Origin of the sequence: Halalkalibacter alkaliphilus (assembly GCF_023555415.1) — a bacterium.
Taxonomy (GTDB): Bacteria; Bacillota; Bacilli; order Bacillales; family Bacillaceae_D; genus Halalkalibacter; species Halalkalibacter alkaliphilus.
In genome coordinates this window covers 1-57,671 of sequence record NZ_JAKRYL010000005.1, presented here as the reverse complement: position 1 = coordinate 57,671, position 57,671 = coordinate 1, and the positions used below count along the sequence as shown (strand labels likewise).

General features: G+C 39.8%; 53 protein-coding genes, 1 pseudogene and 3 riboswitches (1 of these 57 running past the window's edge). Of the genes and pseudogenes, 48 read left to right on the top strand and 6 right to left on the bottom strand.

What is annotated here, in order from left to right; genetic code table 11:
* The 12 genes from MF646_RS06255 to MF646_RS06200 form a co-directional block, all read left to right on the top strand.
* On the top strand, positions 1–2,004 hold the 3' portion of the coding sequence (locus tag MF646_RS06255; protein WP_250095637.1) for a sensor domain-containing protein. It extends 489 nt beyond the left edge of the window; the window shows 2,004 of its 2,493 coding nt (coding positions 490–2,493); its start codon lies off the left edge, out of view; it ends in the stop codon at positions 2,002–2,004.
* Between the two features lie 24 nt (positions 2,005–2,028).
* A complete protein-coding gene (locus MF646_RS06250) occupies positions 2,029–3,327 on the top strand; it encodes a methyl-accepting chemotaxis protein (RefSeq protein ID WP_250095636.1) in 1,299 nt (432 codons plus the stop codon).
* A 167-nt stretch (positions 3,328–3,494) separates the two neighbouring features.
* Positions 3,495–3,579, top strand: a riboswitch (cyclic di-GMP riboswitch).
* A 100-nt stretch (positions 3,580–3,679) separates the two neighbouring features.
* Positions 3,680–3,892, top strand: coding sequence for a hypothetical protein (locus tag MF646_RS06245; RefSeq protein WP_250095635.1), 213 nt, complete (start codon positions 3,680–3,682; stop codon positions 3,890–3,892).
* 31 nt (positions 3,893–3,923) lie between these two features.
* The gene (locus MF646_RS06240; RefSeq protein ID WP_250095634.1) at positions 3,924–4,649 is read left to right on the top strand and encodes a COG3415 family protein; all 726 of its coding nucleotides are present in this window, start codon (positions 3,924–3,926) and stop codon (positions 4,647–4,649) included.
* Between the two features lie 70 nt (positions 4,650–4,719).
* Entirely contained in the window at positions 4,720–5,727 is a 1,008-nt protein-coding gene (locus MF646_RS06235; protein ID WP_250095633.1) for an HD-GYP domain-containing protein, read from the top strand.
* Positions 5,728–6,021: 294 nt separating this feature from the next.
* Positions 6,022–6,426 carry a flagellar basal body-associated FliL family protein gene (locus MF646_RS06230; protein WP_250095632.1) on the top strand — a complete coding sequence of 135 codons (405 nt, stop codon included), beginning with the start codon at positions 6,022–6,024 and terminating at the stop codon, positions 6,424–6,426.
* Between the two features lie 261 nt (positions 6,427–6,687).
* Positions 6,688–6,773: riboswitch (cyclic di-GMP riboswitch) on the top strand.
* A 150-nt stretch (positions 6,774–6,923) separates the two neighbouring features.
* Positions 6,924–7,871: an ATP-binding protein gene (locus MF646_RS06225; protein ID WP_250095631.1), complete on the top strand. Its 948-nt coding sequence runs from the start codon at positions 6,924–6,926 to the stop codon at positions 7,869–7,871.
* 38 nt (positions 7,872–7,909) lie between these two features.
* Positions 7,910–9,538, top strand: coding sequence for a HAMP domain-containing protein (locus MF646_RS06220; protein ID WP_250095630.1), 1,629 nt, complete (start codon positions 7,910–7,912; stop codon positions 9,536–9,538).
* Between the two features lie 31 nt (positions 9,539–9,569).
* A complete protein-coding gene (locus tag MF646_RS06215; RefSeq protein WP_250095629.1) occupies positions 9,570–9,890 on the top strand; it encodes an STAS domain-containing protein in 321 nt (106 codons plus the stop codon).
* A complete protein-coding gene (locus tag MF646_RS06210) occupies positions 9,890–10,729 on the top strand; it encodes a PP2C family protein-serine/threonine phosphatase (protein WP_250095628.1) in 840 nt (279 codons plus the stop codon). The genes MF646_RS06215 and MF646_RS06210 overlap by 1 nt, the downstream gene beginning before the upstream one ends.
* Before the next feature lie 11 nt (positions 10,730–10,740).
* Complete coding sequence (locus tag MF646_RS06205) at positions 10,741–12,810, top strand: FapA family protein (protein ID WP_250095627.1); 2,070 nt, start codon at positions 10,741–10,743, stop codon at positions 12,808–12,810.
* Positions 12,811–12,858: 48 nt separating this feature from the next.
* Positions 12,859–13,170, top strand: coding sequence for an STAS domain-containing protein (locus MF646_RS06200; protein WP_250095626.1), 312 nt, complete (start codon positions 12,859–12,861; stop codon positions 13,168–13,170).
* Between the two features lie 209 nt (positions 13,171–13,379).
* Here the strand turns inward: MF646_RS06200 and motB are convergent, their stop codons facing one another.
* The 4 genes from motB to MF646_RS06180 form a co-directional block, all read right to left on the bottom strand.
* Positions 13,380–14,114, bottom strand: a complete 735-nt coding sequence (gene motB / locus MF646_RS06195; protein WP_250095625.1) for a flagellar motor protein MotB — start codon at positions 14,112–14,114, stop codon at positions 13,380–13,382.
* The gene (gene motA / locus MF646_RS06190) at positions 14,107–14,907 is read right to left on the bottom strand and encodes a flagellar motor stator protein MotA (protein WP_250095624.1); all 801 of its coding nucleotides are present in this window, start codon (positions 14,905–14,907) and stop codon (positions 14,107–14,109) included. The genes motB and motA overlap by 8 nt, the downstream gene beginning before the upstream one ends.
* A 195-nt stretch (positions 14,908–15,102) precedes the next feature.
* Positions 15,103–16,836, bottom strand: a complete 1,734-nt coding sequence (locus MF646_RS06185; protein ID WP_250095623.1) for a methyl-accepting chemotaxis protein — start codon at positions 16,834–16,836, stop codon at positions 15,103–15,105.
* 44 nt (positions 16,837–16,880) lie between these two features.
* On the bottom strand, positions 16,881–17,342 hold the full coding sequence (locus MF646_RS06180; protein WP_250095622.1) for a chemotaxis protein CheX: 462 nt from the start codon (positions 17,340–17,342) through the stop codon (positions 16,881–16,883).
* Between the two features lie 94 nt (positions 17,343–17,436).
* A riboswitch (cyclic di-GMP riboswitch) is annotated at positions 17,437–17,520 on the bottom strand.
* A 273-nt stretch (positions 17,521–17,793) separates the two neighbouring features.
* Here MF646_RS06180 and MF646_RS06175 point away from each other — a divergent pair.
* The 19 genes and pseudogenes from MF646_RS06175 to MF646_RS06080 all read left to right on the top strand — a co-directional run bounded on the left by MF646_RS06175 (position 17,794) and on the right by MF646_RS06080 (position 32,763).
* The gene (locus MF646_RS06175) at positions 17,794–18,975 is read left to right on the top strand and encodes a flagellin N-terminal helical domain-containing protein (protein ID WP_250095621.1); all 1,182 of its coding nucleotides are present in this window, start codon (positions 17,794–17,796) and stop codon (positions 18,973–18,975) included.
* A 172-nt stretch (positions 18,976–19,147) separates the two neighbouring features.
* Entirely contained in the window at positions 19,148–20,395 is a 1,248-nt protein-coding gene (locus tag MF646_RS23190) for a flagellin N-terminal helical domain-containing protein (protein ID WP_275980224.1), read from the top strand.
* Between the two features lie 166 nt (positions 20,396–20,561).
* Complete coding sequence (locus MF646_RS23185; protein WP_275980223.1) at positions 20,562–21,728, top strand: flagellin; 1,167 nt, start codon at positions 20,562–20,564, stop codon at positions 21,726–21,728.
* 731 nt (positions 21,729–22,459) lie between these two features.
* Entirely contained in the window at positions 22,460–22,828 is a 369-nt protein-coding gene (locus MF646_RS06150; RefSeq protein ID WP_250095620.1) for a DUF8042 domain-containing protein, read from the top strand.
* 21 nt (positions 22,829–22,849) lie between these two features.
* Positions 22,850–23,050, top strand: a complete 201-nt coding sequence (locus MF646_RS06145) for a YjfB family protein (protein ID WP_250095619.1) — start codon at positions 22,850–22,852, stop codon at positions 23,048–23,050.
* A 128-nt stretch (positions 23,051–23,178) separates the two neighbouring features.
* The gene (locus MF646_RS06140) at positions 23,179–24,750 is read left to right on the top strand and encodes a flagellar hook-associated protein 2 (RefSeq protein WP_250095618.1); all 1,572 of its coding nucleotides are present in this window, start codon (positions 23,179–23,181) and stop codon (positions 24,748–24,750) included.
* A 208-nt stretch (positions 24,751–24,958) separates the two neighbouring features.
* Complete coding sequence (locus MF646_RS06135; RefSeq protein ID WP_250095617.1) at positions 24,959–26,473, top strand: flagellar hook-associated protein 2; 1,515 nt, start codon at positions 24,959–24,961, stop codon at positions 26,471–26,473.
* Positions 26,474–26,612: 139 nt separating this feature from the next.
* Entirely contained in the window at positions 26,613–26,987 is a 375-nt protein-coding gene (locus MF646_RS06130; protein ID WP_250095616.1) for a flagellar protein FlaG, read from the top strand.
* 150 nt (positions 26,988–27,137) lie between these two features.
* Positions 27,138–27,539, top strand: coding sequence for a flagellar export chaperone FliS (gene fliS / locus MF646_RS06125; RefSeq protein ID WP_420842486.1), 402 nt, complete (start codon positions 27,138–27,140; stop codon positions 27,537–27,539).
* Positions 27,539–27,901: a flagellar protein FliT gene (fliT, locus tag MF646_RS06120; protein WP_250095614.1), complete on the top strand. Its 363-nt coding sequence runs from the start codon at positions 27,539–27,541 to the stop codon at positions 27,899–27,901. Before fliS ends, fliT begins: the two co-directional genes overlap by 1 nt.
* A gap of 187 nt (positions 27,902–28,088) precedes the next feature.
* The gene (locus MF646_RS23180) at positions 28,089–28,247 is read left to right on the top strand and encodes a PD-(D/E)XK nuclease family transposase (RefSeq protein WP_275980222.1); all 159 of its coding nucleotides are present in this window, start codon (positions 28,089–28,091) and stop codon (positions 28,245–28,247) included.
* Between the two features lie 10 nt (positions 28,248–28,257).
* Positions 28,258–28,992, top strand: a pseudogene (locus MF646_RS06115) (Rpn family recombination-promoting nuclease/putative transposase); the annotation flags it as partial.
* Positions 28,993–29,342: 350 nt separating this feature from the next.
* Positions 29,343–29,642, top strand: a complete 300-nt coding sequence (locus MF646_RS06110; RefSeq protein WP_250095613.1) for a hypothetical protein — start codon at positions 29,343–29,345, stop codon at positions 29,640–29,642.
* Between the two features lie 164 nt (positions 29,643–29,806).
* Positions 29,807–30,349 carry an RNA polymerase sigma factor SigY gene (gene sigY / locus MF646_RS06105; RefSeq protein WP_250095612.1) on the top strand — a complete coding sequence of 181 codons (543 nt, stop codon included), beginning with the start codon at positions 29,807–29,809 and terminating at the stop codon, positions 30,347–30,349.
* Positions 30,336–30,671, top strand: a complete 336-nt coding sequence (locus MF646_RS06100) for a YxlC family protein (protein WP_250095611.1) — start codon at positions 30,336–30,338, stop codon at positions 30,669–30,671. Before sigY ends, MF646_RS06100 begins: the two co-directional genes overlap by 14 nt.
* On the top strand, positions 30,658–30,876 hold the full coding sequence (locus MF646_RS06095; protein WP_250095610.1) for a transcriptional regulator: 219 nt from the start codon (positions 30,658–30,660) through the stop codon (positions 30,874–30,876). The genes MF646_RS06100 and MF646_RS06095 overlap by 14 nt, the downstream gene beginning before the upstream one ends.
* Positions 30,877–30,878: 2 nt before the next feature.
* Positions 30,879–31,079: a PLD nuclease N-terminal domain-containing protein gene (locus tag MF646_RS06090; RefSeq protein ID WP_250095609.1), complete on the top strand. Its 201-nt coding sequence runs from the start codon at positions 30,879–30,881 to the stop codon at positions 31,077–31,079.
* Between the two features lie 14 nt (positions 31,080–31,093).
* On the top strand, positions 31,094–31,984 hold the full coding sequence (locus tag MF646_RS06085) for an ABC transporter ATP-binding protein (RefSeq protein WP_250095781.1): 891 nt from the start codon (positions 31,094–31,096) through the stop codon (positions 31,982–31,984).
* A complete protein-coding gene (locus MF646_RS06080) occupies positions 31,981–32,763 on the top strand; it encodes an ABC transporter permease (protein ID WP_250095608.1) in 783 nt (260 codons plus the stop codon). The genes MF646_RS06085 and MF646_RS06080 overlap by 4 nt, the downstream gene beginning before the upstream one ends.
* 140 nt (positions 32,764–32,903) lie before the next feature.
* Here MF646_RS06080 and MF646_RS06075 read toward each other — a convergent pair whose 3' ends face one another.
* On the bottom strand, positions 32,904–33,842 hold the full coding sequence (locus tag MF646_RS06075; protein WP_250095607.1) for a DUF6612 family protein: 939 nt from the start codon (positions 33,840–33,842) through the stop codon (positions 32,904–32,906).
* A 547-nt stretch (positions 33,843–34,389) separates the two neighbouring features.
* Between MF646_RS06075 and MF646_RS06070 the strand changes: the two genes are divergently transcribed.
* Positions 34,390–34,587, top strand: a complete 198-nt coding sequence (locus tag MF646_RS06070; RefSeq protein WP_012960443.1) for a cold shock domain-containing protein — start codon at positions 34,390–34,392, stop codon at positions 34,585–34,587.
* 696 nt (positions 34,588–35,283) lie between these two features.
* Positions 35,284–35,835 carry a ribosome hibernation-promoting factor, HPF/YfiA family gene (hpf, locus tag MF646_RS06065; RefSeq protein WP_250095606.1) on the top strand — a complete coding sequence of 184 codons (552 nt, stop codon included), beginning with the start codon at positions 35,284–35,286 and terminating at the stop codon, positions 35,833–35,835.
* Positions 35,836–36,384: 549 nt separating this feature from the next.
* On the opposite strand, the gene MF646_RS06060 is transcribed toward hpf, so the two are convergent.
* Entirely contained in the window at positions 36,385–37,038 is a 654-nt protein-coding gene (locus MF646_RS06060) for a glycoside hydrolase domain-containing protein (RefSeq protein ID WP_250095605.1), read from the bottom strand.
* 212 nt (positions 37,039–37,250) lie between these two features.
* Between MF646_RS06060 and secA the strand changes: the two genes are divergently transcribed.
* The 15 genes from secA to uvrA all read left to right on the top strand — a co-directional run bounded on the left by secA (position 37,251) and on the right by uvrA (position 57,493).
* Positions 37,251–39,761 carry a preprotein translocase subunit SecA gene (gene secA / locus MF646_RS06055; RefSeq protein ID WP_250095604.1) on the top strand — a complete coding sequence of 837 codons (2,511 nt, stop codon included), beginning with the start codon at positions 37,251–37,253 and terminating at the stop codon, positions 39,759–39,761.
* A 63-nt stretch (positions 39,762–39,824) separates the two neighbouring features.
* A protein-coding gene (gene prfB, locus MF646_RS06050) for a peptide chain release factor 2 (protein WP_250095603.1) occupies positions 39,825–40,929 on the top strand; the annotation gives its coding sequence in 2 pieces (ribosomal slippage) (positions 39,825–39,896 and positions 39,898–40,929; 1,104 coding nt in all).
* 262 nt (positions 40,930–41,191) lie between these two features.
* On the top strand, positions 41,192–42,061 hold the full coding sequence (locus MF646_RS06045) for a YitT family protein (protein WP_250095780.1): 870 nt from the start codon (positions 41,192–41,194) through the stop codon (positions 42,059–42,061).
* A gap of 71 nt (positions 42,062–42,132) precedes the next feature.
* Complete coding sequence (locus MF646_RS06040; RefSeq protein WP_250095602.1) at positions 42,133–42,486, top strand: c-type cytochrome; 354 nt, start codon at positions 42,133–42,135, stop codon at positions 42,484–42,486.
* A gap of 245 nt (positions 42,487–42,731) precedes the next feature.
* The gene (gene ftsE, locus MF646_RS06035) at positions 42,732–43,418 is read left to right on the top strand and encodes a cell division ATP-binding protein FtsE (protein ID WP_250095601.1); all 687 of its coding nucleotides are present in this window, start codon (positions 42,732–42,734) and stop codon (positions 43,416–43,418) included.
* Positions 43,408–44,301: a permease-like cell division protein FtsX gene (ftsX, locus tag MF646_RS06030; protein ID WP_250095600.1), complete on the top strand. Its 894-nt coding sequence runs from the start codon at positions 43,408–43,410 to the stop codon at positions 44,299–44,301. Before ftsE ends, ftsX begins: the two co-directional genes overlap by 11 nt.
* Positions 44,302–44,385: 84 nt before the next feature.
* Positions 44,386–45,720, top strand: a complete 1,335-nt coding sequence (locus MF646_RS06025) for a murein hydrolase activator EnvC family protein (RefSeq protein WP_250095599.1) — start codon at positions 44,386–44,388, stop codon at positions 45,718–45,720.
* Positions 45,721–46,134: 414 nt separating this feature from the next.
* Positions 46,135–46,311, top strand: a complete 177-nt coding sequence (locus tag MF646_RS06020) for an aspartyl-phosphate phosphatase Spo0E family protein (protein ID WP_250095598.1) — start codon at positions 46,135–46,137, stop codon at positions 46,309–46,311.
* Positions 46,312–46,404: 93 nt separating this feature from the next.
* The gene (locus MF646_RS06015) at positions 46,405–48,477 is read left to right on the top strand and encodes a PAS domain S-box protein (RefSeq protein ID WP_250095597.1); all 2,073 of its coding nucleotides are present in this window, start codon (positions 46,405–46,407) and stop codon (positions 48,475–48,477) included.
* A 538-nt stretch (positions 48,478–49,015) separates the two neighbouring features.
* Positions 49,016–50,485 (top strand): S41 family peptidase, encoded by a 1,470-nt coding sequence (locus tag MF646_RS06010; RefSeq protein ID WP_250095596.1) that lies wholly within the window; start codon positions 49,016–49,018, stop codon positions 50,483–50,485.
* Between the two features lie 119 nt (positions 50,486–50,604).
* Complete coding sequence (locus MF646_RS06005) at positions 50,605–51,792, top strand: PDZ domain-containing protein (protein ID WP_250095595.1); 1,188 nt, start codon at positions 50,605–50,607, stop codon at positions 51,790–51,792.
* 54 nt (positions 51,793–51,846) lie between these two features.
* Positions 51,847–52,071 carry a DUF2198 family protein gene (locus MF646_RS06000; RefSeq protein WP_250095594.1) on the top strand — a complete coding sequence of 75 codons (225 nt, stop codon included), beginning with the start codon at positions 51,847–51,849 and terminating at the stop codon, positions 52,069–52,071.
* Between the two features lie 183 nt (positions 52,072–52,254).
* Positions 52,255–52,482: a DUF2187 family protein gene (locus MF646_RS05995; protein WP_250095593.1), complete on the top strand. Its 228-nt coding sequence runs from the start codon at positions 52,255–52,257 to the stop codon at positions 52,480–52,482.
* A gap of 150 nt (positions 52,483–52,632) precedes the next feature.
* Positions 52,633–54,615: an excinuclease ABC subunit UvrB gene (gene uvrB, locus MF646_RS05990; RefSeq protein ID WP_250095592.1), complete on the top strand. Its 1,983-nt coding sequence runs from the start codon at positions 52,633–52,635 to the stop codon at positions 54,613–54,615.
* A gap of 7 nt (positions 54,616–54,622) precedes the next feature.
* Positions 54,623–57,493 (top strand): excinuclease ABC subunit UvrA, encoded by a 2,871-nt coding sequence (gene uvrA, locus MF646_RS05985; protein WP_250095591.1) that lies wholly within the window; start codon positions 54,623–54,625, stop codon positions 57,491–57,493.
* Positions 57,494–57,671: the final 178 nt, after the last annotated feature.

Sequence of the window (57,671 nt, the reverse complement as noted above, 5' to 3'; positions counted from 1 at the left end):
ATTGAAGATGAAGCATATTGGTCAAAACAGATGTATCGTATTTTTGGACTGCAGGAAGATTCCTCTTTTATTCCAACATACAAAAGCTTTCTCTCATTTATCGATCCGAATGATCGTGAACGTTTTATGAAAATATTCGAAAAGTCCTTAGAAATTGGCGAGAGTTTTCAAGTAGAGTATCGTATTGTCAGAACGGACGGGAAGAAGCGAGTCTTAAACCAGCAAGCTGATGTGATTTTAGATGAAAGCGGCAATTCAGTCCGCTTTATTGGAACAATCCAAGATATAACGACACAGCGACGGACAGAGGAATTGTTAAAAACGAGTGAAGAACAAAAGAATTTTATATTCAACAATCTTGAAGTGGCTATCTGGTCTGTAGAGGTTGCAACAAATAGAGTGCTGTATTGTACAAAAGGATTTGAAAATATATTTGGTTATCCACGGCATGCAGTTGAAAACGCAGCAGATTTCTGGCTCAAAGTCATTCATCCAGATGATTTTCAAGCTGCGAGGAACAATCAAAATGTCCTTACGGAAGGCAAGGATATTAAACACCAATATCGAATTATCCATGCCTCGGGAACAGTTAAGTGGGTATCGGACCATACGATTCCTGTTTTAGATGAAGAAGGAAACCTCATTCGTTTAGATGGGATTATGTCAGATATAACGGATCAAAAACTTGCTGAAGAGAAAATGAGTTATTTGGCTCACCATGATCATTTAACGAAGCTTCCAAACAGCAGGATGTTTGACCAAGTCCTTCGCAATAACCTTGTTCAAGCAAAAGAGAAGAACATGCAGTTTGCCATTTTGTATTTGAACTTGGACCGCTTTAAGAAAATTAACGATACACTTGGACACCTAGTTGGAGATGAATTGTTAATAGAGGTTTCAAGACGGTTAAATTCATTGATGCCAAAAGAGGGCATCACAGCTCGGATGGCAGGCGATGAATTTGCGGTTATTCTAGCAGATATAAAATCAGTAGCAAAGGTAAGAGAGTTTGCCAATGATATCCTTCAAACTATGCTTAATCCTTTTCAAATAAAGGGTTTCGAGCTTTATATGTCAACTAGTATAGGAGTGAGTATCTACCCTGAACATGGCGGGACGTCAGATACACTTATGAATCATACGAAGGCTGCTGTCAACCGAGCAAAGCAATTAGGAAAAAATAATGTTCAGCTATTTAGTAACGCACTGTCCGGTAAACCAACTGATCATTATGAGCTGGAAGCAGATATGAGAAAAGCGCTGATTAATAACGAGTTTGAAGTGTACTATCAACCACGTGTGTGTACGAATACGGGGAAGATTCTTAGTGCTGAAGCATTAATAAGATGGAACCATCCAGAATTAGGCTTTCTACCTCCTATAGAATTTATTCCATTGGCTGAAGAGAACGGGTTAATATCGGAAATCGGTGACTGGGTTGCCAAGACAGTCTGTATACAGTTAAAAGCTTGGCAGGGTGAACAGTTACAGGTTGTCCCGATATCGATTAATATTTCAGCACAAGGATTCTTAAGAAATGACGTTATTTCCAGGTTTCAGTCTCTTTTGGATGAAACAAACATAGATCCACATCTTCTAGAAATAGAAATAACGGAAAGCTCCTACATGTTTAATATGGAAAAGGTCGTACAGGACCTTGCTGAATTAAGAAAAATGGGCATAAAAGTGGCGTTAGATGATTTTGGAACTGGTTTTTCATCTCTAACACAATTGAAAGAGCTGAAAATTGATACGTTAAAAATCGATCGATCTTTTATCAAACATATCGCAGAAAAGAAGCAAGATGAAGTGATTACATCTGGAATTATTGAACTTGCCCATGGGCTGGACATTCAGGTTGTTGCAGAAGGTGTTGAGACGAAAGAACAATTAACTTTATTAAGAGCAAAGAACTGCGACCAAATTCAAGGATATTTGTTCAGTAAGCCAATCCGAGAAGCCGAGTTTCGAAGTTTGTTAGAAAAAGGGTTTATCCAGCATTAATTTATTAAAAAGGGGCAGCAAAAAATGAAGCTCGAGCAAAGAAATGATAAAAAGAACATACGACTTAATTTACAAGCGAAGCTGACAATTATGATTGTTATTCTCATTTTTGTTATTACTTCTCTAAGTACGACAGCAACAGGAGTAATTCAAGCTTATATTGAAAATATACTGCTGCTTAATATCATAACAGCAGCTGTCACGATTACTCTTGGAGCTGCAGGGGCCTATTTTATCATAAGGCTAATCCTAAAAAAACCCCTTGAACAGTTAACTGAACTGGCAATAGCATTTAAAAATAATGATTATACAAAACGAATTACATTAAAAACCGGGGATGAATTTCAAACATTGAGTAAGGTTTTTAATGGAACAGCTGATCAAATGGAAACATTGATCCGGGAAATCCAAGATTCCAGCGAAATTCTTACTAATCGGACGATTGAGCTGAAAGGATCGTTACTAGAAACGAAGGAGGCTGCTCAGCAAATTGCAGCGAGTACCGAAGAATTCTCCTCCGCTTCTGAACAGTTGACCAGTGAGGTTGGGAGAATTGCCGATGAAGCAACAGATATGTCGGCGGGGTTGCAGCAGTTTTCTGTAAGCATTGAGCAGGTTGATGACTCAGCCACTAATGTGATTGACCATGTTCTTCAAGGTGAAAAAGCCATCGCTGCATCAATAGATAGAGCCGAATCGACGAAAAGCAAGGTTGGTGAGACCGTTCAAAATGTGACGCAACTTAATGACAAGTCGAAAGCTATTAATGATGTCATTGTTATTATTAATGGCATTGCTGAACAAACGAATTTACTCGCTTTAAATGCTTCTATTGAAGCTGCACGAGCAGGAGAGCATGGAAAAGGCTTTGCTGTTGTCGCTGCTGAAGTAAGGAAGCTTGCTACACAATCAACTGAGTCTACAATACAAATTCAACAGCTGATCCAGGATATTCAAAGCAGCATTACTGGTATAGTTGGAGATACTCAAACTAGTGAAAATGAAATTGAAAGCTTAGTTAAAGAAGTGAAGCACACGGGAATGGCGATTAAAAATATTAATGAAGCTGCCGCAGACATTAAGAAACAGACTAATGAAATCCGCCAAACGATCAAAGAATTAACAAGCAGCAGTGAACAAATAAATGAGTCGATTACAAATACGTCTGCGGTGATGGAAGAGTCAAGAGCTAGTACGGAAGAAGTTGCTTCTTCAACTGAACAACAGACGGCAACGATTAACGGGTTATCAAATATGAGCGAGGAGCTCCAAGGGTTGTCAGCAGATTTAGATAAGTTAATAAGGAAATTTCATATCTCTTAAACAAGTTTAGAATGAAGCACTTATTCTCTTTAATTGGATAATGGATAGGCAATTAGTTGTGTTTATTCGTGTTAATATTAATTAGTTTTTGTCTAATGATTGCGTATTTTGTCGTATTGTGTAAAATGAAATAGTAATAAAATCATAGAAATGATCTTAATAAAGTTTAACGATAATAGCAAACTTATTGAAAAATAAGGACGCAAAGCCACGGGCCTAAGGTGTAATAACTATGGCAGCCGGGTTGCCGAAAAAACTGATATGAAGGTGGATATCTGTTTTTTAAAGGTATCCACCTTTTTTTGTTGCCTCGGTATTTTCCAAAAAATCACTAATGGGAGGAGAATACACTTTGTGTAAAGTAGCGTCTGATCTAAAAAATGGCTTGAATTTGTCTGAACAAACGATGGACGATTTAAAAGCAAGATACCATGTTTTAATGAAAGAATTGAAAACTGCAAGAGAGGCTTTCCAGTTTGAAAGAACGTCAAGTGTGAAAATGGAAATGGTATACATTATAGAAGAGTTGAAAAATCGCAAGGTAAAGAAAGAGGAACAATCATAATTATATTTATGCTAGGAGTTAGAACGATTACATGTCAAGAGGAAGAACGAAACAATTTGCACATTTAGAGGACGAATGGATTCGACTTTATGAAGAAGAGGGCTGTACGTTTTCTGCTATTGCAAAGAAGTATAACGTACAGCCTGAAACTGTTTCAAAATATATAAAAAATAAAGTTCAAAAAAGAAGTCGAACACGCTTTACTCAAGACCAAATTGCAGCATGGACACAAGATTACCAAAAGGGTAAGACCTTTGCAGCTATTGCAAGGAAATACAAAGTTAGTGAGACAGCGGTGAAGACAAATGTCTATAAGGAGATTCAGCCTATTATTGATGAGTTAAAGTGGACGTGGGTTTCGCTGTATAAAAAGGGGAAATGTCTGAATACGATTGGCAGCAGCTATCACTTTCACCCGAAAATTGTTCTTAATACGATAAAAAATGAGGTAGGTCTAGTAATTACAAGTAATCAACATATCTATGAACCCTTCATCGATGAGTGGAAGAAACTTTATAGGGAAGGTCTTTCTTTTCAATATATAGCTGAAAAGTACGATGTTAGTGCAGACACGGTCTATCGTAATATAAAGGATTATGTCGACGTTCGTAGTAAAAAAACGAACACGGAACATGTAAAGGTGATGGCGGCAATATGGAAACAACTTTACTTTGAAAATGGCAAGACCCTGCAAGAAATAAGCCAATCATATGAAGTGTCCGCCTCAACTATAAGCAGGCAGTTACATGCAAAGTAAATGAGTTCATTTTTATGAGATTTATAATGCGACAATAGAACTATATAATGGGAACTAAGGGGGGCGAACAATGCGAATGATTGGAATAGAAGAATACGATGAACGTACGATGCAATTAGCTAAGCCTATATGTGACTCGAGAAGAAGAGTATTACTCGGAGCTGGCAATGTCATTCATCCAAAGTATAGAGAAAAGTTAGAGCAAATTGGGATTAAGTATCTCTTCATTGAGGATTTCAAGTCAAAAGGGATTTCTTTGGAAGAGATGATGGATATGCCAACATGGCTCGATATTATTACGGTGACAGAAAATGCTTATAAAGCAGCAGAAACCAATCAACCGTTGCCATTACCCGAAATACAAAAAGCAGTAAAAAAGTTAATCTCTGAAGTGCAAAAGCGTAATGCGATCATGCTGATCCCAACAACGGCTGTTGACCAAAGCTTATTTTTATATGCGCATGCTGTAAATGTAACATTGATTGCCTTACAAATAGGGAAAAAGATTGGTCATACATATACACAGCTTAATAACTTAGGGATTGGCTGTTTGCTTCATGATATTGGCAAAACCCGGACCTCAAACAAAGAAGAGCATCCAGAAATAGGATTCAATATTATACGGGTGCATCGGGAAATTAACTTGGTATCCGCACATATCGCCTATCAACATCATGAAACCATTGATGGAAAAGGGTTTCCTCGAAGTCTTGCCGGAAACGATATATTAGAATTTGCACAAATATGCAGTCTTGCTAATGATTATGATCATTTAATTTCACAAGATGGAATCATGCCTCACGAGGCAATTGAGCAGATTATGACATTTTCAGAAAAGAAGTACAGTCATCATATTGTACTTGCTTTTAGTCAAGGGATTATAAGTTACCCGCCTGGTACAAATGTCCAACTAAACATTGGCAGCAAAGGGAGAGGGATCGTTACAAGAATTGAATCGAACCCGCATCGTCCGATCGTGAGGCTGCTCGAGTTAAACAAGGAAATCAATTTAAATCAGCATCCAACGATTATTGTTGAGACGATTTTGAAAGAAGAGAATCATAGACAGCTAATCTAGATTTCGATCCTCATAAATATAAGAAGCTGAAGGAGCAGATGCAAAATGACTGTGAAAAATTGTCCTGAGTGTAATCAAATCTTTATGCAAAAGCAGTATGATGTCTGCCCGGAATGCTATCAGCAAGATTTGACCAACTTCCAAAAGGTGAGGGCTTGTATTCGTGAAACCCCTGCTATTACGATAAACGGTATTTCTAAAAAATTTAATATATCGTTGGAGACGCTGCTGCGTTGGAGACGGAGCGGACGAATCTAAGAAAGGTTCAAATTTAAAGGGAAAGGAAAGGAATTAATGCAAAAGGTTATTATTACTATTTTATTAACACTTGTTATTGGTCTATCGGGTGTTGTTTATTTTCTAATGAGTGATCGTCCACCCTCCTCGAATGAACTGGCTACATTAGAAGATCGGGTGTTTCATACCGATCGGATCGTCATCTCCATTCAAAATAGATCTCATTTGCAATTATCGTTAGCGATTGAAACAGATTCAAAGAGAAGCAGGTCGGAATTGCAAAGTGCTTACCCCCTTATTGAAAATAAATTAATTCATTCCCTTTCTTCCTTAGAGAGATCCGAGATTCAGAGTGAAGATGGAATCGATTTGATTGAAACAACGATATTGGCCAGTATTAGTCCCCTTTTGACAACAGGAGAAGTGAGAAATGTATATGTAACAGGAAAGGTTCTGCAGTAGCCTTTTTATGACAAAATTAGGTTGTCCTAAGGGTTTAAACCGATCCCGTAAGACACCTCTTTTTTTAGGCTCATTTCAAAGCGTAATGATCTTCGTATTAGGAATATGTTCCTAATGACAAGAACGAACCGTATAAGGAAGAAATGAGAGAACTAGGTGATATACGTTTCGTCATTTTTGTTGGAAAATAAAGTTAAAGGAATAACTTACCAGTAAATATTCTGGAGGAATAGAGCGATATAAATAATAATGAAGATAAACCTTCGATAATAGCAAACTTATTGAAAAATAAGGGCGCAAAGCTACGGGTCTAAGGCTATAGAAGCTATGATCGCCGGGTTTCCGAAAAGGTTGGATTTTAAGAAAAAATGAGTTGATCTAGCTTTAGATCTCTTCTACCTTTTTAAACCCATCAACCTTTTGATGGGTTTGTTCTCATTACATATCCTAATGATTAGTTTTCCTTGTGCAAATTCATTCCAAAGGAGGGGCCTTTATTGAGGCGGTTTCTAGATAAAGTTTTCAAAGATTCAACGATAGAAGCTCCATTGAGTGCTCCGTCTCTCCCTTCAGATTTAACTTATACAGAAATGACCTATATGACGAAAAGAGGATATCTTGCTCGTAAATTAAGTCAATATCTTAGTTCGAATCATGAAGAAGGGGATTCAGCATTTTATCTTTCTTTAGCCAAACGAGTGTTTTTACGAAAAAAAACAGAAAACCTAAATGAACAGCTGCTGTATTTAAGTGAGAAAATGCTTGCTTGGAATGAGCAGAATCAAAATATTCCAGAGTTAATTGAAAAACTAGGAGTAAGAAATGATATTCAAAATGCGATGCTAAAAGCTTACGATATGCACCAGCAAGATTTATTTGCCTCGCCGAATATTGTTATGAAAGAAAGCACTGTTCGTGAAGTAAAGCAAGAAGAAATCACAACGTGGACCGTTTATCGAGATGTTATTTTTGCAGCGACACAAGGTCACTTTTTACTTATTACCGAGGAGGATGTGGAGCAGTATAAAGCAGGAACGGTACTTTGTGAAGGGGAGATTATGGAGCGGTCAGATATACCGGTACGCAGAAATCAAGCGAAAGAGGCTCTTGAGAAGAAAATTAGCAATCCAGCAAAGATCATGAGTTGGTTATTAGTTTTATCTGAAGCAATTACAAACACAATTAAACACGCCGAAGAAGGAACGATGACCGTCATTGAAGATGAAGAGGCAAGCGAAACCCGCTTTATCATTGAAGATAGAGGTCCTGGATTTCCATTAAAGGATTTACCAAAGACGACCCTTTTAGCCGGTTATTCAACGAAAAGGTCAATGGGACAGGGGTTTACGCTCATGATGAAAATGACGAAACAAGTGGTACTGTATACGTCACCTTTAGGATCAACGATTATCTTAATTTTCGATTCAAGTGAGGGGATAGAGTAAGGTACGAGTAATCTTAAAGGCGGAGATGGGGAATTGTCATGAAACGAAATACGATTATGATGCAATTATTAGTGAAAGTAGGATTTTTCTTAGGTTTGATAGCTATTATTACCCTTTTATTAGGCTATTACTTTATCAAAACACAAATCGAAGAATTGCAGCATGAACAGATTAATCATGCAACAAGTGTCGTTCTGCACGCGATGGAAGCAACACAGCAGTCAGCAGAAACGATCGAAAATATGATTGAACAAAAGTTGTATTCTTCTTCGAAGGGAATTATGTCAGAGCTTAGAGGAAAGCAGGTTGAAGACATCAGCCAGGATGAATTAATTGAATTGGCTGCCAAATGGGATGTAGAGGAAATTTCATTATGGGAACGAATTGGTGATGACATCGTCGTTACTAAATCATCTGATGAAACTCAGTTGCAAATGGGTTCTAAGGATTGGGGCTATTGGTTTACAGCCTTTGACCAATTAATGTCTCAGCAAGAGGTAACTGTTGAAGAAGGATTTGCTCTGGAGAATTACTGGGTCGGTCCAATATCAAGAGCCGAACTATTTGAACATCTTTATTACAAATTTGGCTATTATTACGATGGAACAACAGACTTCATGATTAATCCTTTTATTTTAGATGAAGAAATTTACCAGCAAACATTCGAAAGCGGACCGACACAAATGATTGAAAAAATCGCTGAAGAAAATGTTGATATTGAAGAGATTGCCGTCATCAATGTCCCTGCTTTGCTTAGAGGGGAAGAGAATGATGTCGTCGAACCGGCAACGGACCTGCCTGTTCTGTACGGGAGTCACGAATTAGAGACAGTGGACGATGTTCTGATCCTTCAACAAGTGCATAGCGAAGGAAGAACCGAGAATCTTCTTTTTGAAGAAAATGGTGTTCAATACAAGAAAGTATATAAATCACTGCCGAATGATCGAGTAATGTCCATCGTATTAAATTTAACAAGACAAAAGGATATGGAAAATCAGCTTATATTCTTGTTTTTAGGCTCCCTTGTTGTCGCGTCCATTCTGTTCTTTATTACGATTCGATTTATTGCAAAGCGTCAATTACAGCCATTGCAGCATATTGTTCAGCATATTCAAGGGGTAGCGAACGGCGATTTAACTCAAAAACTAGTAATTAACGAAAAAAATGAACTAGATTGGTTGGCAGATCACATTAATGAAATGACTCAGCAGTTTAACCGATTAATTACTGGTGTAAAAGAAGAATCGCATTCATTGGTTGTAGTTTCGAATTTACTTTCTAAGCAAGTCTATTCATCGATCCAAACGATGGGTGAGACATCGACAGCTATGACAGCCGAGTCGAGAGATCTATTAAATGAAATAGAAATATCTCTTGAAAAACTTCAACGCATATCCAATTCGATTGGTGATCGTTCACATGTGGGAAAAGTGGAATGGGATAAGGAGAGCACCAATCAATTGAAAGACTCAATCATAGAGGCCTTAAGTCAAATCGTTAAGCTGGAAAAAATGACAAAAGATCATTCAGTAGATGTGACAGAAATTACTCTCATGTTCCATGACACGCTGCAGGAACTTAATGAAGCATTAAACAGAATGGACAAGTTATCAAGCGAATTAAATCGAAAAATTTCGTTTTTTAAAGTAAGAGATCAACAGGAATAGGTCAATTTAAATTAAAAGGAGGAGAATAGATATGGACTTACAAGTGAAAAAAGAAAAAAATGAGGACACCATTACTCTAAAGATTAGTGGAGTATTGGATATTTCAACAAATAACATAATCGACCCTTATTTAGAAGAGATTACCGATGAGATCAATCTATTGATCTTTGATTTCTCAGGATTAGAGTTTATTGACTCAACGGGGATTGGTTCGATTATTAACGCCATTCATTTGTCACAGGAGAAACAATTCAAACTCCAATTTGAAGGGGTTAACGAGTTAACACATCAAGTATTTGAAATGGTTGGGTTGTATCAAATTCTTGAAGCGATTCAAGAGGAGGTTGTTTGATGTATTATGATGGACTGACGGTGTCTAAGCAAAGCTCAACAAAGGAAATGGATAAAACACTGCAACGTGAGATCAATCTGGCCAAAAATATTCAAGCAACATTATTAAATGGCAGTACACCTAAGATTAATAAAGGGGAAGTTATTGGCTCATCCCTTCCAGCAAGGTTAATTGGCGGGGATTATTATGACTTTTACCCGTTAGCGAATGGGAAAATCCGGATCGTAATTGGCGATGTGATGGGGAAGGGCATTCCAGCTGCGATGCTGATGATTTTAACTCGAGGTGCATTTCGAACGGCAGCTGAAAGTATGTCTAGTCCTGGAGCGACGTTAACGGCGATGAATCAAGCGCTTTACAATGATTTACGAAAGTTAAAGTCATTTGTTACGTTGTTTTGTGCTGATTGGGACCCTGACACTGAAATTCTTACGTACGCAAATGCCGGTCATAACATGCCTCTTTATATTAACGGTGACAACAGAGAAGTAACCTTGCTGCCTAAAGTAAAAGGCATTATGGTTGGCGGTCTGCCTAACCAAGTGTACAAAGAAGAGACGATTAAGTTGAAAAACAATGATACGGTGTTTTTCTATACGGATGGAATCGTCGAAGCTCAAAATAAAGCAGGTGATCAATACCAGCTGGAGCGTCTGACTCGTATATTGGAGAATCATCAAGACAGCGGTGTCGGAGCTATTGAGAAGAGCGTGATTGACTCTGTTCATAGCTTTATGGATGGAGCTCTCCAAAAGGATGATATTACGATGGTAGTTTTGAAACTGACATATGAGAATTCGAATATTACGAGCTTAAATTCACCAGTATTAAATGTGTAGGTGGGATAGGTATGCAAAGTATCGTTTCGAAAGGAAAGAATATTAACGAAGCTATTGATTTAGGTCTATCATTACTCGAAACATCGAAAAAAAACGTGAACATTGAAATCATTCAATACGAGGCGAAGGGCTTTTTGGGTATCCGCTCTAAGGAAGCTATTGTAAAGTTAACGAAGCTCAATCCGGGGGCGCAAGAAGTGCTTGAGGAACGGGGTTTGTTGGATAATTTTGAATTGCTGGAAGAAGCGATTGCTGAGATTCCAGATGAGAAAGTATCATTTAATAATGAACCGTTACAACGTAGCGTCCAAAAGGAAACAACAGACGACCTTTCAGGGAAAGTTTGGGTTGAAGACGGAAGGTTATATTGTAAGGCTTCTCCTGAGCATTTTCCGATGATCACCGTTCCAAAAGGAATTCAAGTCATTAAAAACAATCAAGTAGAAAAAAAGGGTACGTTGATCGTTTCAGAGAAAGATACATTTGAGTTAAAGGTAGAGAGTGAAACGAAGGAAACCAAATGGGATGTTTCCATGGATAGTCAGAAGGTAAAAGTACTTTTGCATGTTGAACCAGGCTATCGCCTCATGCGCAGCATTCCTGACATTGAGCCAGATAAACATATTAAACTATCGATAAATGAAGTAAAAGAGATTGATAATAGTTTAAGTTATTCAAAAGTCATTCATAAGCTAGAAAATCTACGAGTGAAACACGGGTTCAATCAAGATGAGATTGTAAAGGCACTTGAAACAACTGAAGCAGGAACATTTGAAATCGCAACCGGTATTCACGCCAAGCAAGGCAAAGATGGCTGGATCGAAATGAAAGTAAATACGGATATGAAAGTTGGTCCAAAGGAACAAGAGGATGGATCCGTAGATTTTCGTGAAACAAGAGCGATCCCAACAGTGGAACGCGGGCAAGTAATAGCGATCATTCACCCGCCGACACCAGGGCAGCACGGGTATACGGTTACGAATGAACCGCTTCCGGCTAAACAAACATTTCCGATTCAATTGAAACTCGGAAAAGGCGTTGATTTAGTTGATGATAAAATTGTCTCAACAGACCATGGACGTCCGCATATTGAGAAGCGTGGACAATTAGTCAAAGCTTCGATTATGCCGAAATTGACTCATTCCGGGGATGTAGACATATCTTCTGGAAATATTCATTTCATTGGAGATGTCGAGGTGTTAGGGAGAGTAGAAGAAGGAATGACGATCGAGGCGGAGGGGGATATCACGATTCGCAAAGAAGTAAACCGTTCAACACTTACTTCTTCAGGAGCTATTATTGCAGACGGGAATATTGTGAACTCCGAAATATCAGCAGGGAAGAATAATATGCTGATCGCTGAATTAGGTCATATTCTTGGAATTCTTCATCAGCATATCGAAAATATGGTCACCGTTATTAACCAGCTGACACATGCCCCTGCTTTTAAAAACAATGACGTTTCTGTAGGGGGAATACAGCCATTAATCCGGATTTTAATGGAGAGGAAATTTAAAAGCTTCCCGCCGCTCGCTAAGAAATACGTAGAGGTTGTAAGAAAAGGGGAAGAGTACTTAGATGATGATGAGTGGAGAAATATCTCCGTCCACTTAAATCAATTGTTTCTATCTATCTCTAATGAATTAGTAACCGTTGATAAAATCATCGAACTTTCTGCTAAAATGAAAGAGTTACATGAATTAAGCAAAACGCCAGTTGAGCCTGATTCCTATATTGTTGCTCCAAGTGTTTCGAATAGCCGTCTATACTGCAGCGGTAATGTCGAGATCACAGGCCAAGGCTGTGTCAATACGAAAATTCATGCGGGAGGAACGCTATCGATTCGCGGCATTATTCGAGGCGGAGAAGTGTACGGCAGATTAGGAGCAACGATCAATGAGGTCGGTTCTGAAGTCGGGACGCCAACCGTTATTGCTGTACCATATGACCAGGAAATTCAAATTGGCAAAGCGTTAGAAGGAACAACAATAAAAATTGGCAACATCAAACATGTCTTTACAGAAGTGAAATACCATGTACATGCTTTTCTAGATAAAGAGGAACGGATTGTCTTTAAATAGTCAAAACAAAGGCAAAGGTATTAAAGTAATAGATTTGGGGGTAGAACGATGATCCGTTTTACAAAAAGTGAAACAAATGAGAACCTTGAGTTAAAATTAGAAGGCGACTTAGATATAGAAAGTACAGAAGTAGTCGAATTAGAACTCATTCCAATTATGGAGCAATTTAAAGCCGTCAGCATCAATTTTAAAGAAGTGCCATTTATCGATTCATCAGGAATTGGATTGTTATTAAATGCGGTTCAGTCTCTTGATGAAAAGGGGATTAAAGTGACGATTACTGACGTTAGGGAAGAGGTAATGGATGTGTTTGACTTGTTGCAAATTCCTGAGATTGTTGGAGACGGAGTGTTTGTGTAAAAAAGAGGGAAGGATTCGGTCGAATCCTTCCCTTTTTGTTTTAATAAAGAAAGTAATGGCTTTGCCGAAAAATCTTGAAAGCATTTCGAGAGAAGAGCAATGGCTCGGCACGTCGCGCGCCTTTTCTGAGAAGGCTACTCAGAAAAGGCTTAAAACCAGGCGACGGCTCCACGCATTGCATATAAGAAAAGCCGCGCATGCGGCTTTTCTTATTCTAGTTTATAGTTTGGCAAGATGAGAACTTCAACACGGCGGTTCTGGCTCCGGCCTTCTGCAGTGTCATTTGTTGCAACAGGGTGGTACTCACCATACCCAGTTGCACTTAAGTTCTGTGGGTTTAAGTCCTCATTTTCAATTAGTATTTTCATGAAATTCAACGCGCGATGTGCACTTAAATCCCAGTTAGAACGAAAGTCAGCATTGTTAATCGGAATATTATCCGTATGCCCTGCCACGACGATATTTCGTGGAGGATCCGTAATGAGCAATTCAGAGACCTTATCAGCTAAATCGACCGCATCCGCTCGAACCGTTGCACTGCCTGAGTGAAACAAGGCATTATCCAATATCGTTAAAAGCAAACCATCTTCAGACAATTTCGTTTCTAGCTCAGATTCAAGATTTTGTTCAAGAATATATTGATCAAACTCTCTTTGTAAGTTGAGCAAATCCTGATGTTCTTGCTGCCTTAAATCTGATTCTTCTGCTTCATCTTGATTTCTATCAGGGTTATCATGGACTGGGACGGGCTGCTCCAGCACCCCGCTCCCGCCTTGGAAATTCTCATTGAAGACGACCATCATCTGCTGGTACCTCTCAGCGTCAACTGAACTAACAGCAAATAATACGATAAAAAGCGCTAATAATAACGTCAGCATATCAGCATAAGGAATTAACCACGACTCATCGACATGCTCTTCATGGCGGTTTTTTCTCCTAGCCATTGACAGTCTCTCCTTGATTTGTTTCCGCCTCTAGTTGACTGCGCTCAGATTGCGGAACATAGACAATTAATTTATCTTTAATTGCGCGAGGCGCAACACCAGCTTGGATCGATAAAATTCCTTCAATGATCAAGCTTTTCACCATGATCTCCTGCTTTGACTTTCTCTTTAGTTTATTGGCAAAAGGATGCCAAAGCACATACCCTGTGAAAATCCCATACAGCGTAGCGACGAACGCAGCAGCAATCGCATAACCAAGTGCGTCAATATCATTTAAGTCTCCAAGAGCAGCGATTAATCCTAACACGGCACCTAATACACCAAGAGTCGGTGCGTATGTCCCAGCTTGAGTGAAAATTTGAGCTCCTGCGGCATGTCGATCTTCAATGGCGTTCAATTCTTCGTCCATCGTATCCCGAATAAAATCTGGCTCCTGGCCATCAACGACCATTTTCATCCCTTGTTTTAAAAACGGATCATTAATCGATTCGATCTCTTGTTCTAACGCCAAGATACCTTCCTGACGGGCTTTTAAGCTAAGATTAGAGAATAATTGAATTAACTCATTAACATCCTGCTCATTGCGATTCTTAAACAACACCCCAAACAACCGCGGGATTCTCTTAATTTCTTTTCCAGGAAACCCAATCAAAATCGTCGCAGCTGTTCCGGCGAAAATAATAATAATGGCAGCCGGATTCAGCAGCACCCCAAAGCTTGTCCCTTTGAAATATAAACCAAATAAAACGGCTAATACTCCTAAAATAATTCCTATAATTGATGTTTTGTCCATGACTTCACCCATTCTAAAAAAGTTATAGTAGTAGCTTCATGTTGGTGTGAGATTATGAAGTACTAGGATAAAAAAGTTTCTATTATATATATCGACGTAAGCAAGTAGTGTTTGAATAGAAGTTAGGTAGAAAGTTATCAATTCAAAAAAGAAAACAGAGGGGCTTTTATAACACCTCTGCTTCCAAATACTATCTTATAAAGTAAACTTCCGTACCGTCTCCTGAAGTTCCTCAGCCATTCTCGATAACATTTCAGCAGACGCAGAAATCTCTTGCATCGTTGCCGTTTGCTCTTCTGCAGCAGCAGCGACATTTTGCGAGTAGGAGGATGCATTATCTGCGATTGCAGAAGCTTCTTTAATTGACTCAAGCATATTCATCGTACCCATTGCAATTTGCTGAACAGCAACGGATACCTCATCTACTTGAGCAGAAATTTCATTAATTGAGACTGAAATTTCCTTAAACTCTTTCCCAGCTTCTGTCGCATAGACAAGTCCTTGCTGGACCGTGTTACTGCCTTCAGCCATCGAAGAAACAGATCGTTGAATGTCATTTTGTATGTCTTGAATTAACGTACTAATTTGCCCAGCTGATTTGTGAGACTGTTCGGCTAATTTACGGACTTCATCCGCTACAACAGCAAATCCTCTTCCATGTTCTCCTGCTCTTGCTGCTTCAATTGCCGCGTTTAACGCAAGCAAATTCGTTTGATCTGAGACAGTTGTAATGAGAGAAATAATACTGCCGATTTCGCTCGATTTTTCTTCTAAATTAGAAATAACAGTCGTTGTTGCGTTCGTTTGATTGTGAATGGCATTCATTTGAGTTACCGTTTTTTCAACAATTTCTAACCCGTTATTTGATTTCTGTTGAGCTGTGCTTGTTGCTTCTGAAACAGAAAAGATATTTCGAGCAATTTGTTCAACCCCGGCAGATATTTCATTTGCCGTATCATTGGCACTCGCTGTACTCTCGGCTTGCTGCTCAGCACCAGAGGCAACAGATTGAATCGATTCTGTAATTTGATCGGTTGCTTTTGCTGATTCGTTGGCACTTGCATTGAGCTGCTCAGATGATGCTGCTACTTGTTCAGAGTTCGTCTGGATGCTTGAGATCATCTCTCTTAAATTGTCGGTCATTTGGTTAAAGGACTCGTTTAGTTCATGAATTTCGTCTTTGCTTTTTATGTTTAATCGTTTTATAGATAAATCTCCAGAAGCCACTTGTTTTGCTAGTGCGCTCAGTTGAATAATTGGTTTTGCGATTAGATTGGAAACAAAAATGCCACTTGTGATGGCAAGTATGAACGCAAGGCCGCTAACGATAACAACGAGAATTGTGGCATTTTGTGCGGATTGGTTTGTCGCAGCTTGTGTAGTTGCCAACATCTCTCCTTCATAGGAAGTAAGTGCTTCAGATACTTCACGCATTTCCCGACTAATTGGGACGACATTCTCACTTGCAACTCTAATACCATGATCAAGCATAGACCTTGAAATATTAATCGCTCGCTCAGCCTCACTTAAGTAAATGTTATTAAGTGTCGTAAGCTGGTCTAGGTATGATAACGTTTGTTCTGAGTCAGATAGTTCCTTCGCTTGATCAATTAAACGAATAATTTCACGGTTGTTGGTGTTCAGATCTCCTATAAACGCCTCATCTTGAAACAATAAATAAGCATTTAAATCACTAGCCTGGTTGCTAATTAATGTATCGATATTTTGACTAATTGAACGAACCTCAGACACATTTCCAACTAAATAAGAGTATGAATCGTTCGTTTGTTTAAGGTTGTGAAAGGAGATAAAACTCGCAACTCCAAATAGAATAGCAACTAATAGGAAACTACTAATTAGCTTTTTTCTAATAGTAAGATTCATAAACTTTGTATGAGTATGTGCTTTCTTTTCTTTTCGTAACTTCATCGTATACCTCCAAATGATGACTTAATTCTCGTTTAGGTCTGTGATCAATCTATTAATAAGTAAACATTTATTTCTCCAGCACCTTCAAAAGTGATCGGAACTTGCATCCCTTTTTCAAACTTCGTTAATACCGTACTTTTTTTCATGACAAGCGGTGCAGTAATATCCGTGTTGATACCGTATTCAGCAATAATCGTTGAAAAACTGCCAGCAATCATGTTACCTAGCTCTCCTATGAAAGAATCAAGCATTTCTCCTTCAATCGGTATCCCAAACATAGACTGGCCGATCGCTGAGAAAACAAATATCTCTCCGCAAAGTACTAGTTTCCCTTTTATATCACCTGTCAGTTCAATGAAAACACCATAATCAACTAGAATCGATTGCTCTGTTACTTGCGGAAAGGAATTTGTAACGTGAAGAGGAACAACATGTTTCATCGAGGTAACGACCCCTTGTGTTAAGTTAAGATTGTATTGGTTCTCCAAGTCCAATAAAGAAATCATTTTGACATTCCTCCTTTAAAATGGAAACGAACATAAAAAATGGCTACTCCTAAAATAGGAATAGCCAAATAGATTCATCGCTTGAACACTATTATTTGGTAACCAGGCGAACATAGTAGAATACCTTAGTCCCTAGGCTTTGCGTCCTACACTTTCGGGTAGTTTGCCTTTTTCATCTTTGTATATAGAACTTTTGCCTTATTATCATATCCTGAAAAATACGCTAATTCAACTAGTTTCAACATATTTCTACAGGGTCGACAGAAAAAATCTCAAAAAAAAATAAAAAAAGATTATAAAAGTACTAAACATGTAGAATGAGGGACCGATAATAGTAGTGTAAGGTTGAAAGTGCATATGGCGGCCGACATATTGTTCTGGAGACTGAGACTAAATATCAATATCCTGACACAAGGACGTGGAAGGAACACATTCAAGGAGGAAATTTATCATGATTATTAATAACAATATTTCAGCTTTAAACACATTCCGTCAGATGGGAATCAACCAAGGTGCTACTCAAAATGCAATGGAGAAGCTATCTTCAGGTCTTCGTATTAACCGTGCTGGTGACGATGCTGCCGGTTTAGCAATCTCTGAAAAAATGCGTGGGCAAATTCGTGGTTTAGATCAAGCATCTCGTAACGCTCAAGATGGTATCTCTTTAATTCAAACAGCTGAAGGTGCGTTAAATGAAACTCACAACATTCTTCAACGTATGCGTGAGCTTGCAGTGCAATCTGCGAATGATACAAACACAGAAACTGATCGTAATGAGATTCAAAAAGAAATTGACCAGTTAACGAATGAAATTGACCGTATTGCGAATACGACTGAGTTTAACACTCAAAAGCTATTAGATGGCTCAAAACGTGGTTTAGAAGCACCAAAAGATGCTACTGTAACAGTACAGAGAAATACATCAGCGGATGTTAGTGTAACTGCTTTAACTGATGCTCAAAAAGCTGGTGACGACGCGGTAAGTGTTACGGGTACATTTACAATCACGAGAATAGCGGAAAGTACGGATGGAGATAACAGTGCTATGTATAATGTCTCCAATCCTAACACAGGGGAGACATTTGCATTAAATGCAGATGCAACAGAGATCACTGGTTCTGGAGCTGGTGCTAACTTAGTAATTTCAAACCTTTCAGAAATGGCTGTTGGTGAAAGTGTGACTATTAGTTTAACTGCGTACGATGAAGGTAATGATTCAGTTTCTGATGCACTTTCACTCCAAATTGGTGCTAATAGTGGTCAAAATATTCATGTTGGTATCAATGACATGAGAGCTGAAGCTCTTGGTGTCCGTTCTTCTAATGGTGAAGCATTGGATATTACAGATGCTGAAAAAGCTACTGCGGCAATCACTACAATCAACAATGCAATTGAGACCGTATCTGCTCAACGTTCTAACCTTGGTGCATTCCAAAACCGTTTAGAGCACACAATCTCTAACTTAGATAACTCTTCTGAGAACCTACAAGCTGCGGAATCTCGTATCCGTGACGTTGATATGGCTCGTGAAATGATGGAAATGACTCGTGCAAACATCCTTTCTCAAGCTTCTCAATCAATGCTTGCTCAAGCAAACCAAGCTCCACAATCAGTATTACAATTACTTGGATAATTCTATTATTCAATTTAAGAGAGGCTCTAGTTATGCTAGGGTCTCTTTTTATAACCTTAAATACATATAATAAGTAAAAAAATAATTAATTTTTACTTTTTACCTAAAGTATTAGGTAATATTGCCGATATATAAATATGGAAAACTTCTAAGGTATGTGAGGATAAATAAAATGATTATTAATCATAATATGTCTGCATTAAATAGTCTTAAGCGATTAGGGAAAAATAATAAAAATTTAACTAACTCTTTTCAAAAGTTATCCTCTGGACTCCGTATTTCGAAGGCTGCAGATGATGCAGCGGGATTAGCAATCTCTGAAAAAATGAGGGCGCAAGTTAGGGGACTAGGACAAGCCCAAAGAAATATTCAAGATGCGGTCTCCTTAATACAAGTCGGGGAAGCTGGATTAAATGAAATAACAAAAAATTTACAAAGGGTACGAGAACTCTCTGTTCAGGCAGCAAGTGGCCATTTGACCAACTCTGATAGATTGGCACTGAATAATGAGGTAAATGAAATCAAAGAAACTATTAATGATATTGCTAAAAATACAGAGTTTAACGAAAAGAAAATTTTGTATTCCGGACAGATCGAACAGCAAACGATTACAACGGAAGTGTGGGTAGAGGTCGGGGCAGGTGAAACGGTGCATGCAACTTATATTAATGTTCCTGATCCACCCAATCCCGAAAGTTTATGGGTTGTAGGTGAGTTTGGAACTATTTCAGGAGCGGAGTGGCCTGATCTAAATATTATTAGCCCTAATGGTGAAACATTTGGTTATACATCACAATATTTGACGTCATCCGGATATAGTGAAGATTCAACTAATACGTCTTCTGACTCTGCAACGTATAATGGGTGGGGAGAGGAAACCGAGAGAATGGAATTTCATAATCCTATTAGTGGTCAATGGAAAGTAGAGATACGTAACACTGGGGGGACCGAATCATCTACTTTCAAAATCTCATCTAATTATCCACTTGATATAGATTTTACTTCTATATCAGTAATTGATGAGGATCCTAATCTCACTTTTCAAATAGGAGCTAACAGTAGTAATATTTTGTTCTTTGAACCTACGGATGCGTCAGTTGAAGCGATAGGAATTAAAGACCTTAACATTCTAACTGAAACTAGTGCTCAAATAGCTATTGATAAAATAGATAAGGCAATCGAAACAATTTCTTCTGAACGTGCAAGGTTTGGAGCGTATCAAAATAGACTGGAGCATGCTTATCAGATGGCTGCTAATTATAACGAGAATTTACAGTCAGCGGAATCTCGTATTCGTGACGTTGACATGGCTCGTGAAATAATGGAAATGACTCGGAATGATATCCTCTCGCAAGCGTCTCAATCAATTTTTGCACAAGCGAACCAGAAACCACAAGCTATTCTACAATTACTTGGGTAATTCTAAGGTTTCTAGTTTAATAAAGGTAAACAGTTTACATAGTTTTGTTTTTTAGTAATAAAATAAACAATGAAGTTCCTTATGGGTATGACTTGTTAACTTTTTTGTAAGGTGTAGTTGACGTCATTATAATTGCACATGGAAAAACACACGAGGGTTGATTGAATTGATTATTAATAGTAATATACCTGCTTTGAAAACATTAAATAGATTAGAAAAAAATAATAAATTCAAAGAAAGTTCCTTTGAAAATTTATCTAGTGGGTTACGTATTACGAAAGCTGCTGATGATGCAGCTGGTTTGGCGATCTCTGAAAAAATGCGTGGCCAAATTAGGGGATTAAATATGGCAGCTAAAAATGCACAGGACAGTATTTCGTTAATTCAAACAGCTGAAGGAGCTTTAAATGAAGTACATGATGTCCTGAATCGAATGCGTGAACTTTCTGTCCAAGCTGCCAATGGAACATTAACAGACTCAGATCGTGATAATTTAGAAAAAGAATATAAGCAACTAAAAGAAGAAATATCGAGTATTGCCAATAAAACGGAATTTAACCAAATTAAATTATTGGATGGCTCAATGGATGCTACACCACAGTCTAGTATCAATGTAAGCCCTGGTGGACATGGCACGACAGTTTCAGATGGATGGGTAGCGACTGGCGTTAGTGGTGCAATGGTTAAGCTAAATCCAGATCAACAAGTGACGAAGCCAGGACTGTATAGTCTTTCGGCTACAATGGAGGACGGAGAGGTCGTTAGCCTAAATGTTAGTACGTATCCAGAAGGGTTAATTGTAGTATTTAACCATCCAGGCACAACATTTGAATTTAATGGAGCAACATTTGATGTTAGTGGTGTTACAACAGGAGGATGGGGGACACAGCATCAAGGAGTTGTGGAATTTTTTGTTGGAAACAATAATGGTCCCATTAACAATGATTTAAATTTTCAAATTGGCGCCAATAGCGGCCAAACCATGTCTCTTTTTATCCCCAACATGGCCCCTGAAGGCTTAGCGATTGACAATAGTACGATAGCGTCCCAGTTTAGCGCAAGTAGTGCTATTTTTACTGTAGATGAAGCAATATCAATGGTATCATCTGTGAGGTCGAACTTAGGAGCTATCCAAAATCGACTTGAACATACTATTTCAAATATAGACAACGCATCGGAAAATATACAATCTGCAGAATCTCGTATCCGTGACGTTGATATGGCTCGTGAAATGATGGAAATGACTCGTGCAAACATCATTTCTCAAGCTTCTCAATCAATGTTAGCTCAAGCAAATCAACAACCAAGTTCAATTTTACAATTACTTGGATAATTTTCTTATTCAACTTCAGAGGGACTCTAGCTATACTAGGGTCTCTTCTATATTTAATTTCATTATGGAGTTTCTAAAATACCTTAGAGTCTCAAGAGATTCGCTCCTGATTTTGTAGACCTCAGTAGTAGACCTTTTCTTTATAATAAATGTTTATTACGCAATTCCCTAATTTTATAAATCACCGACCAATAAGTTCGGTTTAGTAAAGCAGCAATTTCTTTATCCATAACACTTTGATTTTTTAATTTTATAAGCAGCTCTATTTCCTCTCTACTATATGGTTTTGTTCGTTCAGAAGATGAAGCAATAACTTCATACGAAGAGTATGTTTTTTATATTTTTGTTTTTCTTGTGCAAATCGCCATGGCCAATTTGTTTTATAATACATGGTTGGGCGTGTGCGGTTATAGTTTTATGGGTAATTGTTAAGATTCTTATCAAGATATATAGAATTTCGATTAGAAATACTGTTGATTCTAATTTGTTTAAAAGAAGATGAACTTTTTCGAAACTAGAACTAAATAACTAGTCGAAATAAACCGATAGTAATATAGAAGAATAAAAGGAATCATCCTCTACCTGTAATCGATATGATCTAGTACAAATCTTCTTCATTTATTTAATATTTTTGTACAAGCCAAATGTTAAAGTACTATTATTTTAAAAGTAGGCTCCCATACCGATAGTGTTAGAGTATCCTTTACAACATGAATGAAGTGGTGAGTTAAATGGAAAAACAGATAGAGGTTATGAAACAATCAGTTGAGTTGTCAGGAACAATTGTTGAAGGACTTGAGCATATCCAAAAGTTAATAGGAGAAGGCAAGGTTCAGCGGACTATTTATATGTTTGAAGATGTTTTATTAGCGTACTCAACAATTGAAAAGTCGATTGAACCGATTAATAGCAAGCTAGAAAGTGAACAGCTGGGCTTGGCAACTACTAATTTAAAACAGACATTGGAACTAGTTGTAGAAAGTTATGAAGAAAAAGATTATGGGAAAGTACAGGGGATTTTACAGTTTACTCTTATTCCGCAAGTAAAGAAGTGGAGAGAGGAATTAACTAGCGCTTTTAAGCCGTATATTGTTTCATAGTTTTTTGAAGGAGGGGAATACATGGACATTGCACTCATGTCAATGGCACTCAGCCAAGGACAAGTACAGCAACAAGCTTCTTTATCAGTGATGAAAAAAGCAATGGGAAATGCTGAACAACAGGGTGAAGCGTTACAGAAGCTAATGAGCTCAGGAGATGTTCAGGCAATCCAACAAGCTGCACAGCCGCATTTAGGTGGAAATATTGACTTGAAGCTGTAATTATTAGGATTTTGAATGTAACTCTAAAAGATGATGAGTTTGATAATATGACTGAATAAAAACAAAAAAGGACCGATTATATTGAGTCCTTTTTTATTTTTATTTGGTTACTAAAAGAGGTGGACAAAATGAGATTATCAGGATTTGCTACAGGAATGGACATTCAGCAGATGGTTGACGACTTGATGAGAGCGGAGAGACAGCCGCTAGATCGAATGGTACAGAACCGTGAGCTATTAGAGTGGAAGCGAGATGGGTATCGCGAGGCGAATATTGAGTTTAATAAATTACGAGATCAATTGTTTGATGGCGTTATGAGGAATTCCAATATGAGTGCTAAGGATGTGACAAGCTCCAATCAAAGCTTAGTGTCTGCTACAGCCAGTGCTTCTGCGAATACGGGGACTTGGACGATATCTGAAGTGAGCCAATTGGCGACATCTGCTTATAATGTCAGTACAGAGAGCATTACAGGAGACGGTAATCCAAGTATAGATCCGGATGCAAGCATTGGCTCGCAAAGTGAGTATTTTAGTGACATTGATGGGGAAGATGGGCAGCTTACGTTTGAAATAAAGACGTTTACTTCGAACGGAGAAGAAAGCCAGTCATTCACTTTTGATGGTACGGCGACATTAAATGAAATTATCAGCGAGGTAAACTCATCAGGAATAGGCGTTAGTATGATGTATGATCCTGTGTCTGACCGCGTTTCCATCACTCGAACCGAAACGGGTTCTTTTAACGATAATGAAACCGAAGCAGGACACTTTGGTAGTGAAATGGTTTTTGAAGGGAATTTTTTAACAGAGGATTTAAACGTAAAAAATGCCTACGAAGATGAGGAAGGTCAGTTACATACGTTTGAGGAGGGCGGTGAGAATGCCGTCTTTACCATTAATGGACTGGAAACAGAGAGACAGTCGAATACGTTTACGATCGACGGTGTTACGTTTTCCTTACATAATACGTTTGAAACGGGAGCTGTTAGCTTAAACGTTAGTACGAAGGTTGATGATGTTTTTGATACGGTTATGAGTTTTGTTGATGACTACAATGCGGTTCTTGATTCAATGAATGGAAAATTAACGGAAGAAAGACATCGTGACTATCGGCCGTTAACAGAAGAACAAAAACAAGCGATGTCTGAGCGAGAAATTGAGATGTGGGAAGAGCGTGCTCAAAGTGGGATGCTACGAAATGATCGTATTATCTCCAGTGGACTAGACAGGATGCGAATGGATATTTATTCACCTGTTGATACTGTAGGTTCGTTTACCCATATTTCAGAATTAGGAATTACGACTTCTAGTAATTACATGGACCGTGGCCGACTTGAAGTCGATCAAGATCAATTGCGTGCAGCCATTGAAGCGGATCCAGAAGCTGTGTACCAATTGTTTGCAGCAGATGGTGAATCCTTTGAAGAGAAAGGGATTGCTCGTCGAATGCGTGATTCCTTACAAGCAACTAGCCGCCAGATTTCGGATCAAGCAGGTTCGGCAGGAGCAGTTGCGAATCACTCAATCGGTCGCCAAATTGAACAGAAAAATGATCGAATTGCTAACTTTGAACGTCGTTTGCAGCAAATTGAAGAACGCTACTGGTCGCAATTTAATGCGATGGAAGCGGCTGTACAACGCTCCAATGCTCAAGCTGAACAGTTGTTTGCTTCGTTAGGTGGCGGACAAATGATGTAATGATTGTATAAGAGTAAGACTCCAAATTTTGTGGGGTCTTTTCTTTTTGGCTATTTTCTTTGTGAAATTTAATAAATTAATTAAAATACTTTAGAAATCAGCAATTGATGCCGATAAAGTAGTAGGGATAATTTTTAAACAATTTTAAAACTGAATAGGTCAAGCAACGTTAAGATATATGCTAGGTTACCTAAGAAAGGTGATTTCAATGAGAATGGCTGGCATGGCAACAGGAATGGATATTAATCAAATGATTACCGATATGATGCGGGTCGAAAGAATGCCGCTTGATAAGTTAACTTCAAGGAGGCAGACAATCGAGTGGCAGCGTGACGGCTACCGAGAAATGAATCGTCTTTTAAAGCAGTTTGATGATTTAATTTTTAATGGTATTAGCCGACAACGGACATTTTTATCTAAAAGTACGACAAGTTCTGATTCTAGCAAAGTGACAGCAACAGCTACGGTTAACGCTCAAAATATTAATACACAGCTCCACGTAACGCAAACAGCAACGGCGAAAAACTGGAGTACGAAAGATAGTAACAGCGTAAATAAAGACTTTAGAGCAGAGAGTGACTTTCGTTTATCTTTAAATGTGACTGATCCGCATGTAGACCCTGCTAACCCGCCAGCAGCACGTGAGGTCACGGTTGAAATAAAGGCCGGAGATAAGCTGACGGATGTTGTTCGGAAAATTAATTCTTCCAATTTAGGAGTGACTGCGTTTATTGACGAAGCATCGAACAAGTTCGTTATGACGATGAAGGAAACGGGTGAGAATGCGAATATACATGTTGCAAATGAGGGAACTGCTGACTTTTTTGCAAATCAACTAGGCTTTGCAGGGGTAACTGCTAACTCATCCTTAGATGATGGTGCGGATGTAAGTGTTGGAAAAAACGCAGAATTTACGATAAATGGCTTTGCGACGAAGCGGACATCGAATACATTTACAATTAATGACGTTACTTATACGGTTAATGGTGTGACAGACTCTCCGGTTACAATTGGTGTTACGACAGATACTGGACATGTCTTTGATTCAATTAAAGAATTTGTAGATAAATATAATGAGTTAATTGAAACGATTAACGGGAAATTAAGGGAAGAGCGTTTTCGGGATTATCGACCACTGACGGAAGAGCAGAAAAATGCGATGTCAGAACGAGAAGTGGAACTGTGGGAAGAGAAAGCAAGAAGTGGTTTGCTTCGAAATGATCGCATGTTGTCATCCGGATTAACTCAAATGAGGATGGATATGTATAGTTCTGTTTCGATCGGAGAGAACCAAGCGTTTAGGCTGCTTTCTGACATCGGTATTACGACTTCTAGAAACTATATGGATAATGGGAAACTAGAATTAGATGAAGATAAGTTACGTTTAGCAATTGAGCAAGATCCTGTAGCTATTCACCAATTATTCATGGCTGATGGAGATTCGTTTTCTGAAAAAGGAATTGCTAGACGTTTACGCAGTACCATTTCCGATACGATTAGAAATGTAGAAAGTCGTGCAGGAAATGAGCTTCGCCAAAATCATCAATTCGCATTGGGAAGAGATATTCGGAATATTGATACGCAAATTTCTAATTTCGAGCGCAGGTTACAGTCCATTGAAGAGCGCTATTGGCGTCAATTTACCGCAATGGAGAAAGCCGTGCAACGTTCCAATGATCAAGCAGGTTTCTTGTTTGCGCATCTTGCTGGACAAGGATTTTAATTTCTAATTATTTATTTTGAATTCCCCCTGGAGGAGGTTAGGGAGAACTAGGGGTATTGCTACCTCTATTTTACTATGCAGGGGGTTTTCGTATACGTAAGTTGATAAGAAATAAAAGATCAATGTGGAGGTTTCGGGAATGGACGTAAAAGGACTTTCAAGTGGGATGCAAGTGTTGAAAGAAAATACTCAGTCAGCTCAAATTCATAGAATTGAGAAAGCGGATACTCCTAGTAGAATGATTGAAAAAGGGGTAGAGGAAGCAAAGGCACAACGACAAGGCCCGCATTCGAAAGAAATGTTAGATAAACAGGTTGAGAGTATGAATGAATTGCTAGAGTCAAGTATGACAGCTATTAAGTTTAATGTGCACGAAGATTTAAATCGTTTGTATGTTCAAGTTGTCAATAGAAATACGGATGAAGTTGTCAAAGAAGTGCCGCCAGAACAATTTTTGGATATGGTTGCTTCGATGTTAAAGCACGCAGGGTTAATCGTTGATGAACGGATTTAAATAAAAGGGAATTTTTGTATTATTCATTGAAAGTATTTAAATTGTAGTAAGTTTAACCGATAAAATGGATGAGGGAAAAAGCCTCTTCACTTAATAACAGTTTAAATGAATACAGAATAGAAGCAACTTGGTCAAAAAAGAAAGGGGACTATAATGGCTACAAATATGCAAAATGCTTATAAGCAAAATGCAATGAATACAGCATCACCAGGAGAACTTACGTTGATGCTTTATAACGGTTGTTTAAAGTTTATTAAACAAGCAAAGCAAGCAATGGAAGCAAGCAACATTGAACAACGGAACACATCGATTACTAAAGCGCAAAATATTATTCGTGAATTGATGGTTACATTAAAAACTGATTCGGAAGTTGGACAAAATATGATGCGTATGTATGATTTTATTTTGAATCAACTAATTGATGCGAATGTTAAAAATGACCCGCAAGCTCTTGAGAATGCAGAAGAAATGGTGACGGAATTCCGTAATACGTGGAAAGAAGTCATCCAAATTGACCGTCAACAACGTCATGGTGCTGGTGGGAAAGCCTAATGTCCGTTGTGAAAGAGCTTTATATCCAAACAGAGTCACTTTATGAGTTTGCTAAACAGGCATTGCCAAAGGACAATGATGAGCGCGATCAGTTCATTGCTGAAGTGGATGAGAGGCTGGCTCAACGGGATCACTTTATTAATAGAATTGATTTTAGTAAGCTATCAGAGGCTGAGAAGAAACTTGGGCAAGAAATATTGAAGTTAAATAAACGTTTAACTGAACGCCTTGAGCAAATCCGTGCTGAAATTCGTGCCAATATTTCAGATATTAAAAAGAAAAAAGAAACAGGACTTAAATATGAGAATCCGTATGATGGGCCAACCTCAGACGGAGTGTTCTTTGATAAGCGAAGTGTGTAAGAGAGAAGTCAGCTCATGAGGAGAGCTGGCTTTTTTTTGATTTGCGAATAAACGGCTATTAATTTCTTGGAAAGTGTTTGCTTTTTATTCAACTGTTCAATAAACAGATGTCTTGTCAAGTGTTTTTCTGAAAATATGAAATTCATGATATAATTATAGTAAGGATTATAATTAGGGAGATGATGCGATGTCAGAACAGACGCCTCTTCAGTGGTTGAAGCCCAAAAATGATTTTGTGTTTAAGCTGCTTTTTGGAAGTGAAGATGAGACATCGAATCAATTACTGTTAGCTTTTTTAAATGATGTGCTAGATGTACCGGAAGGACAAAGTTTAGTAAAAAGTTGAAGTCTTAAATCCCACGCTAAACAAGAAAAGTCTTAAAGATAAGGAAGCAATCTTAGATGTTAGAGCAAGAGTGGTAGGTTTAGGTTATATTAACGTAGAAATTCAGTTAACGAATCAGAGGAACATACACAAACGTTCGCTTTTCTATGCGTCAAGATTATACGAGGGACAGCTAGGGGAAAAGGGGAAATATAAAACATTAACAAAAGTAGTCGCAATTAACCTCATCGATTTTAATTATTTTCAATCTGAAGATTACCGAAGAAGTTTTGGACTTAAGGAAGATGGCACACTAGAACCGTATCCAGATGATTTATTAAGATTACACTTCTTTGAAATGCTTAAGTTTAGATATTTAGAACAAAATGGGAAGATAACACCGAATGATCGGATGGCAAAATGGCTACGCTTTTTAACAAATACGGACGATACGAGGTGGGACGAAATGGCAAAACAAGATCCGATGTTGGAGCTAAGTGTGGAAAAATTACGACTTGCAAGCATGGACCCAGAAATTCGAATGCAGTACGAAGCTCGTGAGAAAGCATTAAAGGATATCGAGTCTATTCGAGACGATGCTTTAGAAGAAGGAAAATTAGAAGGAAAGAAAGAAGGAAAGAAAGAAGGAAAAGAGGAAGTGGCTCTAACGCTGCTTAAGGAAGGGATGGACATTCAGTTTGTCATACGTATGACTGGACTTTCAAAGGAAGTTGTAGAAAAAATAGCAACGAAGCTTGATAACTAGATGATCACTTTATACAAAAAGGACGTTTTCGATGGAAGTCACTGAAAAAGGTAAAAACCAAACTTTTTCAAAGTCTCGATTAAGCAGCAATGGCTCTGGACGTTGCATAGAGGGTGCTGAAAAGGTGAAAGTCGACCTTTTTCAGTATCCTCTTCCTTTTTGTTTGTCCACCAATAAAGATTGAGGTGATCTCTGAAGAGTCTTAGCTACGGTGTAGGCAATGGTGAACTAGCTTGGTGAAAACTAATGTTAGAAGAAACCATCGGAGATATTTCGCGCCAATCTATCAGACATTAAAGAAACAGGACGGAAATACGATACTAAATACGGATGATACGAGGTGGGACGAAATGGCGAAACAAGATCGGATGTTGAAGCAACGTGTGGAAAAGTTACGACTTGCAAGCATGGACCCAGAAATTCGAATGCAGTACGAAGCCCGTGAGAAGGCATTAAGGGATATCGAGTCTATTCGAGATGATGCTTTAGAAGAAGGGAAATTGGAAGGCAAATTAGAAGGAAAGAAAGAAGGAAAAGAGGAAGTGGCTCTAACGCTGCTTAAGGAAGGGATGGACATTCAGTTTGTCATACGTATGACTGGACTTTCAAAGGAAGTTGTAGAAAAGATAGCAACGAAGCTTGATAACTAAAGATGATCATATTGATAAGTCAGCTCAAGGGGAGAGCTGGCTTTTTCATACATTCTCCCGCTCTTTATGACTACTACATAACAACCGAGAAAAAATAAAAAAACAAATGAACGATTCACGACTGCCAATCGTCTTATAACTGAACATGCAGAAAGGGGCCTTTTATGGAAAATGAGGAGGACGTTACGTTAATAGAAAAAGCGCTAGATGGCGATGATGATGCGTTCGCCCATCTCTTTCAACGTTATTATTCTTTTTTATATAAATATCTTTTGAAGTTGACGCTTGATGAGGAAGTGAGCAGTGATCTGGCGCAGGAGACGATGATTAAGTGTTACACACGCCTTTCTTCGTACCAGGGGGAGGCGAAGTTTTCGACGTGGATGATTTCGATTGCATCGAGAATGTACATGGATCTTCTCCGCAAGCAGAAACGTGAGAGGAAATGGCTTGACCAAGTGAAGCAGACATTGTCACGGCAGCTTTCTTGGCAGGCGGATACGAAGGGGATGGAGTGGAGCGATGTGTTTGCTGATTTTAATCAGCTTGATGCGGATGTAAGGGTGCCGATTCTTTTGCATCATTATTACGGGTTTACGTATGGCGAGATTGGAAAGATGATTGGCATTCGCGAGGGTACGGTAAAATCGCGGGTTCACAATGGGATTAAACAAATACGAAAGGAGTGGGATGATGAAGCGAAGTGAGGATCAGGAGCATATCCGCAAATTGCAGCAGGATTGGAAGCAGCTAGATGAACTAGGTGATCGTTCATCCGCTTCGTTTGCAGAAATTAAGGAGCAGCTCGCAGCTTATCGGGTTAAGCAGAAGCAAGTGTTTTTTAAGGAGCTCATCATTTTTCTAGCGACAGCTGTTTTAATTTTAAGTGTTACCTTGACGAGCTTATTCCAAGCGCCTGTCATTTTTATCGTAATACAAGCGGGGGCGGTCGTTGTTGCACCGATCATTTTTTTCGTATTGATAAGAAGAAAGAAGCGGGAAGGGGCGGTTGTATATGACGACGTTTGAGTTGTATGTGGTCCTCCCGCTCGTCGTTGTCCTGCTTTTGACACAGAGTACACTCCTTTTTATTGATGCGAAGAAAAAAGGCAGCTTTGCGTGGTTTTGGGGAATATGGGGCTTAATTCAGTTTCCGCTGCCGACTGTGTTTTATTTATTATTTGTCATTTTGCCTCGTAGAAGAAAAGCAAAAAGAAATGAAATGGAGAGATGAGAATGGACGTACTAAATGAAATAAATTGGGCATTACTTGCGCCACTTATGTTGTTACAGGCGATTTTAACTTTTGCAGCGCTTTTTAGCTGTGTGAAACAAGAGGAGACGAATGGTCCGAAATGGATGTGGATTTTAATCATTTTATTCGTAAATCTACTTGGAGCGATTCTTTACTTTGTCATCGGTCGTAAAAACAGTTAGGGGGTGTTTTGATGATTGTTTCGATTAACGGTTTGAGTAAGACGTACAAAGAGCATAAGGCTGTGAATTCGATTTCCTTTGATATAGAGAAAGGCCGTTGTATTGCACTGCTCGGGCCGAATGGGGCGGGAAAGACGACGACGCTGCAAATGCTAGCAGGACTTTTAACGCCAACATCAGGCTCGATTGAGTTTGCAGGGTATGAGAAAAAGGATTATCGGCCGCTCATTGGTTTTTTGCCGCAGCATCCGTCTTTTTTTAATTGGATGACACCAAGGGAGTTTCTTCAGTTTGCAGGAGAGCTTTCTGATGTACCAAAAAAACAACTTAATGCACGCATCGAGGAGACGTTGGCGTTTGTTAGTTTGCAGGATGTGAAAAACAAGAAGATTGGCGGGTTTTCAGGAGGGATGAAGCAGAGGCTCGGCTTAGCGCAGGCGTTGCTTCATGAACCGGAGCTTCTTATTTTAGATGAACCGGTTTCCGCGCTTGATCCAACAGGAAGACGGGATGTGCTAGAGCTTATTGATCAGCTGAAAAGCAAGATGACCATTTTGTTTTCGACTCATATTCTGCATGATGCGGAGCAAGTCTGTGAAGAAATTTTAATGTTAAAAGACGGGGAACTAAAGTGGAACGGGACGCTCGAAGCATTGAAGGTGGAATTTGATAGCCTGGCGATTAAGCTTCAAACACAAGAGCCAATTGGAACGTTCCTTGAACAGCTTGATTATGTTGAAGATGTTAAGTACAACGATTTAACGACGGCTACGATTGCGTTAAGTGATTTGTCAAAAACAAATGAACTGCTGCAGGAAATCATTCGACAAAATACAACGCTTGTTCATTATGAAATGCTTCAGGATTCGTTAGAAGATGCCTATATGAAGGTGATGGAACGATGAATAATTTCCTAGTGTTAGTGAAAAAAGAAATGAAAGAAAGCGCAAGAAACGGCAAGTGGATTTGGCTGCCGGTTGTTTTGATGATTATTGGCATATCGCAGCCATTAACGAGTTATTATATGCCGCAAATTTTGGAGGCAGCAGGCAATCTTCCGGACGGTGCAGTTATTGATATTCCAACACCAACGGGGGAAGAAGTGTTGATTGGTGTGTTGTCGCAATATGGAACGATTGGCACATTATTATTTGTCCTAGCAATGATGGGGGTTATTGCTCAAGAGCGTCAAAATGGTTCGTTAACGCTTGTCATGGTGCGGCCTGTTCGTGCGTTTCAATATATAGGAAGTAAATTTACAGCGCAACTAGCGATTTTGCTCGTGTCACTCGTCGCCAGTTACATGTTGACATGGTATTATACGAATTTGCTTTTTTCCTCCGTGTCGTGGACGCTTATGCTAAGCAGCTTGGTCGTTTATAGCCTTTGGGTTGTATTTATTGTGGCTGTTACCATTTTGGCAGGAACGTTGTTAAAAAGTAACGGGGGTATAGCAGGAGTTAGTGTGCTTTTTTTAGCAGTAATTAGTCTGTTAACGACGCTGTTTCCAAAGTATATGGAATGGAGTCCGGGGAATATCCGGGGTCAGGCATCGATTCTTTTATTAGAAGGGGAATGGGTTCGCTCGGTTTGGATTGTTGTGGGGAGTACGGTTGGATTGTCGATTCTATTCTTTTTATTGGCGGTGTTTATGTTTAAGCGGTTTGAGAGTTATCACGGATGAGAAGGGGAGCGGCTCAATTTTTGAGTCGTTTTTTTAACTATTTGATCTTTACTTTAGTAAGAAGGTAGGTGTATAATAAGAACATAAGTTCGTGTCCGTTGTAAAAAAAGAGTGATACCATGTAAGGTACCACCTGTGTTTTAAAAGCCAATTGGCTCTTCGACATGCTTGAAATCATTCATGTCAAAGTTATGTACATCTTCAAACTCTGACAAGTATAGGTTGAACTCTTCGGCTTCTTCTAACGCTTCTTGTGGAACAACAATCTCTGTAATTTCATTAAATTGATCGAGGGTTTCGGTCACACGGATTTCTCTTTTAATGGAATCTTCGTCCAAAGACAAGTCTAGCACGAGCGACATGGTCCATTCTGTTTGTAGAAATGTCTTCTTCTCAATAAACAACTGATACTCTAATTTGTGAATGTCGGCCATTGTCATGAATTCTTCTAGTTCTGCAGCTAGCTCATCCAACATGAGGTGATTTAATTCTAGAGCAAAAGCCGTTAGAACATCAGGGTTTGCCTCAAATGTTAGAATGAAATGTGTTTCGTTTTCTTCATAGGCAAGCTGCTCTGTGTACTTAGCTAACATCTCTAAGTGTTGTTCTTGGGGATTTACCTGTTCTTCTTCAATAGCGATAATTTCATACGATACATCTTCTGGGTATGTGAACCAAGTATCTTCCAAACCGTCTCTAAAATAAATGCCATCCTCCACTACATAAATATCTGTAATGAAGTCGCCCATAATAGGGACTTCTGACACTCTCTTTCTATACATTGATAACGGGGCTTGGATCACTTCTGTGTATAAACTAGTTGTCGTGGAAAAGGGCTCTTCATTTGGCAATGAGATATGTTGAGTTAATTCTTTCGTTGATGAGAGACTCTCTACATGCTGCAGTTCGCCAAGTGACTTCAATAAGATTTCTTCGACTGTTAGGGTGTCTTCTGTTTCACTTTCTCTTGCTTCTTCCTTGTCTTCTTGCGTTGGCTCTGCTTGAATGACAGGGTTCGTTTTGCTGCAAGCCGCAAGAAAAACAAATGCACTTACTAGTAGGAACCATTTATATGCCATTTAGTTCCTCCCTCCCCAAATGATAGAACACTTTATTTTAACAAACATTTTTTCTGAATTATAGAGACAAAAGGCAGAAATAAAAAATGTACACTCCCTCATACTTGAGTCAGTGTACATCATAAGCTAAAATGGGCACGTGCTAGGAGAATCTGCAGGTCTAGTGGCCGCGATTTAGCAGGAAGGATTATCTAATATTTTTGGAAATTATGTAGTACTTTGTAAGTATTTGTTTAAATATGTTTTTATTTTACTGTGAAAAAAGTACGAATACAATAAAACTCGTTAGGAAATCATACATAGTAACTGAAATAAATCTGAATTATTTCGTTCAGTTTATTTCTAGCAAACATTTGTGGGCAACTTAGTTAGGGAAAGGTAACTGTAGGTAAGCGATTACATTTTTCGACAAAAGTAACCTCTAAATGTTGACTTTTGCCGAGTTGTCAGACGTTTCAAGCGTTTGACAAAGGCGTGAGAGCGCTGTTATATTTAACGTGTGGAAAAAATCACCACAGTATTTTAGTTACGAAGGGAATGTGAAAGCATGCAAGGTAAAGTAAAATGGTTTAACGCAGAAAAAGGTTTTGGATTTATTGAGCGCGAAGATGGGGACGATGTATTCGTACACTTCTCAGCTATCAACTCTGAAGGATTCAAGTCTTTAGACGAAGGTCAAGACGTAGAATTTGAAATCGTTGAAGGTGCTCGTGGTCCACAAGCTGCGAACGTAGTTAAGCTTTAATTCACATTCCTGGGTAGGAAATGAATCATAGCTAAAACCATACAGCCTATCTCAGTTTTTCTGAGATAGGCTTTTAGTTGTATAGAAAAAAGGTCGCTTTTCACCTTTTTTCTATACAACTAAGCGGTAAGCGGAACCGCCGTTATGTTTTAAGCCTTTTGAGCGCACTTCTCAAAAGGCGCACGGCGAGAGGAGCCACCGCCAAGTGTTCGCACTGTTAATGTGAAAGGTAGGCTTTACTTTCTCTCAATTAAACAGGTAAGCGGAACCGCCGTTATGTTTTAAGCCTTTTGAACGCACTTCTCAAAAGGCGCACGGCGAGAGAAGCCACCGCCAAGTGTTCGCTCTGTTAATGTGAAAGGTAGGCTTTACTTTCTCTCAATTAAACAGGTAAGCGGAACCGCCGTTATGTTTTAAGCCTTTTGAGCGATTTTCTTAAAAGGCGCACGGCGAGAGGAGCCACCGCCATTGTTCGCACTGTTAATGTGAGAAATGAAAAAAATAAGCAACAAGTTAAGTCACCTCCATAAAATTGGAAAAAAAGAGACGAAACAGTACTGAAACAAAGGAATTCCTCATAATATACAACCGACACCATTGTAACAAAAGCGACACAAATTTTATTTTTTTTGTGTTTAAGCAGGACTTTCAATGGGGTAAATAGAAATAAGTACATAGAAAAGGAGGAGTTATTTTATGAACTATAATATCCGTGGTGAAAACCTGGAAGTAACGCCAGCTTTACGTGACTATGTACAAAAGAAGGTCAATAAACTGGAGCGTTATTTTGATACTACTCCCATAGCAGATGTCAATGTTCGTATGCAGGTATTGAACAATCAGCATATCATTGAGGTCACGATTCCAATGCCGCAGCTCTTACTTAGGGGAGAAGAAGTCCATACGGACATGTATGCAGCTATAGATGGTATTGTAGAGAAATTAGAGCGTCAAATTCGTAAGCATAAAACAAAAGTAAATCGCAAGTTTCGCCAAGAGGGAAGCTTGAAATATATGTTTAAAAATGATTTAGAACCACTTGAACAAGAGGCTCCAATAACGGATGAGTTAGAAGTTGTCCGTAAGAAACGTTTTAACTTAAAGCCTATGGACGCTGAAGAAGCAATTTTACAAATGGACATGCTTGGCCATAACTTCTTTGTCTTTTCAGATGCTGTGAACGGATCAACGAATGTTGTTTACAAGCGTCGAGATGGCAAATACGGTCTAATTGAGCCAGAAGCGTAAATCAAATAATTAATAGGGAGTGCATCTTAGCTTAATTGGTTTGAACAGCGGGAGAAAACTCCAAATAACATTAAAACGAATGAAGACGGAAATCACACAGATTTTCGTCTTTTTACTTTTCTTGAATGTGAATTGGTATTTTGGTGTTTTTAACATACAAAATAGCTGTTCATAAATTATCGCGGATCCTGATTCCGCTAAAAGAGAGAAAAACGGTGCTACAAGAAGTAAAGTGGATCCTGGTTCCTTTAAAGTCATAAAATCACTGGAAATGTAGGTCGAAACAGTGGAATAACGGAACGAGGATCCAAAACCTTACGTAAAACAAGGGTTTAAAAGGGAATAGCGGAATGAGGATCCGTCAAAAACAGCAAAGCGGGTCCTTTTGAAGAGCTTTTTCGAAAAAGCTTGCAAGCTGATTGAAAGAAGAGCAGTGGCTTCAAGCATCACTCCCCTTTTGAGAAGACCACTCAGCAAAGGGCTTAAACAAGGCATGGAATCGCGCATAGCCTAAAAGAGGAAAAAACCGCATGCGCGGCTTTTCTTCTTTTAGGCTAGCTCCCGGTATAGGCGATTTTCCATTAAGACAGTATCAATTGGGCATTCATCAGCGTCGCGGCCGTATTGCCACGCCCACACGTTTGCTTCGCAGTCAGGTCTGCTTGGTGTAAATTGGCGCGGGGCATTTCGTTTTGTTGTCGTCCCAGGCTCCGGTTCCGCACTCCAAATAACTGCTTGCTCGCGAACGAGGTTGCTCATCGCTGTTGCTTGGCAATACGCTTCGTTAAATGGACCTTCATCCGGATCAGCATAAATACCTGGACGATAAGGACTTCTGTAAAATGCTTCAACCCAAGCAATAATCCAATCAGCATCGACATCAAAAAAACGCTCGACATTGGCGAAGATAAATGTACCTTCTGGGATTCCTAGTTGCCTTGCTTTAAAAATCGAGTTTCTTGCAGCAACGGACCCAGCACGAGCTCCAACTGCTTCGCGGAAATTATTATAAATAGGCATAAGCTTCATTCCTTGATTTTGAATGAATCGATATTCTTCTGGAGTTAGTCCTTCACTGACGGCAGGAATCGTTGATAAGTAACGACCCCAGAAGTCAGGTCGGCCGAAATTATCTATAACACATTGATACAAGTCTTCGGTTACGGCAGCAGCGGAGTCTACTCCCCAGTTTAAAATTCGCATAAAATCCCTCCTCATGAGTACTGTATGCGGCAAGTGCGGAGAGAGCGACTTATGACTTTTCAAAAAATGAACTTTTTCTACATTCTTTTCGAATCCATGTCGTAAGGGTGTCCCTTGTAAGACCATGTTTTACCTGATAAAATTAAACTTAGTGAAAATGCGTCATGCTCGTATTGGGATTGGACGAGCTGAAAAAAGAGAGGGCGAATTTGATGTTAGGTTTATTGAAGAAAGTGATCGGTGATCCGAGTCAACGACAATTGAAAAAAAATGAGAAGCTCGTTGACCAAATTGAAGCGTTAGCATCAGATATGAAGAAGCTATCTGATGATGGACTTCGTAATAAAACAAGTGAATTTAAAGAGCGTTATCAAAAAGGGGAAACGCTGGATGATCTTTTAGTTGAGGCATTTGCGGTTGTTCGTGAAGCGTCAACGCGGGTCTTAAAGATGACTCCATATCCTGTTCAACTGCTTGGTGCGATCGCACTTCACCAAGGAAACATTGCTGAAATGAAAACAGGGGAAGGGAAAACGCTTGTCGGGACGATCGCGGTTTACCTTAACGCATTAACGGAAAAAGGCGTTCATGTCGTTACGGTCAACGAATACCTTGCTCGTCGTGACTGTGAAATCATGGGAGAGTTGTTTGAGTTTCTTGGACTAACCGTTGGACTTAATGCGAACGATCTTTCAAAGGATGAAAAGCGTGAAGCGTACTTAGCTGACGTCACCTACAGTACAAACAATGAACTAGGGTTTGATTACTTACGTGACAACATGGTGTTATATAAAGAGCAAATGGTACAGCGTCCTCTTAACTTTGCCCTCGTCGATGAGGTCGATTCTATCTTAGTCGATGAAGCGCGTACGCCATTAATTATTTCTGGTTCTGTTGAGCGTTCCACTCAGCTTTATCAACAAGCAAACTCATTTATCCGCATTCTGAAAAAGGAAGAGGATTATACATTCGATGAAAAAACAAAAAATGTGCAGCTGACAGAAGATGGTGTGAACAAAGCAGAGCGTGCGTTTGGCATCGACAACTTGTACGATTCTAAGCATGTTCAATTAAACCACCACTTGAATCAGTCATTAAAAGCACATGTTGTGATGCATCGTGATACAGACTATGTCGTTGAAGACGGTGAAGTAGTGATCGTTGACCAATTTACTGGTCGTTTAATGAAAGGTCGTCGTTATAGTGATGGCTTGCACCAAGCTATTGAAGCGAAGGAAGGCATGCAGATTCAAAAAGAAAGCATGACACTTGCTTCGATTACATTCCAAAACTATTTCCGTAAGTATCAAAAGTTAGCTGGGATGACAGGGACAGCGAAAACGGAAGAGGAAGAGTTCCGCAACATTTACGGTATGGACGTCATGGTCATTCCAACGAATAAACCGATTGCGCGTGATGATAAACCAGACTTAATTTTTAAAACGATGGAAGCCAAATTCCGTGCAGTTGTCAATGAAATTGAAGAACTGTACAAAAAGGGACAGCCTGTTCTTGTTGGTACGGTAAGTGTTGAAACATCAGAGCTTGTTTCAAAAATGTTAACAAAGCGCAAAGTTCCTCATCATGTGTTGAATGCGAAAAACCATGAAAAAGAGGCGGAAATCATTGAAAATGCTGGGCAACAAGGTGCGGTAACGATCGCAACGAATATGGCCGGTCGTGGTACGGACATTAAGCTAGGACCAGGTGTGCTTGAACTTGGCGGCTTACACGTTCTTGGTACCGAGCGTCATGAATCTCGCCGGATTGATAACCAGCTTCGTGGTCGTTCTGGTCGTCAAGGGGACCCAGGTTCAACTCAGTTCTACTTATCGATGGAAGATGAATTGATGCGCCGCTTCGGTTCCGATAACATGAGAAACATGATGGAACGACTTGGTATGGAAGAAGATCAACCAATCGAGAGTAAGCTCGTTTCTCGTGCGGTAGAGACGGCGCAGAAGCGAGTGGAAGGCAACAACTTCGACGCTCGTAAGCAAATTCTTCAATATGATGACGTCATGCGTGAGCAACGTGAGATCATTTATAAGCAGCGTATGGAAGTACTTGAATCAGAGAATCTTCGTGAAATCGTTGAAAAAATGATCAAGTCTGTGATCGAGCGTACGGTTAAGCTTCACACGCCTGAGAGTGAAGTTCATGAGGATTGGGATCTTTCTGCGATCGTTAATTATATGAAGGCAAACCTTTTACAAGAAGATGATTTAACGGAAAAAGAGTTAAAAGGGAAAGAGCCTGAAGAAATGATCGAGTTGATCGTTGAAAAAGTAACGGCCAATTACAATGAAAAAGAAGAGCAGTTCACACCAGAACATATGCGTGAGTTCGAGAAGGTTATTATGCTGCGTACGGTTGACCGTAAGTGGATGAACCATATCGATCAAATGGATCAGCTTCGCCAAGGGATTCATTTACGTGCATACGGTCAAAATGACCCACTTCGTGAGTACCGCTTTGAAGGCTTCGAAATGTTTGAGGCAATGGTAGATTCCATTGAAGAAGAAGTGGCAATGTACATCATGAAAGCGCAAGTTCAGCAAAACTTGCAGCGTGAAGAAGTCGCTCAAGGAAAAGCAATGCAACAAAGCGATAAAGAAGAACCGAAAAAGAAAAAACCAATCCGCAAAGGCGCAACGGTTGGTCGGAATGACCCTTGTACGTGTGGAAGCGGGAAAAAATACAAAGCCTGCTGCGGCAGATAAAAAAGAAAGAAGCGTAGGTGCAGAGTCTTAAGACTTTGCACTTCGCTATGAGGTGAAGAATATATGGAATTAGTAGAAGTGAAGCAAGAGCTAGCCCAGGTGGCCAAACGATTAATTGAATTTAGGGGGTCTCTTTGACCTCGATGAGAAGCAAGAGCGTATCGCGGAACTAGACGAGAAAATGACCGATCCAGACTTCTGGAACGACCAAGAGGCAGCACAAGTCGTCATTAATGAAGCGAATGCGTTAAAAGAGCAAGTAAACACATTTCTTGACTTGAACGGACAATTTGAGGACTTAGAAGTTTCGTATGATTTAGTGAAAGAAGAGCCAGATGCTGATTTGCAGCAAGAGTTGGAAGAGGGAGTCAAGTCGTTATCGCAAGCGATGAATGACTTTGAGCTTCAGCTATTATTAAGTGAGCCATACGATAAAAATAATGCGATTTTAGAGCTTCATCCAGGAGCTGGTGGAACCGAGTCACAGGACTGGGCATCGATGCTTTTACGAATGTATACGCGCTGGGCGGAGCGCAAAGATTTCAAAGTTGAGACCATGGATTACCTGCCTGGTGACGAAGCAGGTGTCAAGAGTGTAACGCTATTAATTAAAGGCCATAATGCGTACGGTTATTTGAAGGCGGAAAAAGGTGTTCACCGTTTAGTGCGGATTTCTCCGTTTGACTCCTCAGGACGCCGTCATACGTCGTTCGTGTCTTGTGAAATTATGCCTGAATTAGATGACAGTGTTGAGATTGATATCTCCCCAGAGGATTTAAAGATTGATACGTACCGTGCGAGTGGAGCGGGTGGTCAGCACATTAATACGACAGACTCCGCTGTTCGTATTACCCACTTGCCGACGAATACGGTCGTTACGTGCCAAACCGAGCGGTCCCAAATTAAAAATCGTGAGCGTGCAATGAAAATGATGAATGCGAAGCTATATCAATTGAAAATTGAAGAGCAGCAGGCTGAGCTTGCAGAAATTCGCGGCGAGCAAAAGGAAATTGGCTGGGGAAGCCAAATCCGCTCATATGTATTCCATCCATACAGCATGGTCAAAGACCATCGTACAGGACATGAGATCGGCAACACGAATGCAGTTATGGATGGAGATTTAGACGGGTTTATTGACGCGTACTTACGTCAGTCTTTAGGGAAATAAGAGCTATTTCGATGAATAGCTTAGCTAAATAATGAAGAACCAAACCGAGCGCAAAATCGAGGAGGATTTTGCGCTCGGTTTTTTTGTGGTGTATTGGGGTCAGACCCCTCTGTTTCTCTTTACCGCGCCAAAGCGGGGTCAGACCCCGCTTTACCCCACTACAGCATTAGTGGGGTCTCGTTTACATATTTGGCACCTGGTGCTATACTACGCAAGGATTATTTGGTTATTCTAAGGAATGAAGGAGTGAACATGTATGATGATGCGACCGAAAAGAGGGCAGGAGCCGCCGAGTACAACTGTGCAATTAGTAACCGATTATACATATATTCTTGTCGGTGCTGCGATTGTGGCAATTGCGTTTAACCTCTTTTTGCTTCCAAATAAAATAGCGTCAGGTGGTGTGAGTGGGATCAGTACGATTGTCGCTCATATGGTAGGGATTGAACCGGCCTTTACGCAGTGGGCTTTGAACATCCCGTTATTTATTTTAGGAATACTGCTTCTTGGCGGGCTTAAATACGGGATCAAAACATTAGTTGGAACACTGTTTTTGCCGCTCGTTGTTTATTTGACGAGAGATTGGTCGGTTGGTTTTGAAGATGCGTTGCTAGGCGCGTTATTTGGAGGAATTGGTGTCGGGATCGGAATTGGTCTCGTTTTCCGAGCTAGAGCAAGTACAGGAGGAACGGACCTAGCTGCTCAAATTATTCAAAAATATACTGGTTTAACATTAGGGTCAGCTGTTTTTATTATTGATGGTTTAATTGTGATTACCTCAGCTTTTACATTTGGGATTGAATTGGCTTTATATGCACTTATTAGTTTATATGTAACTGGGAAAACAGTGGATATGGTTCAGGTTGGAGTCGGCTATGCCAAGGTTGCACTAATTATTTCGAATCACCAAGAAGAGGTTCGGCAAAGTCTTTTAAGAGATGTTGATCGTGGTGTAACGAAATTAAGCGGCTACGGTGGATATACCGATGAAGAGCGCGATGTGTTAATGTGTGTTGTGAACCAAACCGAGGTCACAAAATTGAAACAAGTTGTGAAAACCGTTGATCCTAAAGCATTTGTCATTGTGACGAATGCAACCGAGGTTCTTGGGGAAGGCTTTAAACGAGCCTAGCGATTAAACTAGGTATATAATTCCATTGGAGGAAACTCCAGAAAGCTACATAGTGAAAGGAGGTACTTTTTATGAAAAAGCTATTGCTAGCATTAGGTGTTGTAGTTGCTCTTTCTGCCTGTGGTGGAGGAGACGAAGCAGCTCCTGCAGAAGAAGCTCCAGCTGAAGATCCAGTAGCAGAAGAGGCTGCTGATGAAGCAGCTGGTGAATATGATGCTACTGCGGCACGTGCTTCGTATGAAGCAAACTGCCTTGCTTGTCATGGTGGAAACCTTGAAGGTGGCGGTGGACCGAGATTAGCTGGAGAAGAGCACGATCCGGAGCATATTTATGATGTTATTATTAATGGCCAGAACACGATGCCGGCTATTAACATTCCATCTGAAGAAGCGGAAAATTTAGCGCAATGGATTTCTGCGCAGTAAGAAACATGAACCCATTCTCCTAGAAGAATGGGTTTTTTTAGTGGAAATGACAATATGTTTACACAAAGTGAAATGAAATTGTAACATAAAAGACCAACCCTTTTTATTTTTTAGGTGTTATAATGATGTAGATTACGACAAATGACGCGAAATTTTTTGGAATTTCAACACATGGGTTTGTCGGACAAGCTAGTATCCTGTGTCTTGGTGTTAGCAAAATGAAAACGCAGGGGTGTGATTAATTAGTGATAGAAATGAAGGATGTTTGGAAGGCCTATCCCAATAACGTTAAGGCAATTAATGGGATTTCAATCTCAATTGACAAAGGTGAGTTTGTTTACGTTGTCGGACCTAGTGGGGCAGGGAAATCGACATTTATTAAGTTAATGTACCGCGAAGAAAAACCGACAAAAGGTGACATTTTTATAGATAAAACAAATTTGGCAAAATTAAAGGAAAAAGCCATTCCGAAAATGAGACGAAAGATGGGGGTTGTGTTCCAAGATTTTAAATTGCTTCCGACTCTCACAGTCTTTGAAAATGTGGCTTTTGCACTTGAAGTAATAGAAGAAAATCCAAACGTCATTAAACGAAAAGTGATGGATGTATTGGATATTGTAAATTTAAAAACCAAGGCAAGATCATTGCCGAATGAACTTTCAGGGGGAGAGCAACAGCGAGTTGCGATTGCAAGAGCGGTTGTGAACAGTCCTGAAGTACTAATTGCTGATGAGCCGACAGGAAACTTAGACCCGGATACAGCTTGGGAAATTATGGACATCTTAGATGACATTAATCATCGAGGAACAACTGTAATCATGGCAACACATAACAAAGACATTGTTAACACAATTAAAAAACGAGTGATTGCTATTGAAAATGGACGAGTTGTCCGAGATGAAGCGAGGGGGAGCTACGGTTATGAAGCTTAGAACCCTTGGACGGCATGTTCGCGAAGGGACAAAAAATTTAGGTCGTAATGGCTGGATGACATTTGCTTCGATTAGTGCAGTGGCAGTAATGCTGCTTGTTGTCGGAGTCTTTCTTTTGTTAATTATGAACGTCAACAATGTTGCTTCAACGATTGAAGATGATGTTGAAATTAAAGTGTATGTTGAATTAACTGCATCAGAAGAACAGCAGCAAGAACTGCTTGAAGAAATGGAGCAGCTTCCAAATATAGATAGCATTACGTTTGTTGGTAAGGAAGAAGGACTAAACCAGTTAATCGATAGTTTAGACGAAAGTGGAGAAGTGTTTGAATCGATTCGTGAAGAAAATCCGCTTAATGATGCGTTTGTTGTGCGCGCGATTAACCCGCAGTTAACCGAGCAGGTTGCAAGTACAATTGAACCGCTTGCGCATGTTGAGCGTGTTAATTATGGAAAAGATTTTATTGAACGTTTATTCGCTGTAACGGATTTTGTGAGAATGGTTGGACTCATTCTCGTCGTCGGTATGATGTTTACGGCCATGTTTTTGATCGCCAATACTATTAAACTAACAATTGTAGCGAGAAAACGAGAGATTCAAATTATGAAACTCGTAGGAGCAACAAATGGATTCATTCGCTGGCCATTTTTTGTCGAAGGAATGCTTCTAGGGGTGCTCGGATCATTGATTCCAATCTTAATTACCGTATTCGGCTACTCGTATTTAGTAACGAACTACGGAGCAAGAATTGAAATTCTCTTCTTCTCACTCGTACCTCCATTTCCATATGTGTGGCAAATTGCAGGCTTGTTAGTAGTGATTGGTGCCTTTATCGGTGTATGGGGAAGCATGATGTCCGTTCGTAAGTTTTTAAAAGTGTAAATAAAACGGTGAACCAGTGAGGCAATTGTCTCACTGGGTTTCAGACCGTTTCATGATTGTAGATAATTAAGGGGGAGCGACTGGATGAAAAGGAAAGTAGGACTTATAGCTGTTGCTGTTCTATTAACTGTTGGTTCTTTTGGATGGGGACCATTTAACGAAACAGCGTCAGCAAACTCAGAACTACGTAACAAAATTTCTGACGTTGAACAAGAACAAGCAGAAAATCGTGATCAAGCTCAAAAGACACAGGCAGAATTAGATAAGCTTGCATCGGAAATGAAAGAGCTAACAGATGAAATTGAAAAGATTGATCACGAAGTAGCGGAAACGAATCAAAAAGTACGCGAGAAACGTGCTGAAATTGAGGAAGTACGTGAGACGATCGAAGAATTACAAGAGGAAATTGCTATTTTAGAAGAGCGGATCGCTGAACGTGATGAATTGTTAAAAGAGCGTGCGCGTTCGATGTATCAATCAGGCGGACAAATTAATTACATAGAAGTCATTCTTGGTGCACAAAGCTTCAGTGATTTCTTAGACCGTGTCAGTGCATTAACTGTTATTGCCCAGCAAGACCGTAATATCCTAGATGCTCATATTGCTGACCATTATGCATTAGAGGAAGCAAAAGAACAAGTTGAGATTCAACTTGAGAAATTAGAAGGGCATTTAGAACAGTTAGAAACATTAATGGCAGAGTTAGAGGCACAACGCCAGCAAAAAGATAGAGTCATGAAACAGCTTGAACAAAAAGAAGGCGAGCTTCACGCAGACCTAGGCGCATTAGAAGATGAAGCGGGAATTTTGCGTGCGCAAGAACGAGCGCTTAAGCAAGAGTTAGCGGAGTTTGAAGCAGCTGAGGAAAGACGTAAGAAAGCTGAAGCAGAGGCTCAGGCACAAGCTCAAGCATCACGAAGTGGTTCTAGTTCAAGCAGTTCTAGTTCAAGTGGAAGTTCATCTAATGGATCATCACAAGTGCATAGTGCACCACCTGTAACGAACTCTGGTTTTATGCGTCCGGCAACAGGAACGATTACGTCTCAATTTGGCCCGCGTGCGACATTTGGCGGACGTATGCATTACGGGATTGATATTGGTAAAAACGGTCGTACTGGTGATGTGCCAGTTGTAGCTGTGCAAGATGGAACAGTCGTACGTTCTTACTATTCATCTAGTTATGGAAATACTGTAATTATTGCACACCAAGTAAATGGACAACTTGTAACTACATTATATGCGCATTTAGAAAACCGTGAAGTATCAAACGGACAGCGTGTGTCGAAAGGACAACGTTTAGGAATGATGGGAAATACTGGACAATCATTTGGACCACACCTTCACTTTGAAGTACATGAAGGTGGTTGGAATGGTGCGAAGTCAAATGCGGTTGACCCATTACGTTATATTCCACGGTAATTAAATATTGAAACATGAAGAGGGTGACATTGAGTCACCCTCTTCGGTTTTAAAAATAGCCCCGATTTGAGAGGGAATTGAAGATGGAAAGATCACTTTTTCAATTCTCTCTGATTTGGGGCTTTTTATATTCGATTAACGACTGGTTTAAGAATAGGCCAAATTTAAATGGTTCAGGGTTCAAGTTATAAAATTAGTCCTTTAGACTTATATTTAGTATAGGAGACAGCAACAATAGTATGGGATGTGTGTTGCTAAAGAAATCTTAGCTAGGAATACTTTCCTAATGATTGATAATAATTGTCTCTAAGTCACTGAAAAATAAGAGTGTGCGGTGATATACGTTAAAAGACTTTTTACAGATAATAATCTTAGCAAGACAAATAATGTCATTTTCTAGGAGTTGTAGCAACTATGAATCAGTTAGTTATATATGAGAATTTAGAAGAAGAAGTAGAAGTAGTCAGACAAAGTATGGTGTTGGCTGGTTTGGAATTTGGATTAAACCATCATTATACGATTGAATTGAGTACGGAGCTTGATAGATTGCTCAATGAGTTGTTTTTCCATACTAATACATGCAACAGCTAATTAAATCTTACTATCAAATGTTTAACTATAGATGAGTTAATTATTATTAAGAAGTTAATTCCCCCTGTATGATGGGGAAGGAGAGACGAAAAAATGTTCCAATTTATTAATGATCTTCTTTCAAAAGATATAGGAAGTATGTTCAAAATAGTTAAAGATATCTTTGACACCCTTCATGAGATGGTTGTCCTCATGGAAGTCCATAACGATACGTTTCGCTATGTTGCAATTAATAAGAAAGCCTATGAGCTTCTCGGCATTGGAGACGAAGTAATCGGGAAAACGTTAGAGGAATCAAGACCTGAAGCTGCTGTGTCTTTTATCAAACCGAAGTATACGCAAGTATTTCAAACGAAAAAACCATTCGTATTTGAAGAAAAATTTGTTGTAAATGGTGAAAATCAGTTTGGTGAGACCTCGCTGACGCCAATTTTTCTACAGGAGGGTGAGTGCCGCTATATCCTCGCAATTAGCAGAGATATTACAGATCGAAAAACAAGGGAAAGAGAGATGCTCGCAGCGAACAAACGCATAAAGGAAAGCGAACAACGTTTCAATTCTCTTTTTTATGAAAATGAAGACGCTGTGTTTGTAATGGATGTAGACGGGTACTTTAGTGAAGCGAATGCGGTAGTAAAAAAAATGATTGGCTATCGAAAAGGGGAATTCCTTCATCGTCACTTTATTGAATTTTTGGAAAGTGAAAATCAACAAGAGGTATTGGCTTATTATGAAGAAGTGCTCCAAGGAAAATCAATTAGTTATGAAATTCAAGTTCGGCATAAACGTGGATATCTACTCGACTTGAAAATACAAAATATTCCTATGACCGTTGATGGAGAAGTTGTTGGTGTGTATGGGATTGCCAAAGATATTACAAAAGAGAAGCGTACGAAACGGGAAATGAAAGAGATAAGAGAAGAGCTTCAGCTAATTTGGGACAATACTTCTGAAGCCATATATACAATTTCTAAAGAAGGAGTCATCCAAAACGCCAATCCGGCGTTTGAATCTATGTTTGGCTGGAGTATTGATGAGATCAAGAGTCAATCAGTGCCAGCACTCTTTTTGGATCCAGAGACTGAGCACGAGAAATCGTACTTAGAGTTGTTAGCAAAAGGGGAAGACGTAGTAAATGTTTCAACAAGGAAGAAGCGAAAAGACGGAAAGGCAATCGATGTGCTTGCTTCGTATCGACCGGTTCATAATGAAGAGATTAGTCTCATAGGAACATACCGAGATATAACCGATGCACAAAAAGTACAACAAAAGCTAATACGAAGTGAAAAGCGCTACCGCAAGTTAGTTGAATTATCCCCAGAACCTATTGTGGTTCATAGTAATGACAGAATCGTCTATATCAATCCATCGGGTGTTGCCTTTTTCGGGGGGCAGCATGAAAATGATCTTTTAGGAAAGTCGATCTGGGAGCTGATACAACCTGACTCCATCCAAAAGATAGAGGAGAGAATTTCCTGGCTTATAGAAAATGACAATGACGAGGAAACGACAGAAAGTGCAGATTTGCATTTTAGAAGGTTAGATGGCAAATCTACTATGGCTGAAGTGACGTCTGTGTCTGCTGAGTATAATGGTCAACCAGCAATTCAATCTGTTTTACGAGATACGACGGAACGAAAGCAATATGAAGAACAGCTTGAATACCTTGCTTTTCACGATCCACTTACTGGCCTTGTAAATAGACGAATGTTCAATGAGTTGATTGATCAATCTCTTGAAGAGGCAAAGCGATATGAAGGCGCACTGGCCGTTATGTACCTTGATATGGACAAGTTTAAAAACGTTAATGACCAGTTAGGTCATGATGTCGGTGATGAAATTTTAAAGCAATTTGCAAAAAGATTAGAGGAAAACATCCGAGATAGTGACATCGCTTGTCGAATAGGAGGGGACGAATTCCTTATTCTGTTAAAAAGAACGGAAGGTAAGAAGAAGGAAATCAGTTCCATTGCTAAAAGGATTTTCAAGTCGCTTCAACAACCGTATTTTATTCAAGAGAACACTCTGGTTATGACATCAAGTATTGGAATCGCTATGTATCCTGGAGATGGACTGAGTTCGAAGACTCTAATACGAAATGCCGATCATGCATTATATGAAGCAAAAGAAACGAGAAATAGTTTCAAGTTTTATAAAGATAAATAGGATCAAAAGGTGTATTCAATTTGGATACATCATTTTTTTTAGTAGTATGAACTTTTCACTTATTTTCCATAAATCTCCTTATTTTTACACATTATAAACATCCCTTTCGTGGCGACGGTTTTCGTCTTTAGTGTGCTTTGACTTATTTACGATCTTTGACTAAAATGAAGGGAATACGAAAACATAATATAGTAAAAAAAGCATAGGTTAGAATGAAGACACTGAAAAAGGGACAAATCAGAGTTCACTGAAAAACCTCTTGAAAGTGAATCAAGGAAGCCGCAATGGCTACACACGTTGCGCGCCTGCTATGAGAAACCCACTCATAGCAAGCATTTAAAAATTGCAACGGTTTCGCTCATTGTTAGAGGGCACTGAAAAGGTACAAATCAACCTTTTCAATGCCCTCTAGAATAATACTCCGTTTCATGATAAGAAGAGCGTTAAGATTTTTGCCTTCTCCTTTCTATGATCGAAAAACAGGATTGGGTTGGCTGCGATAATTGAAGTTGTAGATATAGTGGGAGTTGATAAGGATATGAACAAAAGACAGATTCTTATGATCGTAGCAGCCGTATTAGTATTAGGTGCATTTGGTTTTTATTTCCAGACAGGGCAGCCTAGTGTTGAAACGGATACCGCTGCATCAGATGTATCAGAAAATGGAGGACAAGCAGAATCCGAACTGACGGAAAAGGGGCTTTTAGATAAGTTCCAAAAAGCTTTAGGAATTATTCATGAACAGTATGTCGATGAAATAAGTGAGCAAGAGTTATATGAAGGAGCGATTGAGGGGATGCTCCGGACATTAGATGACCCTTATTCCGTTTATATGGACCAAGAAACGGCAACTCAATTTGTTGAGTCACTTGGATCGCATTTTGAAGGAATTGGGGCAGAAGTCAGTATGACAGACGGGAAAGTAACCATTGTTGCTCCTTTCCGTGAGTCACCAGCAGAGAGGGCTGGACTTCAGCCAAATGATAAAATCATTGAAATTGACGGAGAATCAATTGAAGGTCTGTCATTGTACGAAGCCGTCCTGCAAATTCGCGGCGAAAAAGGGACCATCGTTAAGTTAACGATTGAAAGAGCTGGGCAAAGTGAACTGTTTGAAATTCCAGTCGAGCGTGGCTTGATTCCGATTGAAACGGTCCGTTCTGATGTCATTGAGCGTGACGGGAAGTCGTTAGGTTTGCTTGAAATTACGTCATTCTCCGAAGATACAGCTGATCGTTTTAAAGAGAAGCTAGAAGCGCTTGAAGACCAAGGAATCGATGGATTGCTTATCGATGTGCGTGGAAACCCTGGTGGTTACTTGAATGCGGTAGAGGACATTGGGAAGCTTATTATTCCTGGTGGAACACCAATAGTTCAAATTGAAAATCGTGAAGGTGAAAAAATTCGTTATATGTCCAATTTAGATGAGCGAAAGCCATACCCAATTATCGGATTGACCGACCGTGCTTCTGCATCGGCATCAGAAATATTATCAGCTGCTTTAATTGAAGGCGGAGGGTATGATGTTGTTGGAGAGCAAACGTTTGGAAAAGGCACGGTTCAACAAACGATTCAGTTAGGTGATGGTAGTGAGTTAAAACTATCGTTGTTTAGATGGTTAACATCAGCTGGGAATGATATTAATGGAGAAGGTGTGAAGCCGACCGTTGAAGTCAAGCAGCCAGATTACTTCTACACAGCACCCATTTCGATTGGAGAAGAAGGCGAGTTGCGTCTTGATATGATGAGTGAGCAAATTAAAAACGCTCAAGTCATGTTAAAAGGTCTTGGACATGAACCCGGTAGAACAGACGGCTATTTTAGTGAACAGACGGAAATTGCCGTCATTGCCTTCCAACGTTCCAATGACTTAGATCCTACTGGGAAAATTGATGAAGAGACAGCATCGATGATTCAGCAACGTACGGTTGAAATTGTTCGTGAAAAAGAAAATGACCAACAGCTGCAAAGAGCGATTGAGTTGCTACTTGAACAAACGAATGAGTAAAAAAGGATTTTAACGATAAATGTCGAATGAAAAAGGTACATCCTTCGCGCAAAGAAGGATGTACCTTTTTGCATAAATGTGATACGTTAAAAGGAAGAATAGTTGAAGGAGATACAACTATGCTAAATGACATTTTACAAAGTATTGGAATCCTTTTAGTCTATTTTTTAATTAACCCCCTATTGTATATAGGTCTGTTTGCTGTGTATTTATTTTCTGGACATCGCGTAAAAAAAGAACGACTCTCGTTTCATACGAGAGTGTATGGGCGAATGGCTGATATTACAATTCCATTTTTATCAGCGGTTTTGTTAGGTGTATGTGTATCAATCGTCACGATTGCGTTAGGGCTGACGATTACACTGCCATTTGTTGCGGTGCTTGCAATTATTTATATTATCTTTGCGCTGACAACACAGCTTCGTTGGATCTCGCCGACGTTTGTACTCGGTGCGGTCTTGCTTTTATACGCTTTTGATCCGTTGTTAAGTAAGGTTGAAACGTTTACGCCTTTGTATGACATCTTATCGCAAATTCCTATCTTCGTCCCTGCATCCATCTTAGCGATCATGGCGTTGGCGGAAGGATTTTTGATTCGTATGAATGGACATGTATACACGTCACCATTGCTTGAACGAAGCAAACGTGGTAAATGGGTTGGCATACATTTGGCCAAAAGACTTTGGATGGTCCCAATTGTCCTCTTTATACCAGAAGGCATTATTCCTGCTTTCTCGTTTTGGCCTGTCTTAACGGTTGCTGATGTAGGGTTACAACCTGTGCTTGTGCCGTTTTTAATAGGTTTTCAGCAGCGAGTAAGAGGAACACTGCCTCAGATTCAGATTCGGGCGATGGGGCTTCGCGTCATTGGTTTAGGGGTTGGCTTTGCCCTGCTGGCTGTCGGAAGTTATTTCGTTCCTGTTTTAGCAGTTCTGTTAGGTGGACTAGCTATCGTAAGCCGTGAGCTGCTTTTCTATTATGCGAAAAAACAAGATGATAAGCTACCTGCATTTTTCTCAAGCCAGACAAAAGGCTGTATCGTTCTTGGCGTTCTGCCAGGGAGCCCTGCTGAGAAAATGAATATTGTCGTCGGGGAAACGATTGTTAGAATTAACGGTCAAGAAGTATTTGATCAAACAAGCTTTTATGAAGCACTTCAAATCAATTCAGCTTTTGCTAAAGTAGATGTTCTAAACCATGAAGGAGAAGTACGATTTGCCAAAGGAGCTCTTTATGATGGGGAACATCACCAGCTTGGTGTATTATTAGTAAAAGATGATGCCGATTTGCAAGATTCGATCGTATAGGTCGAATTTTAAAAAAGAAAAATTAGCAAGAGCAAAAGGAGCTTGAACAGACGGATGTTGGACTTAGTCCTTGCCCTCGTCATCCCGTTTCTTTTAATGATTGTTGTCACAAGAGTTACGTTTAGTATACTAGGTGCTTGTATCGTGACTTGGATGATTGTCTTATTTGTTTTACAAATTCATCAGCAATCATGGTTTGTTGGGGTGCTGGCCATAATCTCATTTATTGTGGGCTTAATCGTTGCAAAAAAAAGATTAACGCACAAACAAGGAATGTAATAGAGAAGGTGGTGTCTTGGGACACCGCCTTTTCTCTTTTTTTCGGGAATATTACGTAAAGTGTGCTCAAAATGGAAAAACTAGTAATCTGTAAAAAATAACTTGATCATGTAGAATAGTCATTTTAAACTAAAAAGGATACTTAAAAAGATACAATACTAAGTGGAAAAGAGGAATTTGTTTATGGCTTTTGAAAAGGAAGAGAAAATAAATGAAAATGCAGCCGTGCTAAATGAAAAAATCATTTATGATGGCCTGGAAATGAAAGTAATTGCTGTGTATAACAATAGTGTCGCGGCAGAGTTTTTGGAGTTCCCTGTAAAAGGAAGAGAAGCAGATTTTCCTTATTCAAGAACAGCTGTGAACCATAAGAACTACAAAAGAACACACGAGATTTTAGAAGGAAAATAAATAGTAAACTAGAAACCTCAGAGATCTACGTTGATCTTTGAGGTTTTTTATAAAAAATAGTAAAACAGACGTTCGTATTATTTGCTTTGTAACTGGTAGTCTATGGTATAATACTTCTACTTATGAACAGTTCGTTGGGAGGTAGTCGGTTTGAGTGAGACGTTTGAGTTGGTATCAGCCTATCAACCGCAAGGGGACCAGCCTGAAGCGATCAAAAAGATTGTGGAAGGTTTGAAAAAAGGAGAGAAGCATCAAACATTGTTGGGGGCAACAGGAACGGGAAAAACGTTCACGATGTCGAACGTAATTAAAGAGGTGAACAAGCCTACGTTAATCATGGCTCATAACAAAACTCTTGCCGGTCAGCTCTATAGTGAGTTTAAGGAATTTTTTCCTGACAACGCCGTTGAATACTTTGTCAGCTACTATGATTACTACCAGCCGGAAGCGTATGTGCCAAGTTCGGATACTTTTATTGAAAAGGATGCAAGCATTAATGACGAAATTGATAAGCTTCGTCACTCTGCAACGAGTGCGTTATTTGAGCGTAACGATGTCATTATTATTGCCAGTGTCTCTTGTATTTACGGCTTAGGGTCACCAGAAGAATACCGGGAACTCGTTGTATCCCTCAGAGTTGGGATGGAGATGGATCGAAATGAGTTGCTTCGTAAGCTAGTTGACATTCAGTACGATCGCAATGATGTTAATTTTACGCGTGGAACATTCCGTGTGCGAGGCGATGTTGTTGAGATTTTTCCAGCTTCACGTGATGAGCAGTGTATTCGTGTTGAGTTTTTTGGTGATGAAATTGATCGGATGACAGAAGTTGATGCCCTTACAGGAGAAATAAAAGGGGAGAGAAATCATATTGCGATCTTCCCAGCATCCCACTTCGTTACACGCGAAGAAAAATTGAAAAAAGCAATCGCGAACATTGAGGTTGAGCTCGAGGAACGGTTAAAAGAGCTGCATGAAGAAGGGAAGCTGCTGGAGGCGCAGCGCCTAGAGCAACGGACGCGCTATGATATAGAGATGATGGCAGAGATGGGGTTTTGCTCAGGCATTGAGAACTATTCACGCCATCTAACGCTTCGTGAAGCCGGGGCAACGCCATATACGCTTATTGACTTCTTCCCAGAGGATTTTTTGCTTATTATGGATGAGTCGCATGTGACGGTTCCTCAAGTAAGAGGAATGTACAATGGGGACCGTGCTCGAAAAGAGGTCCTTGTTAATCACGGCTTCCGCTTGCCATCAGCGCTTGATAACCGTCCTCTTCGGTTTGAAGAGTTTGAGAAAAAGGTCCATCAAGCTGTATACGTATCAGCAACGCCTGGGCCTTATGAACTTGAACATACACCGAAAATGGTTGAGCAAATCATTCGTCCTACCGGCTTGCTTGATCCGACGATTGATGTTCGTCCAATTGAAGGACAGATTGATGATTTAATCGGAGAAATTCACGCTCGTGTCGAACGCAATGAACGAGTGCTTGTCACAACGTTGACGAAAAAAATGTCCGAGGACTTAACCGATTATTTAAAAGAAATAGGCATTCGTGTGCGCTATTTGCATTCGGAAATCAAAACGTTAGAGAGGATCGAGATTATTCGACAGCTCCGGATGGGAACGTTTGATGTACTCGTTGGAATTAACCTGCTGCGTGAAGGTCTCGACATTCCGGAAGTATCGCTTGTCGCCATTTTAGATGCCGATAAAGAAGGATTTTTACGTTCCGATCGTTCTCTGATTCAAACGATTGGTCGTGCTGCACGAAATGCAAATGGGCATGTCATCATGTATGCAGACAAAATAACAAAATCAATGAACGTAGCATTAGAAGAAACAAAACGTCGTCGCTCGATCCAAGAAGAACATAATGAAAAGCATGGCATTACACCAAAGACGATTCAAAAGAAAATTCCAGACGTCATTCAAGCAACATTGGTTGCGGAAGACGATGGTAAAGAAAACTATACAGCTGCACCAGCACAGAAGCTGAATAAGAAAGAAAGACAAGCGATGATCGAACGAATGGAAAAGGAAATGAAGGAGGCCGCGCGAGAATTGAACTTCGAGCGTGCAGCTGAACTTCGTGACCTCGTTCTTGAATTAAAAGCGGAAGGGTGAGGAAACGGTGGCATTAGAGAATATTGTAGTAAAAGGAGCGCGCTCCCATAATTTAAAGAACATCGACGTAACCATTCCACGTGACAAGCTCGTTGTGTTAACAGGCTTGTCGGGTTCTGGGAAATCGTCGCTTGCGTTTGATACGATTTATGCGGAAGGACAGAGGCGTTATGTCGAGTCACTCTCTGCATATGCTCGCCAGTTTCTAGGACAAATGGATAAACCAGATGTCGATGCCATTGAAGGCTTATCACCTGCCATTTCTATCGACCAAAAAACGACAAGCCGAAACCCTCGTTCTACGGTCGGTACCGTAACGGAAATTTTTGATTACTTGCGTTTGTTGTATGCTCGAATTGGGAAACCGGTTTGTCCGAAGCATGGAATCGAAATTGAGTCCCAAACGATTCAGCAAATGGTTGATCGTCTCGTTGAATATCCTGAGCGGACGAAAATGCAAATCCTTGCCCCGCTTGTTTCAGGTCGTAAAGGGACGCATGTAAAAGTACTAGAAGACATGAAAAAGCAAGGTTATGTTCGCGTTCGTGTTGACGGAGAAATGCGTGAAATCGCGGAAGAAATTGAGCTCGATAAAAACAAAAAACATAGCATTGAAGTCGTTATCGACCGAATTGTCATTAAAGAAGGAATCGAGACGCGCTTGGCGGACTCTCTTGAGTCAGCACTTGCGTTAGTGGATGGACGTGTGCTTGTTGATGTCATTGGCGAAGAGGAACTGCTGTTTAGTCAGCATCACGCTTGTCCTGAGTGTGGCTTTTCGATTCCAGAGCTTGAGCCGCGAATGTTTTCATTTAACAGTCCATTTGGAGCATGTCCCTCATGTGATGGCTTAGGGTCAAAGCTTGAAGTTGATATAGATCTACTCGTTCCAGATCGTGCCAAATCACTAAAGGAGCATGCCATTGCGGCATGGGAGCCAACGAGCTCACAGTATTATCCGCAGCTTTTGGAAGCGGTGTGCGAACATTATCAAATTGATATGGATATACCTGTTGAACAAATTTCCGAAGCTCTGTTTGATAAAGTTTTATACGGGAGTGGGAAAGAGCGAATCTATTTCCGCTATGAAAATGAGTTCGGCCAAATTCGCGAAAACCTCGTCCTATTTGAAGGGGTCGTCAACAATGTCGCCCGCCGCTACAAAGAAACAAGCTCAGATTATATTCGTGAGCAAATGGAAGCATATATGACGCATAAGCATTGTCCGACTTGTAAAGGATACCGTCTGAAAAAAGAAGCGCTTGCTGTCTTTATCGGCGGTCAGCATTTAGGGCAAATCGCTTCCCTTTCTGTTAAGGATGCGAAGGTGTATTTTGAACAACTTGAGTTATCAGAAAAGGATATGGCGATCGCACGCTTAATTTTAAAAGAAATCAATGATCGTTTAGGGTTTTTAATAAACGTAGGTTTGGACTATTTGTCATTGAGCCGCTCGGCAGGTACATTATCCGGGGGAGAAGCTCAGCGAATTCGTCTTGCCACACAAATCGGTTCTTCGTTAATGGGCGTTCTCTACATTTTAGATGAACCATCGATTGGATTGCATCAACGCGACAATGACCGCTTAATTGAAACGCTAGAACATATGCGTAATTTAGGAAATACATTAATTGTCGTTGAGCACGATGAAGATACAATGCTTGCAGCTGACTATATTATTGATATCGGTCCAGGCGCAGGTGTTCATGGCGGGCAAATTACCGCACAGGGCACACCAGAAGAAATTATGAAGGATGACAATTCATTAACAGGTCAGTACTTATCGGGAAAAAAATTCATCCCAGTTCCAAATGAAAGAAGACAATCAGATGGACGTTCATTTAGTGTGAAAAAAGCGAGCGAAAACAATTTAAAAAATGTTTCTGTAACCTTCCCGCTGGGCGTTTTTATGGCGGTAACGGGAGTATCAGGCTCTGGGAAAAGTACACTCATCAATGAAATTGTTTATAAATCGTTAGCACAAAAACTCCACAGAGCAAAAGAGAAGCCTGGCAAACATAAAGAGATCGTTGGACTAGATCAAATTGATAAAGTGATTGAGATTGATCAATCTCCAATTGGACGGACGCCTCGGTCAAATCCAGCTACATACACGGGGTTATTTGATGATATTCGAGATGTATTTGCACTTACGAATGAAGCAAAAGTGAGAGGCTACAAAAAAGGACGCTTTAGCTTCAATGTAAAAGGCGGACGCTGTGAGGCATGCCGTGGAGATGGAATTATTAAAATTGAAATGCATTTCTTACCTGATGTGTATGTTCCATGCGAAGTTTGTGAGGGCAAGCGCTACAACCGTGAAACGCTAGATATCACGTATAAAGGCAAAACGATCGCTGATGTTTTGGCAATGACAGTTGAAGAAGGATTAGAGTTTTTCGCCAACATTCCAAAGATCAATAGAAAGATTCAAACTCTTGTTGACGTAGGACTAGGCTATATCCGGCTTGGTCAACCAGCAACGACATTATCTGGTGGGGAAGCGCAGCGTGTGAAACTAGCCTCTCAACTTCATAAACGTGCCACAGGCCGGACGATTTATATTTTAGATGAGCCGACAACCGGCCTTCATGTCGATGACATTGACCGCTTATTAAAAGTTTTGCAACGCCTCGTGGATAATGGGGATACTGTCCTTGTTATTGAGCACAATTTAGATGTGATAAAAACGGTCGACCACATTATTGACTTAGGACCTGAAGGTGGCGACAAAGGCGGACAGCTCGTCGCACAAGGTACACCAGAAGATGTTGCAGCAGTCGAAGGCTCTTACACAGGAAAGTACTTAAAACCGATCTTGGAGCGGGATAAAGAACGGATGGATCAGCTAGTTAGGGAGAAAGAGCTGACAACTTGATGTTTAGGCGTGAGCGAGTAAGGTGCTCACGTCTTTTTGGTTGTATGTTTGTAGGGAGTGGGTGAAAGATAATGAAGGGAGATAAGAGGCATCTGAGTACTTAAAAAAGTGACAGTGTCAAAGTAGGGTTTTCGAGGAAGAAAGGCAATGGCTCCGCACGCCGTACGCCTTTTGAGAT

Coding starts and splice junctions, on each gene's coding strand:
- MF646_RS06020 (WP_250095598.1), top strand. CDS start 46,135: ATGAATCAGTTAGTTATATATGAGAATTTAGAAGAAGAAGTAGAAGTA.
- MF646_RS06135 (WP_250095617.1), top strand. CDS start 24,959: ATGAGAATGGCTGGCATGGCAACAGGAATGGATATTAATCAAATGATT.
- MF646_RS06095 (WP_250095610.1), top strand. CDS start 30,658: ATGACGACGTTTGAGTTGTATGTGGTCCTCCCGCTCGTCGTTGTCCTG.
- MF646_RS06040 (WP_250095602.1), top strand. CDS start 42,133: ATGAAAAAGCTATTGCTAGCATTAGGTGTTGTAGTTGCTCTTTCTGCC.
- MF646_RS06215 (WP_250095629.1), top strand. CDS start 9,570: ATGGACTTACAAGTGAAAAAAGAAAAAAATGAGGACACCATTACTCTA.
- MF646_RS06060 (WP_250095605.1), bottom strand. CDS start 37,038: ATGCGAATTTTAAACTGGGGAGTAGACTCCGCTGCTGCCGTAACCGAA.
- MF646_RS06185 (WP_250095623.1), bottom strand. CDS start 16,836: ATGAAGTTACGAAAAGAAAAGAAAGCACATACTCATACAAAGTTTATG.
- MF646_RS06235 (WP_250095633.1), top strand. CDS start 4,720: ATGCGAATGATTGGAATAGAAGAATACGATGAACGTACGATGCAATTA.
- ftsX (WP_250095600.1), top strand. CDS start 43,408: ATGAAGCTTAGAACCCTTGGACGGCATGTTCGCGAAGGGACAAAAAAT.
- hpf (WP_250095606.1), top strand. CDS start 35,284: ATGAACTATAATATCCGTGGTGAAAACCTGGAAGTAACGCCAGCTTTA.
- MF646_RS06250 (WP_250095636.1), top strand. CDS start 2,029: ATGAAGCTCGAGCAAAGAAATGATAAAAAGAACATACGACTTAATTTA.
- MF646_RS06110 (WP_250095613.1), top strand. CDS start 29,343: ATGGCGAAACAAGATCGGATGTTGAAGCAACGTGTGGAAAAGTTACGA.
- motB (WP_250095625.1), bottom strand. CDS start 14,114: ATGGCTAGGAGAAAAAACCGCCATGAAGAGCATGTCGATGAGTCGTGG.
- MF646_RS06010 (WP_250095596.1), top strand. CDS start 49,016: ATGAACAAAAGACAGATTCTTATGATCGTAGCAGCCGTATTAGTATTA.
- MF646_RS06175 (WP_250095621.1), top strand. CDS start 17,794: ATGATTATTAATAACAATATTTCAGCTTTAAACACATTCCGTCAGATG.
- MF646_RS23190 (WP_275980224.1), top strand. CDS start 19,148: ATGATTATTAATCATAATATGTCTGCATTAAATAGTCTTAAGCGATTA.
- fliT (WP_250095614.1), top strand. CDS start 27,539: ATGTCCGTTGTGAAAGAGCTTTATATCCAAACAGAGTCACTTTATGAG.
- MF646_RS06130 (WP_250095616.1), top strand. CDS start 26,613: ATGGACGTAAAAGGACTTTCAAGTGGGATGCAAGTGTTGAAAGAAAAT.
- MF646_RS06075 (WP_250095607.1), bottom strand. CDS start 33,842: ATGGCATATAAATGGTTCCTACTAGTAAGTGCATTTGTTTTTCTTGCG.
- MF646_RS06045 (WP_250095780.1), top strand. CDS start 41,192: ATGCGACCGAAAAGAGGGCAGGAGCCGCCGAGTACAACTGTGCAATTA.
- MF646_RS06000 (WP_250095594.1), top strand. CDS start 51,847: ATGTTGGACTTAGTCCTTGCCCTCGTCATCCCGTTTCTTTTAATGATT.
- MF646_RS06140 (WP_250095618.1), top strand. CDS start 23,179: ATGAGATTATCAGGATTTGCTACAGGAATGGACATTCAGCAGATGGTT.
- MF646_RS05995 (WP_250095593.1), top strand. CDS start 52,255: ATGGCTTTTGAAAAGGAAGAGAAAATAAATGAAAATGCAGCCGTGCTA.
- MF646_RS06230 (WP_250095632.1), top strand. CDS start 6,022: ATGCAAAAGGTTATTATTACTATTTTATTAACACTTGTTATTGGTCTA.
- MF646_RS06015 (WP_250095597.1), top strand. CDS start 46,405: ATGTTCCAATTTATTAATGATCTTCTTTCAAAAGATATAGGAAGTATG.
- motA (WP_250095624.1), bottom strand. CDS start 14,907: ATGGACAAAACATCAATTATAGGAATTATTTTAGGAGTATTAGCCGTT.
- sigY (WP_250095612.1), top strand. CDS start 29,807: ATGGAAAATGAGGAGGACGTTACGTTAATAGAAAAAGCGCTAGATGGC.
- MF646_RS06100 (WP_250095611.1), top strand. CDS start 30,336: ATGAAGCGAAGTGAGGATCAGGAGCATATCCGCAAATTGCAGCAGGAT.
- MF646_RS06145 (WP_250095619.1), top strand. CDS start 22,850: ATGGACATTGCACTCATGTCAATGGCACTCAGCCAAGGACAAGTACAG.
- MF646_RS06210 (WP_250095628.1), top strand. CDS start 9,890: ATGTATTATGATGGACTGACGGTGTCTAAGCAAAGCTCAACAAAGGAA.
- MF646_RS06200 (WP_250095626.1), top strand. CDS start 12,859: ATGATCCGTTTTACAAAAAGTGAAACAAATGAGAACCTTGAGTTAAAA.
- MF646_RS23180 (WP_275980222.1), top strand. CDS start 28,089: ATGTCAGAACAGACGCCTCTTCAGTGGTTGAAGCCCAAAAATGATTTT.
- MF646_RS06150 (WP_250095620.1), top strand. CDS start 22,460: ATGGAAAAACAGATAGAGGTTATGAAACAATCAGTTGAGTTGTCAGGA.
- MF646_RS06205 (WP_250095627.1), top strand. CDS start 10,741: ATGCAAAGTATCGTTTCGAAAGGAAAGAATATTAACGAAGCTATTGAT.
- MF646_RS06070 (WP_012960443.1), top strand. CDS start 34,390: ATGCAAGGTAAAGTAAAATGGTTTAACGCAGAAAAAGGTTTTGGATTT.
- MF646_RS06090 (WP_250095609.1), top strand. CDS start 30,879: ATGGACGTACTAAATGAAATAAATTGGGCATTACTTGCGCCACTTATG.
- MF646_RS06180 (WP_250095622.1), bottom strand. CDS start 17,342: ATGATTTCTTTATTGGACTTGGAGAACCAATACAATCTTAACTTAACA.
- MF646_RS06220 (WP_250095630.1), top strand. CDS start 7,910: ATGAAACGAAATACGATTATGATGCAATTATTAGTGAAAGTAGGATTT.
- secA (WP_250095604.1), top strand. CDS start 37,251: ATGTTAGGTTTATTGAAGAAAGTGATCGGTGATCCGAGTCAACGACAA.
- MF646_RS06240 (WP_250095634.1), top strand. CDS start 3,924: ATGTCAAGAGGAAGAACGAAACAATTTGCACATTTAGAGGACGAATGG.
- MF646_RS06005 (WP_250095595.1), top strand. CDS start 50,605: ATGCTAAATGACATTTTACAAAGTATTGGAATCCTTTTAGTCTATTTT.
- MF646_RS06025 (WP_250095599.1), top strand. CDS start 44,386: ATGAAAAGGAAAGTAGGACTTATAGCTGTTGCTGTTCTATTAACTGTT.
- MF646_RS06080 (WP_250095608.1), top strand. CDS start 31,981: ATGAATAATTTCCTAGTGTTAGTGAAAAAAGAAATGAAAGAAAGCGCA.